The 57,671-nt window shown below is 64.1% G+C and carries 49 protein-coding genes (2 of these 49 running past the window's edge); 25 read left to right on the forward strand and 24 right to left on the reverse strand.

Going from position 1 to position 57,671, the window contains the following annotated elements:
* The 3 genes from IVA80_RS06650 to IVA80_RS06660 all read right to left on the reverse strand — a co-directional run.
* A protein-coding gene (locus IVA80_RS06650; RefSeq protein ID WP_247427187.1) for a YeaH/YhbH family protein crosses the window boundary here: on the reverse strand, nt 1-272 show its beginning. 1,006 nt of this gene lie to the left of the window's left edge; only the first 272 of its 1,278 coding nucleotides appear in the window; it begins with the start codon at nt 270-272; its stop codon lies off the left edge, out of view.
* A gap of 19 nt (nt 273-291) precedes the next feature.
* Nucleotides 292-2,235: a PrkA family serine protein kinase gene (locus IVA80_RS06655; RefSeq protein WP_247426968.1), complete on the reverse strand. Its 1,944-nt coding sequence runs from the start codon at nt 2,233-2,235 to the stop codon at nt 292-294.
* Nucleotides 2,236-2,536: 301 nt separating this feature from the next.
* A complete protein-coding gene (locus IVA80_RS06660; protein ID WP_247426969.1) occupies nt 2,537-3,199 on the reverse strand; it encodes an STM3941 family protein in 663 nt (220 codons plus the stop codon).
* A gap of 306 nt (nt 3,200-3,505) precedes the next feature.
* On the opposite strand from IVA80_RS06660, the gene IVA80_RS06665 reads away from it, so the two are divergent.
* From IVA80_RS06665 to IVA80_RS06690, 6 genes are read left to right on the forward strand one after another with little or no spacing between them, the layout of a single operon-like run.
* A complete protein-coding gene (locus IVA80_RS06665; RefSeq protein WP_247426972.1) occupies nt 3,506-6,355 on the forward strand; it encodes a bifunctional transaldolase/phosoglucose isomerase in 2,850 nt (949 codons plus the stop codon).
* A 13-nt stretch (nt 6,356-6,368) separates the two neighbouring features.
* Nucleotides 6,369-7,367, forward strand: coding sequence for a phosphogluconate dehydrogenase (NAD(+)-dependent, decarboxylating) (gene gnd, locus IVA80_RS06670; RefSeq protein WP_247426974.1), 999 nt, complete (start codon nt 6,369-6,371; stop codon nt 7,365-7,367).
* Nucleotides 7,368-7,395: 28 nt separating this feature from the next.
* On the forward strand, nt 7,396-8,907 hold the full coding sequence (zwf, locus tag IVA80_RS06675; RefSeq protein ID WP_247426977.1) for a glucose-6-phosphate dehydrogenase: 1,512 nt from the start codon (nt 7,396-7,398) through the stop codon (nt 8,905-8,907).
* Complete coding sequence (gene pgl, locus IVA80_RS06680) at nt 8,907-9,656, forward strand: 6-phosphogluconolactonase (RefSeq protein ID WP_247426979.1); 750 nt, start codon at nt 8,907-8,909, stop codon at nt 9,654-9,656. Before zwf ends, pgl begins: the two co-directional genes overlap by 1 nt.
* Nucleotides 9,643-10,173, forward strand: coding sequence for a gluconokinase (locus tag IVA80_RS06685; protein ID WP_346347973.1), 531 nt, complete (start codon nt 9,643-9,645; stop codon nt 10,171-10,173). The genes pgl and IVA80_RS06685 overlap by 14 nt, the downstream gene beginning before the upstream one ends.
* 24 nt (nt 10,174-10,197) lie before the next feature.
* Nucleotides 10,198-11,010, forward strand: coding sequence for an HAD family hydrolase (locus tag IVA80_RS06690; protein WP_247426982.1), 813 nt, complete (start codon nt 10,198-10,200; stop codon nt 11,008-11,010).
* Between the two features lie 108 nt (nt 11,011-11,118).
* Here IVA80_RS06690 and IVA80_RS06695 read toward each other — a convergent pair whose 3' ends face one another.
* Both IVA80_RS06695 and malQ read right to left on the reverse strand, forming a co-directional pair.
* Nucleotides 11,119-12,921, reverse strand: coding sequence for a glycoside hydrolase family 15 protein (locus IVA80_RS06695; protein ID WP_247426985.1), 1,803 nt, complete (start codon nt 12,919-12,921; stop codon nt 11,119-11,121).
* Between the two features lie 38 nt (nt 12,922-12,959).
* Nucleotides 12,960-14,921, reverse strand: coding sequence for a 4-alpha-glucanotransferase (gene malQ / locus IVA80_RS06700; protein ID WP_247426988.1), 1,962 nt, complete (start codon nt 14,919-14,921; stop codon nt 12,960-12,962).
* A gap of 204 nt (nt 14,922-15,125) precedes the next feature.
* Here malQ and IVA80_RS06705 point away from each other — a divergent pair, with 204 nt between their 5' ends.
* From IVA80_RS06705 to treY, 6 genes are read left to right on the forward strand one after another with little or no spacing between them, the layout of a single operon-like run.
* Nucleotides 15,126-17,072: a maltotransferase domain-containing protein gene (locus IVA80_RS06705; protein WP_247426991.1), complete on the forward strand. Its 1,947-nt coding sequence runs from the start codon at nt 15,126-15,128 to the stop codon at nt 17,070-17,072.
* An 11-nt stretch (nt 17,073-17,083) separates the two neighbouring features.
* Entirely contained in the window at nt 17,084-20,377 is a 3,294-nt protein-coding gene (treS, locus tag IVA80_RS06710) for a maltose alpha-D-glucosyltransferase (protein ID WP_247426994.1), read from the forward strand.
* Complete coding sequence (glgB, locus tag IVA80_RS06715) at nt 20,370-22,517, forward strand: 1,4-alpha-glucan branching protein GlgB (RefSeq protein WP_247426998.1); 2,148 nt, start codon at nt 20,370-20,372, stop codon at nt 22,515-22,517. Before treS ends, glgB begins: the two co-directional genes overlap by 8 nt.
* 3 nt (nt 22,518-22,520) lie before the next feature.
* Entirely contained in the window at nt 22,521-24,599 is a 2,079-nt protein-coding gene (gene glgX, locus IVA80_RS06720; RefSeq protein ID WP_247427000.1) for a glycogen debranching protein GlgX, read from the forward strand.
* The gene (gene treZ, locus IVA80_RS06725; protein ID WP_247427003.1) at nt 24,596-26,350 is read left to right on the forward strand and encodes a malto-oligosyltrehalose trehalohydrolase; all 1,755 of its coding nucleotides are present in this window, start codon (nt 24,596-24,598) and stop codon (nt 26,348-26,350) included. The genes glgX and treZ overlap by 4 nt, the downstream gene beginning before the upstream one ends.
* Before the next feature lies 1 nt (nt 26,351).
* Complete coding sequence (treY, locus tag IVA80_RS06730; RefSeq protein WP_247427007.1) at nt 26,352-29,138, forward strand: malto-oligosyltrehalose synthase; 2,787 nt, start codon at nt 26,352-26,354, stop codon at nt 29,136-29,138.
* Between the two features lie 3 nt (nt 29,139-29,141).
* On the opposite strand, the gene IVA80_RS06735 is transcribed toward treY, so the two are convergent.
* On the reverse strand, nt 29,142-29,459 hold the full coding sequence (locus IVA80_RS06735; RefSeq protein WP_247427009.1) for a polyhydroxyalkanoic acid system family protein: 318 nt from the start codon (nt 29,457-29,459) through the stop codon (nt 29,142-29,144).
* 178 nt (nt 29,460-29,637) lie between these two features.
* Here IVA80_RS06735 and IVA80_RS06740 point away from each other — a divergent pair, with 178 nt between their 5' ends.
* Nucleotides 29,638-29,802: a DUF3309 family protein gene (locus IVA80_RS06740; protein WP_007595743.1), complete on the forward strand. Its 165-nt coding sequence runs from the start codon at nt 29,638-29,640 to the stop codon at nt 29,800-29,802.
* A 126-nt stretch (nt 29,803-29,928) separates the two neighbouring features.
* Here the strand turns inward: IVA80_RS06740 and ligD are convergent, their stop codons facing one another.
* Nucleotides 29,929-32,613, reverse strand: a complete 2,685-nt coding sequence (gene ligD / locus IVA80_RS06745) for a DNA ligase D (RefSeq protein ID WP_247427012.1) — start codon at nt 32,611-32,613, stop codon at nt 29,929-29,931.
* A gap of 117 nt (nt 32,614-32,730) precedes the next feature.
* On the opposite strand from ligD, the gene IVA80_RS06750 reads away from it, so the two are divergent.
* The gene (locus IVA80_RS06750; protein ID WP_247427015.1) at nt 32,731-33,612 is read left to right on the forward strand and encodes a Ku protein; all 882 of its coding nucleotides are present in this window, start codon (nt 32,731-32,733) and stop codon (nt 33,610-33,612) included.
* Nucleotides 33,613-33,734: 122 nt separating this feature from the next.
* Here IVA80_RS06750 and IVA80_RS06755 read toward each other — a convergent pair whose 3' ends face one another.
* The 6 genes from IVA80_RS06755 to IVA80_RS06780 form a co-directional block, all read right to left on the reverse strand.
* A complete protein-coding gene (locus tag IVA80_RS06755) occupies nt 33,735-34,424 on the reverse strand; it encodes a response regulator transcription factor (RefSeq protein WP_247427018.1) in 690 nt (229 codons plus the stop codon).
* Nucleotides 34,421-37,144 (reverse strand): sensor histidine kinase KdpD, encoded by a 2,724-nt coding sequence (locus tag IVA80_RS06760; RefSeq protein ID WP_247427021.1) that lies wholly within the window; start codon nt 37,142-37,144, stop codon nt 34,421-34,423. The genes IVA80_RS06755 and IVA80_RS06760 overlap by 4 nt, the downstream gene beginning before the upstream one ends.
* 40 nt (nt 37,145-37,184) lie before the next feature.
* Entirely contained in the window at nt 37,185-37,790 is a 606-nt protein-coding gene (locus IVA80_RS06765; RefSeq protein ID WP_247427024.1) for a K(+)-transporting ATPase subunit C, read from the reverse strand.
* Nucleotides 37,791-37,851: 61 nt separating this feature from the next.
* On the reverse strand, nt 37,852-39,966 hold the full coding sequence (gene kdpB / locus IVA80_RS06770; protein WP_247427027.1) for a potassium-transporting ATPase subunit KdpB: 2,115 nt from the start codon (nt 39,964-39,966) through the stop codon (nt 37,852-37,854).
* Between the two features lie 49 nt (nt 39,967-40,015).
* Entirely contained in the window at nt 40,016-41,719 is a 1,704-nt protein-coding gene (kdpA, locus tag IVA80_RS06775) for a potassium-transporting ATPase subunit KdpA (protein WP_247427030.1), read from the reverse strand.
* A gap of 112 nt (nt 41,720-41,831) precedes the next feature.
* Entirely contained in the window at nt 41,832-41,921 is a 90-nt protein-coding gene (locus IVA80_RS06780) for a K(+)-transporting ATPase subunit F (protein ID WP_038965694.1), read from the reverse strand.
* Nucleotides 41,922-42,539: 618 nt separating this feature from the next.
* Between IVA80_RS06780 and IVA80_RS06785 the strand changes: the two genes are divergently transcribed.
* The 10 genes from IVA80_RS06785 (at nt 42,540) to IVA80_RS06825 (ending at nt 48,089) form a co-directional block, all read left to right on the forward strand.
* Nucleotides 42,540-43,007 (forward strand): hypothetical protein, encoded by a 468-nt coding sequence (locus IVA80_RS06785; RefSeq protein ID WP_247427034.1) that lies wholly within the window; start codon nt 42,540-42,542, stop codon nt 43,005-43,007.
* A gap of 20 nt (nt 43,008-43,027) precedes the next feature.
* Entirely contained in the window at nt 43,028-43,210 is a 183-nt protein-coding gene (locus IVA80_RS06790; protein ID WP_247427037.1) for a hypothetical protein, read from the forward strand.
* Between the two features lie 133 nt (nt 43,211-43,343).
* A complete protein-coding gene (locus IVA80_RS06795) occupies nt 43,344-43,598 on the forward strand; it encodes a hypothetical protein (protein WP_247427039.1) in 255 nt (84 codons plus the stop codon).
* A gap of 22 nt (nt 43,599-43,620) precedes the next feature.
* Nucleotides 43,621-44,538, forward strand: coding sequence for a 4-hydroxy-tetrahydrodipicolinate synthase (gene dapA, locus IVA80_RS06800; RefSeq protein WP_247427042.1), 918 nt, complete (start codon nt 43,621-43,623; stop codon nt 44,536-44,538).
* A gap of 26 nt (nt 44,539-44,564) precedes the next feature.
* A complete protein-coding gene (locus IVA80_RS06805) occupies nt 44,565-44,963 on the forward strand; it encodes a hypothetical protein (RefSeq protein ID WP_247427045.1) in 399 nt (132 codons plus the stop codon).
* Nucleotides 44,964-45,075: 112 nt separating this feature from the next.
* On the forward strand, nt 45,076-45,267 hold the full coding sequence (locus IVA80_RS06810; RefSeq protein ID WP_247427048.1) for a hypothetical protein: 192 nt from the start codon (nt 45,076-45,078) through the stop codon (nt 45,265-45,267).
* An 18-nt stretch (nt 45,268-45,285) separates the two neighbouring features.
* On the forward strand, nt 45,286-45,675 hold the full coding sequence (locus IVA80_RS06815) for a hypothetical protein (RefSeq protein WP_247427051.1): 390 nt from the start codon (nt 45,286-45,288) through the stop codon (nt 45,673-45,675).
* Nucleotides 45,676-45,765: 90 nt separating this feature from the next.
* Nucleotides 45,766-45,894: a hypothetical protein gene (locus tag IVA80_RS38315; RefSeq protein ID WP_256467351.1), complete on the forward strand. Its 129-nt coding sequence runs from the start codon at nt 45,766-45,768 to the stop codon at nt 45,892-45,894.
* A 155-nt stretch (nt 45,895-46,049) separates the two neighbouring features.
* Entirely contained in the window at nt 46,050-46,685 is a 636-nt protein-coding gene (upp, locus tag IVA80_RS06820) for a uracil phosphoribosyltransferase (protein WP_247427055.1), read from the forward strand.
* Nucleotides 46,686-46,718: 33 nt separating this feature from the next.
* On the forward strand, nt 46,719-48,089 hold the full coding sequence (locus IVA80_RS06825; protein WP_247427058.1) for an AMP-binding protein: 1,371 nt from the start codon (nt 46,719-46,721) through the stop codon (nt 48,087-48,089).
* Between the two features lie 6 nt (nt 48,090-48,095).
* Here IVA80_RS06825 and IVA80_RS06830 read toward each other — a convergent pair whose 3' ends face one another.
* The 9 genes from IVA80_RS06830 to fliD all read right to left on the reverse strand — a co-directional run bounded on the left by IVA80_RS06830 (nt 48,096) and on the right by fliD (nt 56,262).
* Nucleotides 48,096-49,007: a flagellin gene (locus IVA80_RS06830; protein WP_247427061.1), complete on the reverse strand. Its 912-nt coding sequence runs from the start codon at nt 49,005-49,007 to the stop codon at nt 48,096-48,098.
* Between the two features lie 13 nt (nt 49,008-49,020).
* A complete protein-coding gene (gene flgK / locus IVA80_RS06835; protein ID WP_247427063.1) occupies nt 49,021-50,796 on the reverse strand; it encodes a flagellar hook-associated protein FlgK in 1,776 nt (591 codons plus the stop codon).
* A gap of 17 nt (nt 50,797-50,813) precedes the next feature.
* Nucleotides 50,814-51,299, reverse strand: a complete 486-nt coding sequence (locus IVA80_RS06840) for a flagellar protein FlgN (RefSeq protein WP_247427065.1) — start codon at nt 51,297-51,299, stop codon at nt 50,814-50,816.
* A gap of 9 nt (nt 51,300-51,308) precedes the next feature.
* Nucleotides 51,309-51,569, reverse strand: coding sequence for a hypothetical protein (locus IVA80_RS06845; RefSeq protein ID WP_247427067.1), 261 nt, complete (start codon nt 51,567-51,569; stop codon nt 51,309-51,311).
* A gap of 3 nt (nt 51,570-51,572) precedes the next feature.
* The gene (flgE, locus tag IVA80_RS06850; protein WP_247427070.1) at nt 51,573-52,838 is read right to left on the reverse strand and encodes a flagellar hook protein FlgE; all 1,266 of its coding nucleotides are present in this window, start codon (nt 52,836-52,838) and stop codon (nt 51,573-51,575) included.
* Between the two features lie 19 nt (nt 52,839-52,857).
* A complete protein-coding gene (locus IVA80_RS06855; protein ID WP_247427072.1) occupies nt 52,858-53,523 on the reverse strand; it encodes a FlgD immunoglobulin-like domain containing protein in 666 nt (221 codons plus the stop codon).
* A gap of 266 nt (nt 53,524-53,789) precedes the next feature.
* Nucleotides 53,790-54,062: a hypothetical protein gene (locus tag IVA80_RS06860; protein WP_247427074.1), complete on the reverse strand. Its 273-nt coding sequence runs from the start codon at nt 54,060-54,062 to the stop codon at nt 53,790-53,792.
* 170 nt (nt 54,063-54,232) lie between these two features.
* Nucleotides 54,233-54,661 carry a flagellar export chaperone FliS gene (locus IVA80_RS06865; protein ID WP_247427076.1) on the reverse strand — a complete coding sequence of 143 codons (429 nt, stop codon included), beginning with the start codon at nt 54,659-54,661 and terminating at the stop codon, nt 54,233-54,235.
* Nucleotides 54,661-56,262 (reverse strand): flagellar filament capping protein FliD, encoded by a 1,602-nt coding sequence (fliD, locus tag IVA80_RS06870; protein WP_247427195.1) that lies wholly within the window; start codon nt 56,260-56,262, stop codon nt 54,661-54,663. The genes IVA80_RS06865 and fliD overlap by 1 nt, the downstream gene beginning before the upstream one ends.
* Between fliD and IVA80_RS06875 the strand changes: the two genes are divergently transcribed.
* Nucleotides 56,192-56,407 (forward strand): hypothetical protein, encoded by a 216-nt coding sequence (locus IVA80_RS06875; protein ID WP_247427208.1) that lies wholly within the window; start codon nt 56,192-56,194, stop codon nt 56,405-56,407. The genes fliD and IVA80_RS06875 overlap by 71 nt on opposite strands.
* 3 nt (nt 56,408-56,410) lie before the next feature.
* On the opposite strand, the gene IVA80_RS06880 is transcribed toward IVA80_RS06875, so the two are convergent.
* Nucleotides 56,411-57,235 carry a flagellin gene (locus IVA80_RS06880; RefSeq protein WP_247427078.1) on the reverse strand — a complete coding sequence of 275 codons (825 nt, stop codon included), beginning with the start codon at nt 57,233-57,235 and terminating at the stop codon, nt 56,411-56,413.
* Nucleotides 57,236-57,376: 141 nt separating this feature from the next.
* On the reverse strand, nt 57,377-57,671 hold the final stretch of the coding sequence (locus IVA80_RS06885; RefSeq protein ID WP_247427080.1) for an RNA polymerase sigma factor. Its footprint extends 404 nt past the window's final position; the window shows 295 of its 699 coding nt (coding positions 405-699); its start codon lies off the right edge, out of view — the gene reads right to left on this strand; the stop codon is at nt 57,377-57,379.

The raw sequence follows: 57,671 nt of genomic DNA on the forward strand, positions 1-57,671 counted from the left end.
TGGCCGGATCGCTGGAGGTAGTCGCCCTCGATGAACTTCTTGTTCCCGGGCAATACCATGTCGCGCGTTCCGCCTTCACGGCGGAAACGCGGCTCGTGCATGCCGTCGAGCGGTATCGTGACCTCACCACCCTCCAGGACGTCCTTGATGTCGCGTTCCTGCGAGGTCTTCTTGACGGCGCCCTGCACCAGGGATTTGGCCCGACGCAAGAACCGCTGGCGGTTCTCAAGACTCTTGCCGCCTGGATTCAGGCGCCTGTCAATAATGTGAATGGGCACTTTTCCATCCGCCTCAACCGGCCTGCTTCACGCGCATGTACCATTCGACGAGCCGGCGAACCTGACGCTCGGTGTAGCCGCGCTCCACCATGCGTGCGACGAACTCGCCGTGCTTTTTCTCCGTCTCGCCGTCCTTCTTCGACCCGAAGGAGATGACCGGAAGCAGGTCCTCGACCTGCGAGAATATCCGCTTTTCGATCACGTCGCGAATCTTCTCGTAAGAAGTCCATGCCGGATTTTTGCCACCATTCTGGGCCCGCGAGCGTAACGAGAATTTGACGACCTCGTTGCGGAAATCCTTGGGGTTGGCGATGCCCGCCGGCTTCTCGATTTTCGTCAGTTCCTGGTTCAAAAGCTCGCGATCGAGCAGCTGGCCGGTGTCGGGATCCTTGAAGTCCTGGTCCTCGATCCAGGCATCGGCGTAGTCGACGTAGCGGTCGAACAGGTTCTGGCCGTAATCCGAGTAGGATTCGAGATAGGCCTTCTGGATCTCGTTGCCAATGAACTCGGCGTAGCGCGGCGCCAGATCCGCCTTGATGAATTCGAGATAGCGCTTCTCGACTTCCTCCGGGAGCTGCTCGCGGCGGATCGACTGCTCCAGCGCGTACATCAGATGCACGGCGTCGGCGGCGACCTCCTGCGGATCGTGGTTGAAGGTCGCAGCCAATATCTTGAAGGCGAAGCGCGTGGAGACGCCGTCCATGCCCTCGTCGACGCCGGCGGCATCGCGATATTCCTGGACGCTGCGCGCCTTCGGATCGGATTCCTTCAGGCTCTCGCCGTCGTACACCCGCATCTTGGCGAACACGGTGGAATTCTCGTGCTTGCGCAGGCGCGACATCACCGAGAACCGCGCCAGCGTCTCGAGCGTCGAGGGCGCGCATGGCGCGGCCGCAAGCTCGGAGCCCTGGATCAGCTTCTCGTAGATTTTCTGCTCCTCCGTGGTCCGCAGGCAATAGGGCACCTTGATCACGCAGATGCGGTCGATGAAGGCCTCGTTGTTCTTGTTGGCCTTGAAGCTCGACCATTCAGCTTCGTTCGAGTGCGCGAGGATAACGCCGGTGAAGGGGATGGCGCCGATATTCTCGGTGCCGATGTAATTGCCTTCCTGGGTTGCGGTCAGCAACGGGTGCAGCATCTTGATAGGCGCCTTGAACATCTCGACGAACTCGAGCACGCCCTGATTGGCGCGGTTGAGGCCGCCGGAATAGCTGTAGGCGTCGGGATCGTTCTGCGCGTAAGTCTCGAGCTTGCGGATATCGACCTTGCCGACCAGCGAGGAGATGTCCTGGTTGTTCTCGTCGCCCGGCTCGGTCTTGGAGACTGCGATCTGGCGCAGCCGCGACGGCTGGATTTTTGCGACTCGAAACTGAGAAATGTCGCCGCCGAAGGCTTCCAGCCGCTTGTAGCACCACGGGCTCATCAGGCCGGTGAGGCGACGGCGCGGAATGCCGTACTTCTCCTCGAGCATCGGCCCGAGATTATCTGGATCGAACAGGCTGAGCGGGCTCTCGAACACCGGGCTCAATTCGTCGCCGGCCTTGAGCACGTAGATCGGATGCACCTCCATCAGCGACTTGAGCCGCTCGGCGAGCGAGGATTTGCCGCCGCCGACCGGACCGAGCAGATAGAGGATCTGCTTGCGCTCTTCGAGGCCTTGCGCCGCGTGACGGAAGAAACCGACGATGCGCTCGATGGTTTCTTCCATGCCGTAGAAGCCGGCGAAGGCCGGATAGGTGCGGATGGTGCGGTTCAAAAAAATACGGCCGAGGCGTGGGTCCTTGGCCGTGTCAATCGTCTGGGGGTCACCGATCGCCGCTAGCAGTCGTTCGGCCGCGTTCGCGTATTTCATGGGATCGCTTCGACACGATTCCAGATATTCCGCCATCGACATGTCGTGTTGGCTTCTCGCCTCGAACGACTTAGCGAAAGCGTTGAACAGAGAATCGTTATACATGATCCCTCTCCGCGTGAGTTCCGCTACAAGCTGAAACGAAAGCAGTTACCGGACCGTTCCTCAGGCCGTTTCGAATCAGCGTGAGCACATGACGATCATTGGACACCCGGGTGCCAACGCGACGCAACGCACAACGTAGGCACTCGTTGAGTTACGAACAGGCACATGCCTGTAATTTGTGCGAATCTGTATCCATCTTCGCTCATTTCCAGAAAATGTCACTTGGTCGCAACATCCGGGCGATACCGGGGATGAGTGTCCATCCGGCACTGCAACATGAAGCGATCTGCGAGCGGCAATCTTATGACGCTCGTACGGCGAAGCCTTGCGGACCGTGTTCATCTTCCTGCTGCAATGCGGTGCGCGCAACGCTCGCAGCATGACAATCGCGGCAAGCGCGCAGCAATGTATCGAAGTCGGTCGCCAAGCCCTCCGAGCGGATGACAATCCGATCGTTCTGCCGATCGCTCTGCGCGCGGCGCGCCAGGGTGCGGATCGTGCAGAGCTGCCGCTGCAAGGCCGGCGTCGGCGTCAGCACGATCGTCTTCTGCCCGCGGCATTCCTCAGCCGAAATCTCCGCAATCGAGTCCCACAGCAGAAATTCATTACCGATGCGGAGGTCGCGGATGCCATGGGGGGTGACGATCACCACCGATCCCCGTTCGGCGGGCAGCATCCAGATCAGCCGGCTGGTCACCAGGCCGAACACCACGACGCCGGCATAGCCGACCGTAGTATCGTAGTCGCCGAGATCGTCCCACCAGTCGAAGGCAAGGGCCGCACTGACCAGGGTCATCGCAAAGCCCGCCGCGACCAGCAGCCGCAGCTGGGTCGTACATGGACTGATTTCAAGATCGTGGGACGCGTCGATGCGTACGGCCGGCGCGACCGATTGCGGGCTGTCGGCGACAGTGGACGTAAGGCCGTCACGATGTGCGTGCATGCTTTCCCCCAGCATGGCCATTCGCGGCCGAGCCACGATGTATCAGGCGGACCGAAATCCGCTGAAGACACTCCGCACAGCCACTAGCTGACGAGACGAAGCTGCTGACGTTACGCAATGAGACCTTGGCCAACTCCTCCAGCCAACGACTTTTTACGCAACACGGCTACTTCCGCCTGGATCGCCACAATCGCGACGGAGTTTCACAGAGAGTATGACGCTCGTACCCTTGATTGGTTCCCTCCCGGGAGCATGTAGGCTAGAGGATAGCGCGTCAGGACCGGCGCGAAAACCCCTCGCCCGCAGGCTTGGAGATAAATAAGCATCATGAATCCCGTCAAAGAACTGGAAAAGCACGGACAAGCCGTCTGGCTGGACTTCCTGGCCCGTGGCTTTATCGCCAAGGGCGACCTGAAGCGGCTGATCGACACCGACGGCGTCAAGGGCGTCACCTCCAACCCCTCGATCTTCGAGAAGGCGATCGGCAGCTCGGACGAGTATGACGCCTCGATCGGCAAGGCGCTGAAGCGCGGCGACCGGACCGTGGCCGACCTGTTCGAGACCGTCGCGGTCGAGGACATCCAGAACGCCGCCGACGTGCTGCGCCCGGTCTATGACCGCCTCAGGGGAGGCGACGGCTATGTCAGCCTGGAGGTCTCGCCCTATCTGGCGATGGACACCGCCGGCACGGTCGCCGAAGCGCGGCGGCTCTGGAAGGATGTCAATCGCAAGAACCTGATGGTGAAGGTGCCGGCGACGCCGGAGGGCCTGCCGGCGATCGAGCAGCTGATCGGAGACGGCATCAGCATCAACATCACACTGTTGTTCTCCAGGGACGTCTACCTGGAGGTCGCCGAGGCCTATCTCGCCGGTCTTGAAAAATATGTCGCTGGCGGCGGCGACCCGTCGCACGTGGCGAGCGTCGCGAGCTTCTTCGTCAGCCGCATCGATTCAGTCGCCGACAAGCAGCTGGACGAGAAGATCGCCCGCGCCAACGATCCCAGCGAGAAGGAACGGCTCGCCGCGCTGAAGGGCAAGGTCGCAATCGCCAACGCCAAGGTCGCCTACCAGGATTACAAGCGCCTGTTTTCCGGCCCGCGCTGGGACAAGCTCGCTGCCAAGGGCGCCAAGCCGCAGCGGATGCTGTGGGCCTCAACCGGCACCAAGAACAAGGACTACAGCGACGTCCTCTATGTCGAGGAGCTGATCGGCCCCGACACCATCAACACCATGCCGCCGGCGACGCTCGATGCGTTTCGCGATCATGGCAAGCCGCGCGACAGCCTGGAAGAGAATGTCGACGACGCAAGGCGCCTGCTGGACGAGCTGGAGCGCTCCGGCGTCTCGCTCGATGCCATCACCGAAGAGCTCGTCAGGGACGGCGTCAAGCAGTTCGCCGATGCCGCCGACAAGCTCTATGGTGCGGTCGCCCACAAGCGCGTGACCGTGCTCGGGCCTGCGATCGACCGCCAGCTTCTCTCGCTCGGCGACGGGCTCGGCAAGGCGGTGGCGAAGCGCAGCGAGGAATGGCGCGCCTCTGCAAAGATCCGCAGGCTGTGGCAGCGCGACAAATCGATCTGGACTGGCGCCGACGAGGACAAATGGCTGGGCTGGATCGACAGCGCGGCGAACGCCGACGTCGCCGACTATGAGGGCTATGCGAGCCGCGTGAAGGGCCAAAAGTTCTCCGATGCCGTCGTGCTCGGCATGGGCGGATCGAGCCTTGGCCCTGAGGTACTGGCCGAGACTTTTGCGCGGAAGTCCGGCTTCCCGAAGCTGCACGTGCTGGATTCCACCGATCCCGCACAGGTCCGGGCAACGGAGGCCAGGATCGACATCGCCAACACCGTGTTCATCGTGTCCAGCAAGTCCGGCGGCACCACCGAGCCGAACGCGATGAAGGATTATTTCCATGCGCGCGTCGCACAGGCGGTCGGGCCGAAGGTGAAGACCGGCCATCGCTTCATCGCGGTGACCGATCCCGGCTCGTCCCTGGAGAAGTCGGCGAAGAGCCTCAACTACGCCCGCATCTTCCATGGCGACCCTTCGATCGGCGGCCGCTATTCGGTGCTCTCGCCGTTCGGCCTGGTGCCGGCGGCAACCGCGGGCATCGACATCAAGACCTTCGTCAAGCATGCACTCGCAATGGTCCGCTCCTGCGGACCGGATGTGCCGCCAAGTGAGAACCCCGGCGTGCAGCTCGGCCTTGCCATGGGCCTCGCCGGCCTCGAAGGCCGCGACAAGGTGACGATCCTGTCGTCGAAGAAGATCGCCGATTTCGGCGCCTGGGCCGAGCAGCTCATCGCGGAATCGACCGGCAAGGAAGGCAAGGGCCTGATCCCGATCGACGGCGAGCCGCTCGGCGAACCCTCGCTCTACGGCGACGACCGCTTCTTCATCGATATCCGCATCGAGGGCGAGGCGGACGCCGCCCATGACTCGAAGCTTGCCGCGATCGAAGCGGCCGGCCATCCCCTGGTGCGCATCGTCATGAAGTCGATCGATCATCTCGGCCAGGAGTTCTTCCGCTTCGAGATGGCGACGGCGGTGGCCGGCAGCATCCTTGGCATCAATCCGTTCGACCAGCCCGACGTGGAAGCGGCCAAGATCAAGACCCGCGAGCTCACCGCCTCGTTCGAGAAGACCGGCGCGCTGCCGGCGGAGCAGCCGGTGGTCAGCACGGATGAAGCCGATCTGTACACCGACGAGGCCAACGCCACCGCGCTCCGTGCTGCCGGAGCGAATGGCGACCTGACCTCCTGGTTGAAGGCGCACCTCTCCCGCTCGGGCCACGGCGACTATGTCGCCCTGCTCGGCTACATCGCGCGCGACAAGGCTACGATCGACGCACTCCAGACCATGCGTCTCGAAGTGCGCGAGAAGCGACACGTCGCGACCTGCGCAGAGTTTGGGCCGCGTTTCCTGCATTCGACCGGGCAGGCCTACAAGGGCGGACCCGATAGCGGCGTATTCCTCCAGATCACGGCTGACGACGCCAAGGATTTGGCGGTGCCGGGCCAGAAGGCAAGCTTTGGGGTTATCAAGGCGGCGCAGGCCCGCGGTGACTTCGACGTGCTCACCGAACGCGGCCGGCGTGCGTTGCGCGTCCACCTCAAGGGCGGGCTCAAGAAAGGTCTCGCGGCGCTCAACGCCGCGCTCACGGATGCGCTGAACTAAGGGAATTTTTCAAATGCAACTCGGCATGATCGGCCTGGGTCGGATGGGCGGCAACATCGTTCGCCGGCTGATGCGCCACGGCCATTCGACCGTGGTCTACGACAAGGACGCCAAGGCTGTCGCTGGCCTTGCCGCCGACGGCGCGCAGGGATCGACGACGCTGGAAGAATTCGTCGCCAAACTGGAGCGGCCGCGCACGGCCTGGGTGATGCTGCCGGCCGGCCACATCACCGAGACGACGATCGACACGATCGCGGGCGTGATGCAGGAAGGCGACGTCATCATCGACGGCGGCAACACGTTCTGGCAGGACGACGTTCGCCGCGGCAAGGCGCTGAAGGAGCGCGGCATCCACTATGTCGACGTCGGCACGTCAGGCGGCGTCTGGGGGCTCGACCGCGGCTATTGCATGATGATCGGCGGCGAGAAGCAGGTGGTCGACCGGCTCGATCCGATCTTCGCCGCGCTCGCACCCGGCACCGGCGACATTCCGCGCACGGAGGGACGTGAGGGGCGCGATCACCGCATCGAGCAGGGCTATATCCATGCCGGTCCGGTCGGCGCCGGACATTTCGTCAAGATGATCCACAACGGCATCGAATACGGCCTGATGCAGGCCTATGCCGAAGGTTTTGATATTCTCAAGAACGCAAGCATCGAGGCTCTGCCGACGGACCATCGTTATGATTTCGACCTCGCCGACATCGCCGAGGTGTGGCGGCGCGGCAGCGTGATCCCGTCCTGGCTGCTCGACCTCACCTCGACGGCGCTCGCGGACAGCCCTGCACTCGCAGAATATTCCGGCTTCGTCGAGGATTCCGGCGAAGGACGCTGGACCGTGAATGCCGCGATCGACGAGGCGGTGCCGGCCGAAGTGCTGACGGCGGCGCTCTACACACGTTTCCGTTCCCGCAAGGAACACACCTTCGCCGAAAAAATTCTCTCCGCGATGCGTGCGGGCTTCGGCGGCCATAAGGAGCCGAAGCAGCCGGACGCTTCGAAGCCGAAGTAGCATGTAACCAAGCGAAGGCCGATCATTCGTGACAAAAGACCCGCAACCCAAGCGCAAGCCGGAAAATTGCGCCTTCGTCATCTTTGGCGTGACCGGAGACCTCACCCATCGGCTGGTGATGCCATCGCTCTACAATCTGGCGGCCGAGAACATGCTGCCCGACAAATTCTGCGTCGTCGGCGTGGCCCGCAGGGGCAAGTCGGATGACGAGCTGCGCGACAGCCTGATGCAGGGCCTTCGCGAATTCGCGACCCGCCCCGTGGACGATGTCGTCGCCCAACAGCTCCTGCAATGTGTCACCTTCGTCGAGGCCGATCCGAAGGATCCGCCCTCGTTCGACCGCTTGCACGAGCATCTCGATGCGCTGGAATGCTCGCGGGGCACCGGCGGCAACCGCTTGTTCTATCTGGCGACCCCGCCGGCTGCGTTCGCGCCGACCGCGCGCGAACTCGGCCGCACCGGGCTGATGAAGGAGAACGGCGCCTGGCGGCGGCTCGTGATCGAGAAGCCTTTCGGCACCGATCTTGCCTCGGCGCGCGCGTTGAACGCCGAACTCCTGAAGATCATGGACGAGCACCAGATCTACCGGATCGATCACTATCTCGGCAAGGAGACGGTGCAGAACATCCTGGTGCTGCGCTTCGCCAACGGCATGTTCGAGCCGATCTGGAATCGCAACCACATCGACCACATCCAGATCACGGTGGAAGAGAAGCTCGGCGTCGGCCATCGCGGTGGCTTCTACGATGCGACCGGCGCGCTGCGCGACATGGTGCCGAACCATCTGTTTCAGCTGATGTCGCTGGTCGCGATGGAGCCGCCATCCCGTTTCGACGCTCATTCCGTGCGCTCCGAAAAGGCCGAGGTTCTCACCGCGATCCAGCAGCCGAGCGAAGAAGAAGCGCTGAAGAGCTCGGTGCGCGCGCAATATCTCGCCGGCCAGATCGGCGACAACGAGATCCCGGACTACCGCAACACCGAGGACGTCAAGCCCGGCAGCACCACCGAGACCTATGTCGCGCTGAAATTGCTGATCGACAATTGGCGCTGGGCCGGCGTGCCCTTCTACCTGCGCACCGGCAAGGCGCTCGGCCACAAGCGCACCGAAGTCGCGATCAAGTTCAAGCAGGCGCCGCTCTCGATGTTCGCCGGCACGGCGGTCGACCGCCTGTCGCAGAATTTCCTCACCATCGGCATTGCGCCGACCGAGACCATCGAACTTCAGTTCAACGCCAAGATTCCGGGACCGAGCGTCACCATCGACGGCGTCGAGATGAAGTTCCGCTACGGCGACTATTTCCGCGCCGATCCCAGCACCGGCTACGAGACGCTGATCTACGACTGCATGATCGGCGACAACATCCTGTTCCAGCGCGCTGACGGCGTCGAAGCCGGATGGCAGGCGGTGCAGCCGTTCATCGACGCCTGGAAGAAAGCGGGCACCAACGGCATCGAGGCCTATCAAGCCGGCAGCGACGGCCCGGCCTGCGCCGATGAGCTGCTCCGGCGCGACGGGCGCAGCTGGCGGAAGTTTTCGTGATGGCAGCGGCCGGACAGCCGAAGCTGATTGTCAAGGCCGACGCCGAGGCGCTGGCGCAGGCCGCAGCCGAACGGGTGATGGCGCGGATCGCCGCCAATCCCGGGCGGATCGCGATCTGCCTGACCGGCGGCTCCAGCCCGAAGAAGCTCTATCAATTGCTCGGAAGCGACGCCTGGCGCGGCAAGATTCCCTGGGACCGCGTGCACTGGTTCATCGGCGACGAACGCTTCGTGGCAGAGAGCGATCCGCTCAACAACATGGCAGTCGCACGCGCGACCTTTCTCGACCGCAATGCGCCCCCCGACCATATCCACCCGATCCCGACGGGGGCTGAAAACCCCGATCAAAGCGCCGAAGCCTATGCCCGCGAGCTGCAATCTTTCTACGGCGCCGAGAGCCTCGATCCGGCACGGCCGCTGTTCGACATGGTCCTGATGGGCGCGGGACCGGACGGCCACACGGCCTCGCTCTTCCCCGGCTACCCCGCGATCGAGGAGAGTGAACGCTGGGCCGTCGGGGTGCCCCAGGCCAATGTCGCGCCTTTCGTGCCGCGGGTTTCGCTCACCCTGCCCGCTTTGGCATCCTGCCGCGAAATGCTGTTCGAGATTGCCGGGCATGACAAGCAGCCGATCTTGACGCGCCTCCTCAATGGCGAGACTCTGCCGGCCTTACGCGCGCGCTCGAATGGTGAGACCGTCTGGCTGGTCGACCAGGCCGCGCTTCCGGAGGGAATTCGTGGCGGGCGTTGAAGCACCTTGTGCATTGATCGTGATGGGCGTGTCGGGCTCGGGCAAGAGCACCATTGCGGAAGCGCTGGGCCAGCGGCTCGGCTGGCGATTCGAGGACGGCGACAGCTTCCACCCCGCCAGCAATGTCGAGAAGATGCGGGCGGGCCATCCGCTCACCGACGAGGACCGCTGGCCCTGGCTCAACGCCATTGCCGACGAGATCGCCCGGGTCTGCCGACGCGGCGGGCATGTCATCATCGCCTGCTCGGCGCTGAAGCACTCCTATCGCGACGTGCTCCTGCGTGGGCGGGATGACGTCCGCTTCGTCTTCCTGAAGGGCACGAAGGAGCTGATCGCCGACCGGCTCGCGAACCGCAAGGGCCATTTCATGCCGCCCGAACTGCTGACGAGCCAGTTCGCGACGCTGGAACCGCCCGAGGCGGGCGAGCACGTCATCACCGTCTCGATCGACGAATCGGTCGAAGCGATCGTTGACGGCGTCGTGCGGCAGCTGAAATTGGGCGGCGCGAAACGCTGAGGCCGAGAAACTCAAGGTCATGCCATGACGAAAATCTCACTCGTGGTTTCCGACGTCGACGGCACGCTGCTGACCAAGGACAAGACGCTGACGGAACGTGCGAGGTCCGCGGTGCAGCGGCTGCACCAGGCCGGCCTCGGCTTCACCATCACCTCCAGCCGCCCCGCGATCGGCATGCGCTTCCTGATCGAGCCGCTTGCGCTCTGGCTGCCGGTCGGCCCGTTCAACGGCTCCTCGATCGTCGATCCCGAGATGCGCCCCGTCGAGCAGCACCTGATCCCGGCGAGCGCCGCCAAACGGTCCTTGCAGATCCTCCGGGAGTTCGGTGCCGACATCTGGCTGTTCACCTCCGACAAATGGCTGATCGATAACCCAAGCGGCCCATACGTTGCGCACGAGCAGCACACGATCCGGTCCGATCCGACCATCGTGACGGATTTTTCGCCGTACCTTTCGAGCGCCTGCAAGATCGTCGGCGCCAGCGCTGATGCGGTCGGCCTCGAGGCTTGCGAGAAGGTGATGCAGGAGGCGCTCGGCAGCCAGGCGACCGCGGTGCGCTCGCAGACCTATTATCTCGACGTCACGCCGCCCGGTTTCGACAAGGGCACGTTCGTGCAGGCGACGGCCAAGCGCCTTGGCATTTCGACCGACGCGGTTGCCACCATCGGCGACATGCAGAACGATCTCGCGATGTTCCGCGTCAGCGGCGTCTCGATCGCCATGGGCAATGCTGCCGACAACGTCAAGGACCAGGCCACCCACGTCACCGCAACAAATGAGCAGGACGGTTTTGCCGAAGCGATGGAGATGATCTTGAAGCGAAATGGGGCCGGTTGAGGCTTGATGGTCTCAACTCTCGCCTGCCGCACCGTGTTCACCTCTCCCCGGCGGGGAGAGGTGAAGCACCCGCCGCGCCTTGCTGTATCAGTCAATATCCATCGAGCACTATTTCGACCGCTGCACAGCCGGCTTCTCGCTCTGCTGTCTTGCCGCGGAGAGATTGTGCGCGGTGTTGATCAGCGCGATGTGGGTCAACGCCTGGGGGAAATTCCCGGTCTGGCGCCGGGCGTCTGAATCATATTCTTCAGCCAATAGTCCCACGTCGTTCGCAACGCCCACCACGCGATCGAACAAGGCCTGCGCCTTATCGAGATCGCCCGACAGCACATGGGCATCGGCCAGCCACAGGCTGCATGCCAGGAACGCGCCTTCGAGCGGAGGTTGCCGCGCAGGCATCTCGCGCGGATCGTGCCGCAGCACGAAACCGTCGCGCATCAGGCATTTCTCGATGGCTGCGATGGTGCCGCGGATGCGCGGATCTTCCGCGGGCAGGAATCCGACCGCGGGCAGCAGCAGCACGCTGGCATCGAGCAGTTTCGAGCCGTAGGACTCGACGAAGGCATTCTCCCCCGCGTCAAATCCCCTGTTGCAGACATCGCGATGAATGGCTTCGCGCAACGTGCGCCAGTGCAGCAGCGGCGCCTTGAAGCCGAAGGTCTCGGCGCTCTTGATGCCGCGGTCGAACGCGACCCAGGTCATGACCTTGGAGAAGACGTAGTGCCTGGGTTGCCCGCGCCGCTCCCAGATGCCGTGATCGGGCTCGTCCCAAACCTCGGCGAGATGGTTGAGCACGGCGCATTCCAGCGCCCAGGTCGCCTCGTCGTCGAGCTTGAGCTTGGCCGTGCGCGACTGGTGGAAGGCGTCGATCAGTTCGCCGTAGACATCGAGCTGGAGCTGCGCATGCGCGGCATTGCCGACGCGCACCGGCTGCGCGCCCTCATAACCGCCCAGCCAGCCCGCCTCCCATTCCAGCAGACGCCGCTGGCCCCAGATGCCGTACATGATCTGCATGTTCGACGGCGAGCCTGCCGCCGCGCGCAGCAGCCAATTGTGCCAGGCCGATGCTTCCTCGGTATAACCCGAGTTCATCAGCGCCAGCAGCGTGAAGGTGGCATCGCGCAGCCAGCAGAAGCGGTAATCCCAATTCCGCATCCCGCCGAGCTTTTCCGGCAACGAGGTGGTGGGCGCCGCGACGATGCCGCCGGTCGGGCCGAAGGTCAGCGCCTTCAGCGTAATCAGCGAGCGCACGATCAGATCGTGATAATCGCCGTCGCGGGTGCAATTGCTGCACCAGTGTTGCCAGAATTTCTCGGTCTCCTGAAGCGCAATCTCCGGGTCGATCGGCGCCGGCAGTTCGAGATGCGAGGGGCCGTAGGTCAGCACGAAGGGTACGGCCTCACCGGCCTTCACTTCGAAATCGGAGACCGTGGTCAGATCCTCGCCGCGGGTCTCCGCCGGCGTGCGCAGCACCGTCATGTCCTGGCCGGCGACCGCCAGCAGCGAATGGTCGATGCGTCGCACCCAGGGAATGTCAACGCCGAAGCCGAAGCGAATGACGAGCTCCATCCGCATCTTCACCGCGCCGCTCACACCGCGGACCAGCCGCACGACGTCGGAGGCCTTGCCGCGCGGCGGCATGAAGTCGATGAGCGCAACGGCGCCGCTCTTGGTCTCGAAGCGCGTTTCGAGGATGAGGGTGTTGCCGAGATAGCGGCGCGAGATACCGGTGACGTCCTCGCTCGGTGCGATCAGCCAGCGGCCGTTCTTGTGCGTGCCGAGGATCGCGGCGAAGCAGGCATCGGAATCGAAGGCCGGCCAGCACAGCCAGTCGATCGAGCCGTTGCGCCCGACCAGCGCCGCGGTCTCGCAATCGCCGATCAGCGCATAGTCCTCGATCCTCTGAGACAATGTCGTTCGAACCTTGGGAAGTCGAATCCCCGGGGTGATCAACTCTCGCCGGTCAACGAACGTTCCCGCGTCGCGGCCTTCAAAGCCGCGAGATCGACCCTGGCGGCGATCCTGTCGAGCGCCACCGGCAGGCGCTGGCGCCAGTTCGGATGCTCGTCGATGGTGCCGGGAATGTTGGGCTGGTCGATCACGCCGAGCAGATCCTCCAGCGACACCGCCAGCAGCCGCGACGGCGTCCGCGACAGGAAGGCGAGCACCGAATAGAGATCGTTGGCGTTGATGCCGTTCTGGTGCAGGATCTCGTCGAGCCTGCCGAGCGCATCCCAGCGCGCCTGGTCGTCCTCGCCGGGATCGAGCCCGAGCGAGAGCTTCATCCTGAGGTCGCTGAAGGAGCGCCAGCCTGCATAGGTGCACAGATCATGCGTGTTCAGCGTGACCAGCGCATTGGGCCGGTAATGATCGGTATTGCGGAAATGGCCGGCATCGTCGCGCTCGAACATCATGACGAGATAGGACCAGATGCCGAAATCCTGCATGGTCTCGCGAAAACCTTCCGGCACGGTGCCGAGATCCTCGCCGATCACGATGCATTTGTGCGCCGCGCTCTCGCGCACCACTGCGCCGAGCAGCGCTTCGAACGGCATCTGCACATAGGCGCCGTTGTCCGGTTTGAATCCGCGCGGCACGAGATAGAGCCGCTTCAAGCCCAGCACATGATCAAGCCGGATGGCGCCGGCATGGCGCATCGAGGCAGCCAGCATGTCGGCGAACGGCACGAAGGATTGGGCCTCCAGGCCACCGGCATTGAAGCCGGCAAGGCCCCAGTCCTGTCCGACGGTGTTGAGCACATCAGGCGGCGCGCCGACGGCGAGATGGCGCGATATCGCCATCTGCTCGTTCCAGGCGTCGAAGCCGTTGGACTGCACACCGACGGCGACATCGAGATAGAGGCCGACGCGCATGCCAAGCTGGCCGGCAAGTTCCTTGGCCGCATGCAATTGCGAATCTGCCGTCCACTGCGCGAATTCGACGAACTCGACGTCGCGCTTGACGGAACCGTTGCGGAGCTCGGCGCATTTGGCTTCATCCGGCTGCTGCCATTCTTGCGGCCACTCCCACCATGGTCCGGTGAAGCGATGCCGCAGCACCTCGAAGCAGGCAAAGCGGGACAATAGCGGCGCGCGCGCGGCACGGAATGCGTCAAATTCCTTGCGGCGCGCTTCGCTCGCGCTGGTCAAGAAACTGCTGAAGGCGGCGCGCAGGCCCAGCCATTTCAACGCCGCCATGTCCGCATAAGGCACACGATCGCCTTCACGCAGCCGCGCGGCGGTCGCGGCCGCATCGGGGACGAGGTCGGGGGAAAATTCCGGGATCGCCTCGACGTCGATGTAGAGCGGGTTGAGAAACAGCCGGCTGTTCGGCGAATAGGGGCTGCAATCGGCCGGCTGATTGTCGAACAGGACGTGCAGCGGGTTGAGCCCGACGCCGTCGGCCCCTAACTGCCTGGCGAGCCGGACGAGGCCGGCAAGATCGGTGAAATCGCCGATGCCCCAATTGCGGTCCGAGCGGACGCTGTAGAGCTGCACGGCAAGCAGCCAGCCGCGGTCGAAATCGCCGCCGAAGGCACGTTCGGGCGCCACGATCATCGGCACTTCTTCAGTCACGCCTTTGGCATCGGTCAGTGTCAACCGGTGATAACCGAGCGGCAGGCCCGCAGGCCACGCGATCACGGGCTCGCGCGTCTCGCCTTGTGCGATCACCTTGCCTTTTCCGGTGATTTTCCATTGCAGCGGCGCAGCGCCAATGGCCGCCAGTTCGGTCCGCGGCTTTCCCAAGGCGCGCACCACGACCGGCCCGCTGACGAAGCGATAGACCCGCTTCTCCGGCAGCGCATCGAGGATGGATTTGAGGGCCACGGGATCGGTGACCCGCAGCTTTCCGAGGGCGTCTACGAATTCAGACTGGACGCCCTTGATCCGGGCTTGAGCTAAAAGATCCATTCGGCACGCGGCTTGCAGGCCACCCTGTCGTCGGGGGCATCGATTTTTACGAGGCGGTGGAAGACGTTAGTCAGACTTAACTCGCAACCCGGGCTGGCCGTTCCCAAGGGAACTAATGCCACACAACCGGCTTTCTATATAGGTATCAAGCGTAGGTTCCCGACAAGGGAAACGGGCTCCTGCTTTCTTGTCAATGGCATCACCGTGAACAAGACAATTCAAACTGTCGAGAGTGCCGCAGCCGGCAGCGCTTTCCTGATCGAGGACGTCTATCCCTTGATCGACGGCGGCCGCTTCGCCGTGAAGCGGATCGCGGGCGAACGGATCGAGGTCTGGGCCGACATCTATCGCGACGGCGATGCAGTGATCGGAGCAGCGCTGATCTGGCGCCGCGAGCAGGACCGGGAATGGCGGAGCGAGCCGATGATCCATCAAGGCAATGACCGGTGGTCCGGCGCGTTCACAATCCTCGAGCCCGGCCAATATGTCTACGCGATCGAAGCCTGGACCGATGAATTCGCCACCTGGTCGCACGGGGTCGCACGCAAGCAGCGCGCCGGTGCGGACATCAGCCTCGATGCGATCGAGGGCGCCGGCCTCCTGACCAAGGCGCATGGCGCGCGGCAGGACGCTGCGGCGGTCATCGTGAAGCAATGCGAGGATTATCTTCAGACCGGCGATGTCGGCTCGCTGCTTGCAGCCGAACTCGGCGCGGCCATGGCTGAAAGCCAGTCGCGGCCCGACCTGACCCGCTCGCAGAACTTCCCGTTGATCGTCGACCGCGACAAGGCGCGCTTTGGCGCCTGGTATCAGATGATGCCGCGCAGCCAGAGCCAGATTCCCGGCCGGCACGGCACGCTCCGTGACTGCATCGCGCGCGTGCCCGACATCGCCGCGATGGGCTTTGACGTGCTTTACTTCACGCCCATCCACCCGATCGGCCACACCCGCCGCAAGGGCCGAAACAATACGCCGGTGGCGACCGAAGGCGATCCCGGCTCGCCCTATGCGATCGGCACTGCCAAGGGCGGGCACGATGCGCTGCATCCTGAGCTCGGCACGATCGAGGATTTCCGCGCGCTGGTCGCGACCTGCCTCGAATACGGCCTCGAGCTCGCACTCGACTTCGCCGTGCAATGCTCGCCGGATCATCCCTGGCTGACGCAGCATCCGGAATGGTTCAAGTGGCGGCCGGACCGCTCGGTGCGGACGGCGGATGGCCCCTATTCGGACATCGTCATTCCCGATTTCGCCTCCGTCGACAGGGCCGGGCTGTGGAACGCGTTTCGCGATGCCATGCTGTTCTGGATCGACCATGGCGTCACCATCTTCGCCATCGACAATCACGACACCGCGCCGCTTCCGTTCTGGGACTGGCTGATCGGCGATATCCGCCGCCGCCATCCCGAGGTAATCCTGTTCTCCAAGACTTTTGCGCGGCCAAAGCTGATGAAGGGCCTCGCCAAGCTCGGCTTTGCGCAGTCCTTCACCTATTTCCCCTGGCGCACGGCGAAGTGGGAGCTGGAGCAATATCTGGACGAGCTGACCCGATATCCCGGGCGGGACTTCTATCGGGCGAACCTGTTCGTGAGCACGCCCGACCTGCTGCCGTATCATCTCCAGGGCGGCGAGCCCTGGGCGTTCAAGTCGCGAGTCGCGCTGGCCGCGATGCTGTCTGGCAGTTACGGCATCTACAGCGGATTCGAGCTGCTGGAGCACGACGCGATCCCCGGCCGCGAAGAATATCTGGATTCCGAGAAATACCAGATCAGGCAGCGCGACTGGGATCGGCCCGGCAACATCAAGCCCTACATCGCTGCGCTCAATCGCATCCGCAATGATAACGCCGCACTTCGGCAAACGCAGAACTTGCGCTTCCTCGGCATCGAGGATGGCGAGACGATCGCTTTTGCCAAGGAGGCGGCTGATCCGGCCAATACCGTCGTCGCGGTCATCGCCCTCTCGCGCCGTGTGCGCGAATTCTGGCTGCCGCTCGGCGACCTCACCATCGACGCCGGCGGCGCGCGCCGCCACGTCACCGCACTCGAAAATATCCTCACAGGCGAACAGTCCCGCGTCGAATGGGGCGGGATCAGATTGCGTATCGATCCCGACCGCGATCCGGCGCTGCTGTTCCGCTGCCTGGCGTAAAGGCGCACGCCATGAATGTTTTGTCTTCCGTCGACGCCAAGAAAGCCGAGGTTGCCGAGATCGTGGACGAGCTCTGGTACAAGGACGCCATCATCTACCAGCTCCACGTCAAGGCGTTTGCCGACAGCAATCAAGACGGCGTCGGCGACTTCGCCGGGCTGACCGAGAAGCTGCCTTATCTCCAGGAGCTCGGCGTCACCGCGCTGTGGCTGCTGCCGTTCTATCCGTCGCCCGGGCGCGACGACGGCTACGACATCGCCGATTACGGCTCGGTCAATCCCGATTTCGGGACGATGAAGGACTTCAAGCGCTTCATCCAGGAAGCGAAGCGCCGCGGCCTGCGGGTGATCACCGAGCTTGTCGTCAACCATACCTCCGACCAGCACAATTGGTTCAAGCGCGCACGCCGCAGCCACCCCGGCTCGAGCGCCCGCAACTGGTACGTCTGGAGCGACACCGACCAGAAATACCAAGGCACGCGGATCATCTTCACCGACACGGAGAAATCCAACTGGACCTGGGATCCCGAGGCCGGCGCGTTTTACTGGCATCGCTTCTTCTCGCACCAGCCGGATCTCAATTTCGACAATCCGCGCGTTGTCAGCGCTCTGATCCAGGTGATGAAGCGCTGGCTCGATGCCGGCGTCGACGGCTTCCGGCTCGATGCCATTCCCTATCTCTGCGAGCGCGAGGGCACCTCGAACGAGAACCTCCCGGAGACGCATGCGATCATCAAACGCCTGCGCAAGGAGCTCGACGCCTACTCCAAGGGAAAGCTGCTGCTGGCCGAGGCCAATCAATGGCCGGAGGACGTGCAGGAATATTTCGGCCGTGGCGACGAGTGCCACATGGCCTACCACTTCCCACTGATGCCGCGCATCTACATGGCGATCGCGCAGGAGGACCGCTTCCCGATCACCGACATCCTGCGCCAGACGCCGGACATTCCCGCGAACTGCCAATGGGCGCTGTTCCTGCGCAACCATGACGAGCTGACGCTGGAGATGGTCACCGACGTCGAGCGCGACTATCTCTGGACCACCTACGCCAACGATCCCCGCGCCCGCATCAATGTCGGCATCCGCCGGCGCCTCGCGCCGCTGATGGACAATGACCGCCGCAAGATCGAGCTGATGAACTCGCTGCTGCTGTCCTTCCCCGGCACCCCGATCGTCTACTACGGCGACGAGATCGGCATGGGCGACAACATTTATCTCGGCGACCGCAACGGCGTGCGCACGCCGATGCAATGGAGCCCGGACCGCAATGGCGGCTTCTCCCGCTGCGACCCGGCCCGCCTCTATGCGCCGCTGATCATGGATCCCGTCTACGGCTACGAATCGGTGAACGTGGAGGCGCAGTCACGCAGCCTGTCCTCGCTGCTCAGCGCGACCAAGCGCCTGATCTCGGTGCGCAAGTCGACGCTCGCTTTCGGCCGCGGCACCATGACCTTCATCCGTCCGGCCAACCGCGCCGTGCTGGCCTATGTCCGGCAGTACGGCGACGAGGTGATCCTCTGCGTCGCCAACCTGTCGCGCGCTGCGCAGGCGACGGAGCTCGACCTGTCGCCATGGAAGGACCGTATCCCGCAGGAGATGCTCGGCCGCACGCGTTTTCCGGCGATCGGCGAACTGCCCTACATGATCACGCTCGGGCCCTACGGCTTCTACTGGTTCCAGCTCACGGAGCGCAACAAGTCCGAGCCGGTGACGCCGCGTGCGGTGCCGGAATTCGAGACGCTGGTGGTGCCGGTCAATTCGACCTGGGTGTCGCTGGCCCGCGAGCGGGGCGTGTTCGAGCATGACGTTCTGCCGGGATTCCTGTCGCGCACGCGCTGGTATCCGGAGCACAACCCCAAGCGCATCAAGCCGACGCTAACCTCGGCGGTGCCGTTCTGTGACATCGGCGATAACCGGCCCTGGATCGCGTTCTTCGAAGCGGCGCAACAGGATGCCACGGCGCGCTACGTGCTGCCGATGCAGATCGAGTGGGTGCGCTTCGACCGCGAACGCTTCAACCCGAGGGCGCTCGCCGCCGTGCGCCAGGGCGCGCGCGAAGGCACGCTGCTGGATGTGGCGACAGAGCAGATCTTCATCGGGCTGTTCCTGCGCAATTTGTCGCAGAACCTGGTGGTGGAAGAGAACAATCTGCGGCTGGAGTTCAAGGCCACCAGCCGGTTCGCCGATTACACCATCAAGGAGCCCGAACGCATCCGCGCGATCGAGCAGTCGAACAGCACGGCGCTGGTCGACAATCAATATGTCGCCAAGATCTATCGCCGGCTCGAAGGCGGCATCAATCCCGAGATCGAGATCGGCTCCTATCTCACCGACGTCGCGCACTTTGCCAATACGCCGGCGTTGCTCGGCAGCGTCGAGCTGGTCGAGGGCGATAGCCGCAGCGCTCTCGGTGTGCTGCACGCCTATGTCGAGAACCAGGGCGACCTCTGGGCCGTCACCACGGGTTATCTCGACCGCTATATCGACGAGCAGCGTGTGCTGCCACCGGGCGAGATGCCCCGCGAAACCCAGGAGCAGGCGCCATATCTGCACTTCATGGCGCAGATCGGACGGCGGCTTGCCGAACTGCATGTGGCTCTCGCCGCCGCAAAGCCCGACGATCTCGCGCCGGAGCCGATCGGCCCCGCACACGTCAAGCGCTGGGCATCCGAGCTCAAGGCACGGGCCGAGCGCATCTTCGAACGGCTTTCTGACAGCCGCGACGGCCTGCGCGAGGCCGATCGGCCTTTGGTCGACCAGCTCGCCGCGGTGCGAGCGACCCTGCCCGATCGTTTCAACGCGCTCTTGCCATCCGACATCGGCGGGTTGAACATCCGTCATCATGGCGACTTCCGCCTCGGGCAAATTCTGATCGTGAAGGACGATATCTTCATCATCGACTTCGACGGCGATCCGCGTCTGCCGCTGGCCGGCAAGCGGCGCAAGGCGCCGGCTGCACGCGACGTCGCTGGCCTGATCCGCTCGATTGATCTTTCGGTTAACGCTGCGATTAACCGCGCGCTCACAGGCGCATCCGACGAACAGGACCGGCTTGCGACCGCACTCGACGAATGGCGCGAACGCGCCGCCGCGACATTCCTTGCGGCCTACCGCGAAGCCATGACCGATCGCCGGCTGTGGCCGGAAGATCGGCAATCCGCGGAAGGCCTGTTAAGGTTTTTCCTGCTTGATCAAGCGTTCGACGAGGTAGAGTACGAGCTGTCCCACCGGCCTGAGGGGCTCCATGCGCCGCTGGCCGGACTGCTTCGCATGTTGTCCAGTGCCGAGAGCGAAGCCCATGCCTAAACTGCCAGCCGAGGCCTACGCGATCATCGAGGGCCGCCACTCCGACCCCTTTCATTATCTCGGCTTGCATCCCGAGGGCGGCAAGAGCGTGGTGCGCGCGTTCCTCCCCGAGGCCGCCAATGTCGAGGTGGTGGGCGACCATGGCGAGGTGGCGAAGCTCGATCGCGTCCACGATTCAGGCCTGTTCATCGGCGCCCTGCCGAACGGCTCGAAGCACTACCAGCTGCGCGCCAAGTTCGGCGACAAAGTCGTCGAGTTCGAGGACGCCTATCGCTTCCCGCCGATCCTGACCGATTTCGATCTCTATCTGCTCGGCGAAGGCACCCACCAGCGCCTCTACGACAAGCTCGGCGCGCACCCGATGCGGCTCGAAGGCATCGAGGGCGTCGGCTTCGTCGTGCTGGCGCCGAATGCGCGGCGCGTGTCCGTGGTCGGCGATTTCAATTTCTGGGACGCGCGGCGCCATCCCATGCGGGTGCGCGGTGCCGGCTATTGGGAGCTGTTCATCCCGCACGCCAAGAGCGGCGATCACTACAAGTTCGATATCATCGGGCCGCGCGGCCATCAATTGCCTCTGAAGTCCGATCCCATGGCATTTGCGAGCGAGGTGCGGCCGAAGACGGCTTCCATCGTGTTCGACGAGGCGCATCTGCCGCGGCCGCGCCCGGCGCCGGACGGCATCAACGCGCTGTCCGCGCCGATGTCGATCTACGAGGTCCATCTCGGTTCGTGGCGGCGCAAGAACGGCGACGAATGGCTCACCTATCGCGAACTGGCCGAACAGCTGCCGGCCTATGCCCGCGACATGGGTTTCACCCATCTCGAATTCCTGCCCGTCAGCGAGCATCCGTTCGACGGCTCCTGGGGCTATCAGCCGACCGGCCTCTATGCACCGACCAGCCGCTTCGGCACGCCGGAGGATTTTGCCGCGCTGGTCGATGCCTGCCATCGCGAGGGCGTCGGCGTGCTGCTCGACTGGGTGCCCGGCCACTTCCCCGACGATCCGCACGGGCTCGGCAGCTTTGACGGCACCTCGTTTTATGAGCATGCCAATCCGCTCCAGGGCCGCCACCTCGACTGGGGCACGCTGATCTACAATTACGGCCGCACTGAAGTGACGAACTTTTTGGTGTCGAACGCGCTGTTCTGGCTCGAGCGTTACGCGATCGACGGCCTGCGCGTCGATGCGGTCGCGTCCATGCTCTATCTCGACTATAGCCGCCCGCCCGGCGCTTGGATTCCGAACCAGTATGGCGGCCGGGAGAACATCGAGGCGATCGCGTTCCTGCGCCGCTTCAACACCGAACTGTTCGCGCGCTTCCCGCAGGCGACCACGGCGGCCGAGGAATCCACGGCATGGCCGCAGGTCTCACGCCCGGTCGAATTCGGCGGGCTCGGCTTCGGCTACAAGTGGAACATGGGCTGGATGCACGACACGCTGAACTACATCAGCAAGGATCCGATCCACCGCAAGCATCATCACGGCGAGATCCTGTTCGGCCTGCATTATGCTTTCTCGGAGAATTTCATCCTGCCGCTGTCGCACGACGAAGTCGTGCACGGCAAGCGTTCGATCCTCGGCCGCATGCCCGGCGACGAATGGCAGCGCTTTGCGAATTTGCGCGCCTATTACAGCTTCATGTTCGGCCATCCCGGCAAGAAGCTGCTGTTCATGGGCGCGGAGATCGCACAGAGCCGCGAATGGAATCACGACCAGTCGCTCGACTGGCACCTGCTCGAATACAAGTATCATTCCGGCATCCAGGCACTGATCCGCGACCTCAACCGGCTCTATCGCGCGGTGCCGGCGCTGCACCAGATGGATTGCGAACAGGCCGGCTTCGAATGGCTGATCACGGATGACGCCAACCGCAACGTGTTCGCCTGGCTGCGCAAGGGATTTGACGAGCATGCGCGGTGTCTCGTGATCATCAACTTCTCACCCAACGTCTATCGCAACTATCGCGTCCCCGTACCTTTTGCCGGCAAGTGGAAAGAGGTGTTCAATTCCGACTCCGCCCACTATGGCGGCACCAATGTCGGGAACATCGGCGAGGTTCATGCGGTTGACGGCAAGATCCCCGAGCTTCGCCTCACCATTCCGCCGCTCGCCGCGATCTTCCTCGTTCCGGAAAGCTGACCGATGCGCCTGACTGCCGGATCGCCCGCACGCCTCGGCGCAAGCTGGGACGGACGCGGCACCAATTTCGCGCTGTTCTCCGCCAATGCCGAGAGGATCGAACTGTGCCTGTTCGACAGCCAAGGCCGCCGCGAGCTCGAACGCATCGAATTGCCGGAGCGCACCGAGGACGTCTGGCACGGCTATCTCAACGACGTCTCACCGGGCCAGCTCTACGGCTACCGGGTGCACGGCCCCTACGAGCCCGAGCACGGCCACCGCTTCAACGCCAACAAGCTGCTGCTCGACCCCTACGCCAAACGGCTCGCCGGACGGCTGGTCTGGAGCGATGCGCATTTCGCCTATCGCACCGGCTCGCCGCGCGAGGACCTCTCCTTCGACCGGCGCGACAATGCCCGCGGCATGCCCAAGGCGGTCGTCGTCGACGAGACCTTCAACTGGGGCCGCCGCGAGATCCGCCCCCACATCGCCTGGGAAGACACCATCATCTACGAGGCCCATGTAAAAGGCTTGACGCAGAAGCGAGGGGACGTGCCGCCGAACCTGCGCGGCACCTATGGCGGACTGTCGTCGCCCGCAATGATCGAGCATTTGAAGAAGCTCGGCGTCACCACGATAGAGCTCCTGCCGATCCACAGCTTCATCGACGACCGCATTCTTGTCGAGAAGAAGCTTGTCAATTACTGGGGCTACAACACGCTGTCGTTCTTCGCGCCGGAGCAGCGCTACGCCCAGGACAATGCGCTCGATTCCTTCCGCACCACGGTCGCGCGCCTGCACGATGCCGGCATCGAGGTGATGCTCGACGTCGTCTACAACCACACCGCCGAAGGCAATCACCTCGGTCCGAGCCTGTGCTATCGCGGCATCGACAATGCCTCCTATTACTGGTTGAACCGCGAGAACCCGCGCTATTACGACGACTTCACCGGCTGCGGCTCGTCGGTAAACCTCACCCATCCGCGCGTGCTCCAGATGGTGATGGATTCGCTGCGCTATTGGGTCGAGGTCTGCCATGTCGACGGCTTCCGCTTCGATCTCGCCACCACGCTCGCGCGCGGGCCGAACGGTTATGATCGCGGCATCTCGTTCCTGACGGCGATCCGGCAGGACCCGGTGCTGGCGACGGTCAAGCTCGTCGCCGAACCCTGGGATCTCGGGCTCGGCGGCTACCAGGTCGGCGCATTCCCTTCACAATGGTCGGAGTGGAACGATCGATATCGCAGCGCCATGCGCCGCTACTGGAGCGGCGAAGGCAGCCTGATCGGCGACATCTCCAGCCGCATGACGGCCTCATCCGACCTGTTCAACCATGATGGACGACGGCCGCGCGCCAGCATCAACCACATCACCGTGCATGACGGCTTCACACTCGCCGACCTCTTCAGCTACAACGAAAAGCACAACGAGGCCAATGGCGAGGACAACCGCGACGGCTCCAGCGACAACCACAGCAACAATTGCGGTGTCGAGGGTCCGACCGACGATCCGAACATTCTCGGGCTGCGACGGCAGCTTCGCAGGAACGTGCTGGCCTGCCTGATGCTGGCGCAGGGCATTCCGCTGATCCTCGCCGGCGACGAGGTTGGCAATTCGCAGTCCGGCAACAACAACGCCTATTGCCAGGACAACGAGGTCGGCTGGGTCGGCTGGGACAATCTCGGCAAGGACGGCGACGACATGGTCGATTTCGTCGCCGGGCTCGCCGACATCCGCCGCAGGTTCTCGCAGCTTCGCAGCCATCGCTGGCTCGACGGCCGCCCCAAGGACGGCATCTCCTACGGCGCGCTGTGGCTGACGCCCGCCGGCGACGAGATGACGGAGAGCGACTGGAAATTCCCGGAAGGGCGGTTCCTCTCTTATGTGATGGGGCCGATGGAACCCGGCAGCGCCGCGATCTTTATCGTACTGAACGCCGCCCCCGAAGAAATCGCATTCAAATTGCCCAAAATGACCGAATACAAGAGCTGGCAGCAGATCCTGAACACCACCGATGCCAAGCTGAACAGCGTTGATTTCCTGCCTGGAAGCGACAGCAAGGCGTCGCCGCGCTCCGTGCTCGCCTTCGCGGGGGCGCTATGAGGCCATCCTTCGGGGCGAGGCCGACCAAGGACGGCGTGTCGTTCCGGCTGTGGGCGCCCGGTGCTCGCCGTATCGATCTCCTGCTCGACGGGAGGCACGCGATGCAGCGCCGGCAGGATGGCTGGTATGTCGCCGAGATTGCCGGCTTGAGCGTCGGCAGTCCCTACAAATTCAGGATCGACGACGAGATCGACGTGCCCGATCCTGCATCCGCCTTCCAGCCAGAAGACGTTTCTGGCCCGAGCGAAGTGGTCGATCATGATGCCTTCGCATGGCGCGCGCGCGATTGGCGCGGACGTCCCTGGGAAGAGACGGTGCTGATCGAGACCCATGTCGGCACCTTCACGCCTGAGGGCACCTGCCGCGCCATGATCGACAAGCTCGATCATCTCGTCGCAACCGGCATCACTGCGCTGGAATTGATGCCGCTGGCCGATTTCGCGGGCCGCCGCGGCTGGGGCTATGACGGCGTGCTGTGGTACGCGCCCGACAGCGCCTATGGCCGGCCCGAGGACCTGAAGGCGCTGATCGACGAGGCGCATCTGCGCGGGCTGATGGTGTTCCTCGACGTCGTCTACAATCATTTCGGACCGGAAGGAAATTACCTCGGCCGCTACGCGCCAACCTTCTTCACCGATGCGCACACGCCCTGGGGCAGCGCAATCGACTATCGCGTGCCGCAGGTGCGTGCGTTCGCGGTCGAGAACGCACTGTCCTGGCTCAGCGACTACCGCTTCGACGGCCTGAGACTCGATGCCGCCAATCACATCATGGCGATCCCGGGCGAGCAGTCGATGTTGCAGGACCTCAGTGTCGCCGCCGGCGAGCTCGCCAAGGCCACGGGGCGGCACATCCATCTCGTGCTGGAGAACGGCGACAACCGCGCCAGCCTGCTCGATGCCGGCCAGGATCCGCCCAACGGCAAATATCGCGGGCAGTGGAACGACGACTATCACCACGTCTGGCACGTGATGCTGACGGGCGAGCTCGCCGGCTACTACGCCGACTACCAGACGCCGCGCATGGATCTTGCGCGCGCGCTCGCGTCGGGCTTCGTCTATCAGGGCGAGATCTCGGAATTCTGGGGCAAGAAGCCGCGCGGCGAGGCGAGCGGTGAGCTGCCGCCGGCCACCTTCGTCAACTTCCTGCAAAACCACGACCAGATCGGCAATCGCCCACTGGGTGATCGGCTCGAGAGCCTGGCATCGCCGCAGCAGATCGAAGCCGCGCTCGCGGTGACACTGCTCGCACCGATGGTGCCGATGCTGTTTCAGGGCGAGGAATGGGGCTCGACGGTGCCCTTCCCGTTCTTCTGCGATTTCCAGGGTGGCCTTGCCGACGCCGTGCGCGAGGGTCGCAAGCAGGAATATGCCTGGGCTTACGAGAAATATGGCGACGAAGTGCCCGACCCGCTCGATCCCGCAACGCTGCAATCGGCCGTTCTGGATTGGACCGGCCACACGCCGGAGCAGGACACGCGGCTCGCCCGGGTGCGGGACCTGCTCGCACTCCGCCACAAGGCGATCGCGCCGCGGCTGAAGAATGCGAAGTTCGGCGATGCCGCGGCGGCCGATAGCGGCCTGCTCACCGCGCATTGGCGCATGGGCGATGGCACGACGTTACGCCTGACCGCCAATCTCTCGGACAAGGACATCGCACGTCCCGGCGATGCTACGGGCACGCCTATCTGGGGCGCTATCAACGGCGATCGGCTCCCGCCCTGGTCAGTGATCTGGCATCTCGGAGGTTAGCATGCCTCCTGCCATTCCGCTTGCGACCTATCGGCTTCAGCTCACCGCGGATTTCGACTTCGACAAGGCCTCAACGATTATTCCCTATCTCAAGGCGCTGGGCATCACGCATCTCTACGCCTCGCCGGTGATGAAGGCGCGCAAGGGCTCGACCCACGGTTACGACACCGTCGATCACAGCCAGCTCAGTCCCGAGCTCGGCGGCGAGGCCGGCTTTGCCCGGCTGAGCGACGCCCTCAAGCAGCACGACCTCGGCCTCATCATCGATTTCGTTCCGAACCATGTCGGCGTGCACTTCGCCGACAATCCCTGGTGGCTGGATGTGCTGGAATGGGGGCAGGCCTCGCCGCATGCGGTTTCCTTCGACATCGACTGGGATCAACTGGCCTACCGCGCCCGCGGCGGCGTGCTGCTGCCGATCCTCGGCTCGCCCTATGGCGAGGCGCTGGAGCGCGGCGAGATCGAGCTGCACTACGATCCCGACGAAGGCAGTTTTTCCGCCTGGTATTTCGAGCATCGCCTGCCGATCGCGCCGGAGCGCTATGGCGAAATGCTGCGCATGATCGTGAAGGAAGCGGACGCCGCCGAGACGGAGGCCGGCAAGCGCCTGCTCGCGCTCGCGGCGCGCTACACCGGATTGCGCCGCCCTAACCGCAAGCAAGCGCCCGGCTTCAAAGCGGAGCTCAAGGATATCGCAGGCAGCGCCGACATCATCGTACGCGGCCTCGCCGCCTATCGTTCCGCCAAGGATCGTCCGGCGCAGACGCTGGCGCTGCATCATCTGCTGGAGCGCCAGCACTACAAGCTCGGGCACTGGCGGCTTGCCTCCAGCGACATCAATTATCGCCGCTTCTTCGACGTCAATGGGCTTGCGGGGCTGCGCGTCGAGGATCCCGGCACGTTCGCCGCCACGCACCGGCTGGTGAAGCAGCTCATTGCGGACGGCAAGCTGCAAGGCATCCGCCTCGATCACATCGACGGCCTGCGCGATCCCGCCCAATATTGCCAGCGGCTGCGCCGGCTGGTGCGCGACGCGCAAGGCAACACAAAACCGTTCTATACCGTGGTCGAAAAAATCCTATGCGAGCACGAGCGCCTGCCGCATCTTGCCGGCGTGCAGGGCACCACGGGCTATGAGTGGATGAACGTCATCACCCAGGTTCTGGTCGACGCGAAAGGGCTGGAGGCGCTGAACGAGATCTGGCGGCAGATCAGCAACCGGCCGCCGCAGCTAGCACCTTACGTCAAGGACGCCAGGCGGCGCGTGCTCGAGACCCTGCTGACCAGCGAATTCATCGTGCTGAGCCGTCTGCTCGCGCGCATTGCCAACGGCCACTACTCGACCCGCGACTTTTCCGCCGACAGCCTGCGGCAGGCGCTCGAACTCTATGTGCTGCACTTCCCGGTCTATCGCACCTACCTGACGCATAGTGGCCCGACTGCCCTCGACCGCAAGCTGATCGACGGCACCATCGAACGCGCCCGCTCGGACTGGTTCGCCGCGGACGAAGGCATTTTCGCCTTCCTGCGCGACGCGCTGACCATGGACCTGCTCAAGCCCGGTCGTCCCCCGCACAGTGCGCCGCGGGTGCGCCGCTTCGCGTTGAAGGTGCAGCAGTTCACGGGACCGATGACGGCGAAGTCGCTGGAGGACACCGCGTTCTATCAATTCCACCGGCTGCTCGCCCTGAACGAGGTCGGCGGCGATCCCGCGAGCACCGGCCTCACGATACCTGCCTTCCACGAGGCCATGCGCGCGCGCGCCAAAGAATGGCCGCAAGGGATGACGGCAACCGCGACCCACGACACCAAGCGCGGCGAGGATGCCCGTGCGCGGATCGCGTCACTCAGCCAGATTCCCGGCGAGTGGACCAGCGCGGTTTCGCGCTGGAAGGTGCTGAATGCGCCCCACCTCGCGCTCCAGGCCGATCTGCGCGCGCCGTCCGCAACGGTCGAATACATGCTCTACCAGACCCTGCTCGGCGCCTGGCCGCTCCAGGGGCCGGCGGATGCCGACTTCGTCGAGCGCATCCAGGCCTATGCGCTGAAGGCTGCGCGCGAGGGCAAGGAGGAGACCAGCTGGCTCAATCCGCACGAGGCGTACGAGAACGGCATCAACAGTTTCATCGAGAAAATCCTCGACCCCGCGCAATCCGGCGAGTTCCTGGAGGCGCTGCAAACCCTGGCGCGCCGCGTCGCGCTGCTCGGCGCCTTGAATTCGCTGAGCCAGCTCACGCTCAAGGCGACACTGCCTGGCGTGCCTGATTTCTACCAAGGCACTGAATTCTGGGACATGTCGCTGGTCGATCCCGACAACCGCCGCTCCGTGGATTTTGCCGCGCGGCAGGCGGCGCTCGCCTTGCTGGAAACTCCGGACTGGCGCGGTCTGATCAAGACCTGGCCGGACGGCCAGCTCAAGCTGGCCTGGACGCGGCACCTCCTCAAGCTTCGCAACGAACTCGCAGACGTCTTCATGCAGGGCGATTACCAGCCGCTGGAGGTGCGCGGCGCCCACGCCGACCATGTCATCGCCTTCGCCCGCCGCCGTGGCCGCAGCGCGGCAATCGTCGTGGTCGGGCGCCTGTTCGCGCCATTCACGCAAGCGGGGCGGGAATGGCCGGTGCTTGAAGAATTCGACGCGACTGTCGATATCACAGGCTATGCGGCGCCGGGACTTTCGGCCAATGAACTGCCGCTCGCGCAGGCCTTCCGCGATTTTCCCGCTGCCGTCATTGAGGCGCGCGCCGAAAGCACTGTGAAGTCCGCACGGCCACGTGTGCGCGCCTGACGCCTATTTTCCCTCGTCCTTGGTGAGCAGAACCTGCCCGCGCTTGCGGATGGTCGCCTGCGCCATCTCGGCAAAACGCTGCAACAGCCACGGCAGCACCACCTCGACCCGGACGTGGTCGTCGGCGACCTCGATCTGGCCGCTAGCGATCTGCCCAAGCGCGCGGATGCGGAAATTCATGCTGTCGCCGGTCCAGTGCGCCTCCTCGACCTGCAGCACAGGAATGCTGGTTGCGGCGCGGCCGAGCCCGGTCTTGAGCCGGCGCACCGCCTCCTCGCGGCCGAGACGATGCGGAATGGAAACGACAAGCGGTGCCGACATGGCCCTGCCCCGTGATGATTGATGCTCACATAGTCATGCCGGCCGGACAGGCAAAGGTTCCATGCAACCCGGCCTGTTCGCCGTGTTTCCGCGGGGGAACTTTAAAATCTGCGGCAAGTTGCCTTCCACATCGGGGAGGATGCAACAACCCTTCCAACAGAGGGCGGAGGAGATTCGCATGTCTATCGGTACGATCATTTTGATCATTCTGGTCATTGCCCTGCTCGGTGGCTTCAGCGGCATCGGCGGCGGTCCGTTCTACGGCACCGGCTATTACGGCGGCGGCGGCCTCGGCCTCGTCATCGTCATCCTGCTGATCCTGCTATTGCTGGGACGGATCTAGCCGAGGCACGAACGTAGGTGGGTTAGCGGTTGCGGCGGCGCCAAGCGCAGTCCGCTCGGCGTAACCCACCTCTTTCGTTCCGCAGAAACGGAACTGGTGGGTTGCGCCTTCGACTAAGAACCCACCCTATTTCATTTTCCCCGCCAGCTTTTTGATCGCCGCCTTGATTGACACGGCGGCATCGTCATAACCCTCCCACGCCTTCGATCGCGTCAGCAGGCCGGGCACAGTCCGCATCGTGTACCGCTTCGGATCGAGATCACCCTTCACCTGCGCCCAGGTCAGGGGCATCGACACGGTCGCGCCATCGCGCGCGCGAGGCGACAGCGGGGCTACCGCCGTCGACATGCGGTCGTTGCGCAGATAATCCAGGAAGATCTTTCCGTTGCGCAGCTTCTTCGACATGTTGAGCAGATAGCGCTCGGGATCGTCGTCGGCCATCCACTGGCAAACGCCTTGCGCGAACGCCTTGGCTTCCTTCCAGCTCACCCTGTCGCGCGCGCCGTGGAGCAGCGGCACCACCACGTGCAGGCCCTTGCCGCCGGTGGTCTTGCAAAAGCTCTCCATGCCGACGCCGGTGAGGCGCTGCCGCATCTCCTTGGCTGCTTCCACGACATCGGCGAACTCAACATCCGGCGCGGGATCGAGATCGAACACCAGCCGGCCCGGCGTGTCATACGCGTCGGGCGCGCAATTCCAGGGATGCAGCTCGACGCCGCCGATTTGCGCGACCGCGGCAAGCCCCTCGATTCGATCGATCTGCAGGTAGGGCTTGCGGTCGCCTGAGACCCGCGCGAGTTCCAGAAGGTTCGACGTGCCCTGCATGGCGTGGCGCTGGAAGAAGCATTCACCCTTGATGCCGTCAGGGGCGCGGATCAGCGAGCACGGCCGGCCCTTGAGGTGCACGATCATCCATTCGCCGACGGCTTCGAGATAGCGCGCGAGATCCAGCTTGGTAACGGGATCGCCATTGCCGTCGTCCGGCCAGAGCTCCTTGTCCGGCTTGGAGATGACGACACCCATCACTTCGGCACCGCCGCCGGCCTGGGCCGTTCGTGCGCCGGTCGTTGCTTTCGAGCGCGGCTTGGCCTGCCGCCCGGTCGAGGGCTCAGCGAGCTCGGTGTCGGCAGGTGTTTCCGCCTCGACCTCCTCGGCCGGCTTGTCCTGCCGCAGCCCTTTGAAGGCGGCCTGGCGGATATTGCCGTCGGCGGTGAAGCCGGCGAACTCGATTTCGGCGACGAGATCCGGCCTGAGCCAGTGCATGTCACGCGTCTTCTTCGGTGCATTCTTGCCGCCGAAGGGATTGTCCTTGGCCTCCCTGGCTTTCAGGGACGGCATGATGCGCTTGACCTTGTCCGCGCCGAAGCCGGTGCCGACCATGCCGACGAAGGCGAGATGATCGCCGCGGTGCACGCCGGCCATCAGCGAACGGAATTTGCCGTTGGTGGTCTTGTAGCCGCCGATCACGACCTCATGGCCGGCACGGCATTTTGCCTTGGTCCAGCTCTCGGTGCGGCCGGAGCGATAGGGCGCATCCAGCTTCTTCGACACCACGCCTTCGAGCTCGAGCTTGCAGGCCGATCGCAGCACGGCATCGCCGCCGCTCTCGAAATGCTCGACATAGCGGATCTGGCCCGATTTCTTCTTGCGTGCTTCCAGGAGTTCCTTGAGCCGTTCCTTGCGCTCGCCGAGCGACAGGCGCCGGCAATCGAGGCCCTCGGCGAACAGGAGGTCGAAGGCAAAGAAGATCAGGTCCTCGGTCCTGCCGTCCGACAGCGCGGCCTGGAGCGAGGAGAAATTCGGCGCTCCGTTGTGATCGAGCGCAACGATCTCGCCGTCAACCATGACGTCGGCAAGCTCGCGCGCCTCCTTCACGATCGCCGCGAACTTGTCGGTCCAGTCGAGGCCCTTGCGCGTCTTCAGCGTCGCCTCGCCGTCCTCGACGCGGAGCTGGACGCGATAGCCGTCAAACTTGATCTCGTGACACCAGCCATTGGCCGCCGGCGGCCGCTCGACCGAGGTGCAGAGCTGCGGCGCGACGAAGTCCGGCATCTCCGAGACTTTTTTCGCGTCTGTCGCGGTCGCTGCCTTCTTTTTTGTCCCCTTCCCCCGCTTCAACGCCGCGCCGGGCGCCGGCCTGACCGTGCGCCCTTTTGGCTCCTCGACACGATTGGACTGCCACACCGCGTCGGCCTTGGCTCCCTTCCCCAGCATGAACGGTTTTGGTGCGCGCCCCTTGCCTTCGGCGATCTGATCCATCGCGCGGCCGGAGGCCACCGACTTGTCCTCGTCGAGAATGTCGTTGTCCGCACCCTCGCGGACATATTCGTCGCGATGCTTGATCAAGAGCCAGTTGGTGCGCTTGCCGCCGGCGCGGTCGTTGCGCATGCGCACGAGCACCCAGCTTCCATTCAGCTTGTCGCCGTGCAGCGTGAACTTCAGATCGCCTTTCTTGAAGCCGCGCTCGGGATCGTCGGACTCCCAGGTGCCGCGGTCCCAGAGCATGACCGTGCCGCCGCCATACTGCCCTTCCGGAATCGTGCCTTCGAAATCGCCATAGTCGAGCGGATGGTCCTCGACCTCGACCGCCAGCCGCTTGTCATGCGGATCGAGCGAGGGTCCCTTGGTCACCGCCCACGACTTGAACACTCCATCGAACTCGAGCCGAAGATCATAGTGCAGCCGCGTCGCATCGTGCTTCTGGATCACGAAGCGCCGCTGCTTCGTGGGCGCCACTGCCGTCTTGCCCGACGGCTCCGGTGTCTTCTCGAAATCACGCTTCTGGCGATAGGTGGAGAGTTTTCGCAGCACGACCGGTCCCGCATTTCTCTTCGGCGTTGAAGCCTATCACGGCAAACGTCCCACCCGGAACCAAAACCCGATAGGGCGGTTGGGTTCCAAAATGCCTTGAAACCGCTGGAGAACGGAATGGCCCCGCGCGCCTATTGGAAGGGAACGTTAAGGCTCTCGCTGGTCAGTTGTCCGGTCGTGCTTTATCCGGCGACCACCGCGGCCGAGAAGACGCGGTTTCACATGATCAATCGCGAGACCGGCAACCGGCTCAAGCAGCAGATGGTGGACTCCGAGACCGGTGACGTGGTCGAGAGCGACCAGAAGGGACGCGGCTACGAACTGCGCAAGGGCAAATATGTCGAGATCGAGCCGGAGGAGCTCGAGGCAGTCCAGATCGAGAGCAACCACACCATCGACATCGAGAGCTTCGTGCCGAGCGACGAGATCGACCAACGCTACCTCAACCACCCCTATTACATGGCGCCCGAAGGAAAGGCCGCGATCGACGCCTTTGCCGTGATCCGCGACGCCATGAAGGATGAGGATCGCGTCGCGCTCGCCAAGATCGTGCTCACCAATCGCGAGCACATCATCGCGATCGAGCCCCTTGGCAAGGGTCTGCTCGGCACTACGCTGCGCTATCCCTACGAGCTGCGCGACGAGGACCAGTTCTTCGACGATATCAAGAGCCCGAAGATCACCAAGGACATGGTCGAGCTCGCTGGGCACATCCTGCACGCCAAGGCCGCGCATTTCGATCCGAGCAAGTTCAAGGATGAGTACGAGGACGCGCTGAAGTCGCTGGTGAAGCGGAAAGCGAGTGGCAAGAAGATCGAACTTCCCGAGCGCGAGGAGCAGCCGAGCAACGTCGTCAACCTGATGGATGCGCTGAAGCAGAGCCTGAAGGGACGCGGTGGGAAGACGTCGGCGAAGTCTCATCCGCGCCGCGCGACCGGGCGGCAGCGAGCCGCGAAGAAGGCTCATCGCTCGACGGCGGCGCGTCGCAAGGCGGGCTAGTTGGCCTTGTCATTCCGGGGCGATGCGAAGCATCGAACCCGGAATCTATCGCGGCAAGCGTGATGTGTGGAGAAATGGATTCCGGGCTCGCGCTGACGCGCGCCCCGGAATGACGGCGCGGCTCAATCCCCCGCCTTCAACCGGTACCCGACCCCCGTCTCGGTCAGCACATATTGCGGCCGTTCCGGATCGGCTTCGATCTTCTGGCGGAGCTGGCGGACATAGACGCGCAGATATTGTGCGTCGGTCAGCTCGTCCCAGAGCTCCTTGAGCAGGAACCGGTGCGTCAGCACCTTGCCGGCGTGCTGCACCAGCACGCGCAAAAGATCGTACTCTTTCGGTGACAGTTTTATCTCACGCTCGCCGACCTTGACGATGCGGCGCACGAGATCAACGGAGAGATCGCCGGTGCGGAACACCGGACGCTCGCCCTGAACCTGGAGCTGGTGGCGCAGCGCGGCGCGCAGGCGCGCCAAGAGCTCGTCCATGCCGAACGGCTTTGTCAGATAATCGTCGGCGCCAAGATCGAGCGCTTGCACTTTGCCGGCCTCGTCGCCGCGGCTCGACAGCACCACGAGCGGCACCCCCTCGTTGCGGCCACGGATGGTGCGCAGCAACTCGTGGCCCTGGATGTCTGGCAGGCCGAGATCGAGAATGATCAGCGCGGGTTCTTCGGCGAGCTTCTCGAGCGCGGTCTTTCCGTTCGACGCCTCCAGGATCTCATATCCTTGTGTCGAGAGTCCCATTCTCAGCAATTTTCGGATCGGCGGCTCGTCGTCGATGACCAGAACCTTGATCGGGGCAGCGCTCATGCGGCGGTATCCAATGCGTGGGTCTGTGCCGGAATGGGCAGACGGATGGTGAGGATCGCGCCGCTCCGGTCGCCGCGGTTGGCGGCCGAAATCGTGCCCCGCATCGCCTCGACGAAGCCGCGGGAGATGGCGAGCCCCAGCCCGGTGCCGGGACGGACATGGTCGCCCTTCTGCACGCGATAGAACTTGTCGAACACGCTCTCAAGCTCGTCAGGCGGAATGCCACCACCCTGGTCGGCGATCTCTAGCACAACATGATCCCCCTCGCGCTGGCTGCGGATCGAGATTGTTGTATCGGGCAGCGAATATTTTGCGGCATTGTCGAGCAGATTGAACAGCACTTGCTCGAACAGCACGGCATCCAACTGAAGCATCGGCAGATCGGCCGCCAGCACCAGCTCCACCTTGTGGGCCGTCAAGATCTTGCTCGCACGCCGGAGCGCGCTGCCGACGATCTCGCCGAGATCGTGCAGCGCTGCGTTGGGCACGATGGCGCCGGATTCGAGCTTGGTCATGTCGAGCAGATTGGCGATAAAGCGGTTGAGACGCTCGGACTCGTCGATCACGGTGGCGAGCAAATCGCGCTTCTCGGTGTCGGACAGCGCACCGGCGAGATCGCGCATGGTCGAGGCCGCGCCAAGCACGGAGGCGAGCGGTGTCTTGAGATCATGCGAAATCGAGGTCAAAAGCGCAGAGCGCAACCGCTCGGATTCGACGGTGCGCTTGACGCGATCCACGTCCTCGACCAGCAGCACGCGCTCGATGGCCAGTGCGCCCTGGTCGACGAGTGCATCGAGCAGCCGGCGCTGGTCCGGGGTCAGCAGCGGACCGGTGCGGTCATCGTCGATGCCGATGACGCCGATCGGACCACGCCCGGTGCGCATCGGCAGGAACAACCGTTTGGCACCCGGCAGCGTGTCCGAGCCGCGGCCCGCGGAACGATCGTTGCTCCAGGCCCAATTGGCGGCGGCAAGATCAGCCTGATCGAGCTCATCCTCGGGCGGATAGCCGGACTTCACCATGAGCGGGCCTTGCTCCGGCAGCAGCAGCACCACGCGGACCTTCAGCATCAGCGCGATCTGATAGGCGGTCGCCCACAGCACGTCGTCGAGCGTACCGGTGCCGGCGAGCTTGCGGCTGAAAGCATAGAGCTGCTCGGTCGTCCGGACGCGGCCGATCGCGGTATCCGCCTGGGTGCGCACCCGCCCAGCGACATTCGACACCACGAACGCAATCAGCATGAAGAAGAAGAACGCCGCGACATTGGTCGGATCAGTGATGGTGAACGTATAGACCGGCGGCAGGAAGAAGAAATTGTAGGCAAGTGACGCCGCCACACTCGCGAGCAGTGACGGCCACAATCCGTAGCGCACGGCGACCGTCACCACGGCGGTCAGGAACATCAGGTCAACGTTCTCAATACCAAAATACGGCTTGATGGCTACGGCAGCAGCAAGGCCAAGCGCGGTGATCCCGAGTGCCTTGAGAAAGGGCCGGGCATCGAACGGGTCCGATCGCGCTGCGGTCTGCACCGCCGTCTTCGGCGCCGGCTGGTCGGCGAGTTCGTCGCCAGGAACGACATGTACGCTGATGTTCCCCGCACGGCGCACCAGATCGTGCACGACCGACCCGCGTGTCATCTCGAACCAGCGCGAGCGGGTCGACTTGCCGATCACGATCTGCGTGACGTTGCTGCCTTGCGCGAAATTGATGACGTCGTCGGCAATGCGCCGGCCGACAGCCGGAATGGTCAGCGCCTCGCCGCCAAGCGCCTCTGCGAGCCGCAGCGTATCGGCAACGCGATCGCGCTCCTCATCCGACAATTGCAGCGATCGCCGCGTCTCAATCGAAACTGCGGTGAACGGTGCATGCAGCCGGTCGGCCAGCCGCTTTGTATAGCGCACGAGCCCGGCCGAGCGGGGATCCTCGCTGACACAGACGAGAATGCGCTCGCCCGCGGCCCAGGGACCGGCGATGGCGTTCGCCTGCATGTGATTGAGAAGCTGCTCGTCGACCCGCTCCGCCGTTCGTCGCAGCGCAAGCTCGCGCAATGCGGTCAAATTGCCCGGCGAGAAATAGTGGTCAAGGGCCCGCTCGGCCTGCCTCGGGACATAGACCTTGCCTTCTCTCAGCCGCTGGATCAAATCGTCGGGCGTGAGGTCGATCAGTTCGATCGCATCCGCCCGGTCAAACACCGAATCCGGCACCGTCTCGCGCACCCGCACATGAGTGATCTGGGCGACGACGTCGTTCAGACTCTCGATGTGCTGGATGTTGACGGCGGTATAGACGTCGATGCCATGGGAGAGCAGCTCCTCGACGTCGAGATAACGCTTGGGATGGCGGCTGCCGGGTGCGTTGGTGTGGGCGAGCTCGTCAACCAGTGCAATTTTCGGCCGCCGCGCGATCACGGCATCGAGGTCCATCTCCTCGACGATCTGGCCGCGGTAGTCGATCCTCCTGCGCGGGACCATTTCGAGTTCACGCACCAGCGCCTCGGTCTCAGCGCGGCCATGGGTCTCGACGAAGCCGACCACGACGTCGATGCCGGCCTTGCGTTTGGCATGGGCGCTTTGCAGCATCTCGTAGGTCTTGCCGACGCCGGGGGCGGCGCCGACAAAGATCTTCAGCCTGCCGGTCGCACTCTCCTCCCGGCGCGCTGCTTCCAGCAGCGCCTCCGGAGACGGACGTTGTTCGGGATCGCGGCGCTCTCGGACCATCACACCAATATAATCATCCGGGCGCCGCGAGCCTAGACCGCTACTTCGCGGCCACGCGATCGAGCGCGAGGTTCAGCGCCAATACGTTAACGCGGGGTTCGCCAAGCAGGCCTAACAGACGGCCTTGCGTGGCCGAGGCCACGAGCTGCTTCAACGTGTGCTCCGGCATATTCCGGGCCTTGGCGACGCGCGGCACCTGGAATTGCGCCGCTTCCGGCGAGATGTCCGGGTCGAGGCCGCTGGCCGAGGTGGTGACCAAATCGACCGGCACTACGGCGTTCGGATTTTCCGCCTTCAGCTTGTCCACGTCCTCCTTGAGCCGGTCGGCCAGAGCCTTGCTGGTCGGGCCGAGGTTGGAGCCGCCCGAGTTGGCCGCGTTGTAGGGTGCTGGCACCATCTTGGTCGAATCATTCGGATCCGGCGCGAGCGTCGCCGAGGGGCGTCCGTGGAAGTATTTGTCGTCCTTGAACTCCTGCCCGATCAGGGCGGAGCCGACCACCTTGCCGCCGCGCTCGATCAGGCTGCCCTGCGCCTGCGCGGGAAAGATCGCGCCGGCAATAGCGGTCATCGCGAGCGGATAGGCCAGGCCGGTGATGGCGGTGAGCACCAGCAAGAGAACGATGGCGGGGCGGATTTCTCTGAGCATGTTACGTCTCCAATGTCTTCGTCATTGCGCGAGGCGCGCGCTGCGCGCCACGCGACGACGATCAAGCCAGGTGCAAGGCAACCACGACGAGGTCGATCGCCTTGATGCCGATGAAGGGAATGACGATGCCGCCGAGGCCGTAGATCAAGAGGTTGCGACGGAGCAGCGCGCCGGCACCCACCGCACGATACGCGACGCCCTTCAGCGCCAGCGGGATCAAGGCGATGATGATCAGCGCGTTGAAGATGATCGCCGACAGGATGGCGCTTTGCGGGCTCGACAGGCTCATGACGTTGAGCACGTTGAGCTGGGGGTAGAACGCCAGGAACATCGCCGGAATGATTGCAAAATACTTTGCAACGTCGTTGGCGATCGAGAACGTCGTCAGCGCACCGCGCGTCATCAGCAGCTGCTTGCCGATCTCGACCACCTCGATCAGCTTGGTCGGATTGGAATCGAGATCGACCATGTTGCCGGCCTCGCGGGCGGCCTGAGTGCCGGTGTTCATGGCGACCCCGACGTCGGCCTGCGCGAGCGCCGGCGCGTCGTTGGTGCCGTCGCCGCACATCGCAACCAGCTTGCCCCTGGCCTGCTCGTCGCGGATCAGCTTGAGCTTGTCCTCGGGGGTCGCCTGCGCGAGGAAATCATCAACGCCCGCCTCCGCCGCAATCGCCGCAGCCGTCATCGGGTTGTCGCCGGTGATCATGATGGTGCGAATGCCCATGCGGCGCAGCTCGGCAAAGCGCTCACGGATGCCGCCCTTGATGATGTCCTTGAGCTGGATGACTCCGAGCAGCTTGCCGTCCCTTGCTACCGCAAGCGGCGTACCGCCGGCCTTGGCGATCTCATCTGCAATGGTCTGGACCTCACGGCCGACCTCCGACAGCCCGGCGGGCTGGATGGCGCGCGCCGTGTTGCCTGAGGCTACCGCCAGCGGCGCGCCGCCGCCGACATAGTTGAGCATGGCATCGACCGCGCCCTTGCGCACCGAGGAGCCGCCGGCATCGACGCCGCTCATGCGGGTCTGCGCGGTGAACGGGATGAACGTCGCACCAAGTTCGGCCATATCGCGGCCGCGGATGCCGTACTTCTCCTTGGCCAGCACGACGATGGAGCGCCCTTCCGGGGTCTCGTCGGCGAGCGAGGCGAGCTGGGCTGCATCGGCGAGCTCCTGCTCGGCGACGCCGCGCACGGGACGGAACGCAGTCGCCTGGCGGTTGCCGAGCGTGATCGTGCCGGTCTTGTCGAGCAGCAGCGTGTCGACGTCGCCGGCAGCCTCGACCGCGCGGCCCGACATCGCCAGCACGTTGAAGCGCACCAGCCGATCCATGCCGGCGATGCCGATCGCCGACAACAGCGCGCCGATCGTGGTCGGGATCAGGGTCACGAACAGCGCGACCAGCACGACCACCGAGATCGAGCCGCCGGCATAGGCCGCATAGCTCGGAATGGTGACGGTGGCGAACACGAAGATGATGGTGAGGCCGGCGAGCAGGATGTTGAGCGCGATCTCGTTTGGCGTCTTCGCCCGCTCGGCGCCCTCGACCAGCTTGATCATGCGGTCGATGAAGGTTGAGCCTTGGGCGGCCGTGATACGGACGCGGACCCAGTCGGACAGCACCTGCGTGCCGCCGGTCACCGCCGAACGGTCGCCGCCGGACTCGCGGATCACGGGCGCGGATTCACCGGTGATGGCGGCTTCGTTGACGGAAGCCACGCCCTCGATCACCTCGCCGTCGGAGGGGATGGTATCTCCCGCCTCGACCAGCACGATGTCGCCGACCTTCAGGCTGGTGCCCGGCACGAGCCTGAAGGCCGGGCCGGCCCCGGTCAGTAGCTTGGCCTGGCTCTCGGTACGGGTCTTGCGCAGCGAGTCGGCCTGGGCCTTGCCGCGGCCTTCGGCCACCGCTTCAGCGAAATTGGCGAACAGCACCGTGAACCAGAGCCAGAGGATGATCTGGAAGGTGAAGCCCAGGCCAGCACCTCCCGTGAGAACATCGCGCAGAAAAATCACGGTGGTGAGCGCGGCCACGATCTCGACCACGAACATCACGGGGTTTTTGACCATCAGCCGCGGATCGAGCTTGGCGAAGGACGCGCGGATCGCGGGCACGACGATCCTGGGCTCGAGCATCGCCGAGACGGACGCGCGTTTTTGCAGTTTCATGGTTTCCATGACGGTCACTCCAAACAATCAGAGGGCTGTCGATCAGAACACTTGCTGTTCAGAAGATTTGGCCGGCGTTCATCGCGAGGTGCTCGACGATCGGGCCGAGCGCAAGCGCCGGGAAGAAGGTCAGGCCGCCGATGATCAGGATCACGCCGACGACGAGACCGACGAACAGCCCGCCCGTGGTCGGGAACGTGCCCGCCGAGGGCGGAATGGATTTCTTGGCGGCCAGCGAGCCCGCAATCGCCATCGCCGGAATGATCATGAAGAAGCGTCCGACGAACATCGCGGACGCACCGGTGAGGTTGTAGAAGGGGATGTTGCCGGTGAGGCCGGCGAAGGCCGAGCCGTTATTGGCCGTCTGCGACGTGAAGGCATAGAGCACCTCCGAGAAGCCGTGCGGGCCGGCATTCGCCATCGAGGCAACAGCCGTCGGATAGACCACGCCGACCGCGGTCCAGCCGAGATACATCAGCGGCAGCACCAGGATCGCGAGCATCGCCATCTTGACCTCGCGCGCCTCGATCTTCTTGCCGACATATTCCGGCGTGCGGCCGACCATCAGGCCCGCCACGAAGATCGCGAGCACGACGAACAGCAGCATGCCGTAGAGGCCGGCGCCGACGCCGCCGATGATGATCTCGCCGAGTTGCATGTTGATCAGCGGGATCATGCCGCCGAGCGCGGTGAAGCTGTCATGCATGGCATTGACCGCGCCGCAGGACGCCGCCGTCGTGATCACGGCGAACAGCGAGGACGCGACGATGCCGAAGCGAACCTCCTTGCCCTCCATGTTGCCGCCGGTCAGGCCGAGCGTGTGCATGGTGGAGGTGCCGCTGGCTTCCGCCCAATAGGTGACGGCGACGCCGGCGACGAACAGCACGCCCATCACCGACAGGATCGCCCAGCCCTGGCGCTGGTTGCCGACCATGCGGCCAAATACGTTGGTCAGCGCGGCGCCCAACGTGAAGATCGACAGCATCTGCACGAAGTTCGACAGCGCGGTCGGATTCTCGAAGGGATGCGCGGCGTTGGCATTGAAGAAGCCGCCGCCATTGGTGCCCAGCATCTTGATCGCGACCTGTGAGGCGACGGGACCGACCGCGATGGTCTGCTTGGCACCTTCGAGCGTCGTCGCTTCAACATAGCCGCCAAGCGTCTGCGGCATGCCCTGCGAGACCAGGAACAGACAGTACACGACACAGATCGGCAGCAGCACGTAGAGCGTACAGCGGGTGACGTCGACCCAGAAGTTTCCGACCGTGCGCATCGAGGCGCGCGAGAAGCCGCGGATCAGGGCCACCGCCAGCGCAATGCCGGTTGCCGCCGACAGGAAATTCTGGTGCGTCAGGCCGAGCATCTGCACGAGATAGGATAGTGTGCTCTCGCCGCCGTAATTCTGCCAGTTGGTGTTGGTGATGAAGGAGATGGCGGTATTGAAGGAGAGGTCCTCCGCGGCGGCCGATTGCCCGGCCGGGTTGAACGGCAGTATCGCCTGAAGCCGCATCACGCCGTAAATGACGAGGAAGCCGCCGACATGGAACAGCAGCATGGCGACCGTATAGGTCAGCCAATGCTGCTCGCGCTTCTCGTCGACGCCGGAGAGCCAGTAGATCCCGGCCTCGATCGGCCGCAGCACCGGCGACAGGAAGGTCCGCTCGCCGTTGAAGACGCGCGTCATGTACCAGCCGAGCGGCCTGGTCAGCGCGATGATGATCGCACAGAAAAGAATGATCTGGAACCAACCGATCACAGTCATGGAATCAACCCTTCAGGCTTTGTGTCCGGCGCAACAGCGGCAGGAGCACCGTCAGCAGGCAGGCGACGAGCGCGGCGCCCGCCAGCAGCAATTCGACAAGCAGCAGCACGGCTCAAAACCGCTCGGGCCGGAGCAGCGCGTAGGTGAGGTAGAACAGGAGACCGAACGAGACGGCACCGGCGAGCGCATAATCGAAAATCATGATCCGCTCCCTCACAGCCGTTCGCAGGCGTAGGTGTAGCCGATCGCAACGGCAAAGAAGCCGAAGCCCAGCGCCAGCATCAGAAGGTCCATCATGGCAATACTCCTCATTACGAGACGATATCCGGCGAAGCCTGTCTCTGGATCCTGGCGGCCCGACTGCTGCGCGCGAATGCAACGCAAATCTCCCGGCGACCGGCCCGAACTTTCACCGTGCTGAAGTGCCACCGTGTACATAGGTTTTCGAGATGACGCCTATGGCGAAGTTATAGGAATCTCATAAAGACGGGGTACGTCCGGACCGGCGGCCATACGACCCTGACAGCGCATTCCAAGCGGTCGCGCCGGACCAGCGGCGCAGCGGCAGCGATCTACCGTCACCATCACTGCCGATTGTTACGTCGGACTGTGGCCGAGGTCTTTTCAAAAAGCCTGCTTCTATAATTGTCCGCTTTTCGCAGTCGAAAACGGACGCTGCCCAAATCCCGGACCCGGCGGCATCCGTGCGTTTATGAAATCCCTATATCTCCCGCCCCGTCCCCACCTCGTTTTCAAATGCCCTTCCAGCCATCTTGGAGAGGCCGGCCGACTGACCGACGCCAATTCCAGGAGGCCTGACATGACCGCCGCACTCCGACGCTACGATCCGCCCTCACTCAGCGACCGCTTGCGCAATGCGCAGGCGACGACGCGTCCGTTGATGCTTGACATCATCGAGCACGCCTGCCGCCGCTTCCCTTCGCTCGGACAAGGCGAACGCTCCGCACGCGTCATGCGCCTGATCGATGCCGAGGCCTGGGCCGATGCCGCGCTGGCGCTGATGGAGCTGGAGCTGCCGCTGTGGCAGGTCCGCCGCATCGCCTATGACGAGGGTGAATGGCATTGCGCGCTCTCGCGCGAACGGGAATTGCCCGATTGGCTGGATACCGCAGTCGAAGCGAGCCACGCTGATCTGGCAATCGCTTTGCTCTCGGCCTTCATCGAGGTCCAGGCCCTGGCCCTGGAGGTGTCGCGTCCAAGCGTTCCCACTGTGCGCCCCGCCCCGGACCCGCTCTATGAGCCGGTCGGCTGCGAGAATTTCAGCTAGTCCGCCGGACAGGTTCTGCCTTGCCGCAATCTTCGGACATATCGCGGGCCCTGAGCCCGACACGGGTGATCGCACGCTTTGCCGTCCGTGTTGCCCTCCTCAGGCGCGAGCCGCTGTTCGGCGCCGTCCTCAATCATTGGGACGAGTGCGCTGCATTCGGCGCGCTGTTCGCCCTGGTCCACGTCGTCAATGAGCTGACCTGAACGCTGGCCTTTATAGCGCGCCTATGAGATCGCCGCACAGCCTCACTCGAAATCATATCTGCTTGAAGCGATATTGATCGGACGGTTGCGGGACATGCGCCCGCCGTCCGCATCAATCGGAAGGAGTACACCCGTGAAATTCGTCGAACCTCCCTCGTGCAGCTCGCCCTCGACCATCGTCCTCATCGGCCGCAACCACAGGGGACAATGGGTCGCCCAGGAACAGAACGGCCTCTATGGCGGCCTGTTCGTCAGCCGCACGCAGGCGATCAAATATGCGCTGTTCGAAAACGGCCAGCATCCCGAAACCATCGTCGAGTTGCCGCGCGAGATCGAGCTCGACATGGGCAAGAGGCTAGATGCCGCAGCTCCCAAGCGCGCCGCCTGACTCACCCGCTCTGCCAACGACCATGTTCATTCCACCCTCAGCCTGGTTCACGGGCTTCATTCCCGATCTGCCGACGCCGTTCGATGCGGCGGACGCGGTCGATCTTGGGGCGTTCGCCGCACTCTGCGAGCGCCAGATCGGCGCGGGCGTTCCCGCGATCGTGGTCTGCGAGACCGCCGGCGAGGCACCAACACTTTCGCCGGCCGAGCAGGAGCTGATCATTCGAACCGCGGTCGACGTCGCCCGCGGCCGCGTGCGGATCATCGCTGGCGCGGTGTCGAATGGAACAAGCCATGCCGTCGCGCTCGCACGGCGCGCGGAAGCCGCCGGCGCCGATGCCGTCATGGCGGTGGTGCCCGCCTACAACAAGCCCATGCAGGAGGGAATGCTTGCGCATTTCCGGGCCATCGCCGGTTCGATCGGATTGCCCGTGATCCTGCACGATATCCCTTCCCGCACGCTGCGCCCGCTCGCCGACGAGACGCTTCTGCGCCTCGTCGAATCCCGCCAGTTCGTGGGCCTGCGCGATGGAAGCGGTGACATCACCCGCCCGATGCGCCTGTCCCGGCACCTGTCGGCCGGCTTTCGCTTTCTGGCCGGCGACGACAGCACTGCGTTCGGCTTCATCGCGAGCGGTGGTGACGGCGCGATCTCGGAGGTCGCCAACATCGCGCCGGATCTCTGCCGCACGATCTTCTCACAGGTCAGGCAGGGCCGCCTGCAATCCGCCCGCTATTTGCACAAACGGGTGATCCCGCTGATCGCTTGCCTCTCCCGGGAGAGCCCGGCGGCGCTCAAATATGCACTCAGCGTGCTTGGCCTGATGTCGGCAGGCACACGGTTGCCGATCGTGCCGCTGGACGCGGCCGCGCAGAGAGAGGTGGTACGAGCATTCGCCGCGATCGCCGACGAGGAGCTGATCGACAGCATTGGCGCCTGAGGGGTCGCGGGGCATCCGGTTATCTCATGCTGCAATCAGTCAAAGAATCTCACAGGCTGCTCCGCGCCTGGCAGTTGGCGCTGTTGCGCTTTGCCGTGACGATGGATGAGTCCGACAGGCTCAATCTTGTGGCGCTCGCAGCGGAGCTCGATCGTTCCGGCGACCAGCGTGACGGCGGGGACTCTCTCCACTTCTTCCGGCGGACCAGCTCGCAACTCTGCGCGGCCATCAGCGGGCAGCGACAAGACGCGGACGCGATCCTGGATTGCTTCTGCAAGCAGATCGAGGAACCACGGCTGCGGCTGGCCTTTGCCGCGGCGATTGGGCAGGCGCATTCGGATCCTGCGCCGTCTCAGGCCGCCCGGCCGAAGCGGAACCCCGACCTCTTCAGAGGGCTTCCGGCGCGTAGGTCGGCGTCTTTATGACTTTCCTATACGCGCGCGTCTGCGCTCATCTCGCAATCCTACGCAGCGATCGACATCATAAGCGGCAGATTGGAGCGGCCGTCTCGCCGCGCCACTGACAAGGACTTCCAGAATGTCGATCCTGACACATGGCTTTGACCGGCCCTTCGATGGGGCCGAACGCCCGGCGCGACTGTCAACGGCGCGCAAGGCCCAACTCAAGCGCATCGCGCTCCGCGCTCTGGCCGTGCTCTCGATGGGCAGCGTGCTCACCGCGCTGATCGCGCTGAAGACCGCGATCTATGTCTGGCACCTCCACGCCTGAACGGCATGGGAGACCATCATGACCTTGCAGATGTGTGAAGAGGCCGCCATGGCCGCGATCGCCCTTCAGGCTACCCGTCGCCGGCCTGAGAGCAGGCAGACGCAGGCGACCGTACTCAGGCCGCTCGATCCGGATGTCGTCAGTGCCGCCATTCCCGCGTTCTTCATCGGACGCAACGGCGCCGGGCTCTGGGTCGCGCGCGAGGCGAACGGACGCGTCGGCGGTCTGTTCCTGTTCAGGAGCTCCGCGGTCGATTTCGCCAACCGGCAGAGCCGGCCGACACGGTGCGCGCTGGTGTTTCCCGCCGAGACTTTCGAGCTCGACATCGAGAACCGCGGCAATCCCCTGATCATGGCGGCGGCAACCAGACAGCTCCTTGCACGCGTGGCGGCAAGGCTGCGGACATGATCGAGCTCAAGGTCGCCATCCTGGTTGCGTTGATGGCTGCATTGCTGCTCGGCATGTGCGTGGGCGCCACGCCCACCCCGGACAAGTAGCATGCAACTCCTCAAGGGAAATCTGGAGCAGGCGGTCGCCACGACCATCCTGACGATGACACTAAGCCTGATCTGGGGCGCCATCCTGACGCTCGTGATCACACTCCTTGCGCGCGGGCTCGGGGTCTAAAGCTTCCGCACCGCGATCGACCGTGAATTGACCATGGCTGCCCACGAGGCGAGGAGCCGGACGCGCAGCGCGGTTGCGATGCCCGAGGCCGCGTATCCCGCGGAAAAAACCCGGTCGATCTGGCGCAATTTCACGGAACCGTGTAGAGCGGTTTCATGAGCACCAGCAACGTCAACGTCGTCGCCCATCCCCTGGTCCAGCACAAGCTCTCGCTGATGCGGGAGAAGGACCGCTCGACCAAGAGTTTTCGCGAGATCCTGAACGAGATCGGGATGCTGCTCTGTTACGAGGTGACGCGCGATCTGCCGCTGGAGCTGGTGGACATCGAGACGCCGATCTCGCCGATGCGGGCGCCGAAAATCGCCGGCAAGAAGCTCACGCTGGCGCCGATCCTGCGCGCGGGCGTCGGCTTTCTCGACGGCATGCTGGCGCTGATGCCCTCGGCGCGCATCGCCCATATCGGGCTCTACCGCGACCCCGAGACATTGCAGGCCGTGGAATATTACTTCAAGGCGCCGCAGGACCTGTCGGACCGCACCGTGATTCTGATGGACCCGATGCTGGCGACCGGCAACTCGGCCTGCGCCGGCGCCTCCCTGCTCAAGGCGCGCGGCGCCCGCGACATCCGCTTCGTCTGCCTTCTGGCCGCGCCCGAGGGCATCGCGCAGTTCCAGAGCGAGCATCCCGATGTGCCGGTCTGGACCGCCGCGATCGACGAGCGGCTCAACGACCACGGCTACATCGTGCCGGGCCTGGGCGACGCTGGCGACCGGATGTTCGGCACCAAGTAGACAGGTTTGCCCGATCGGGTTAGTCCGGTTGCCATGAGCGCCAGCCAATTTTCGCTGCAATCGCTAATCGGCACCGAGCCCGCCGCGAATCCCCCTTTCGTATTCGACGGCATGCCGGTCTCGCACGCGGCATTCTCAGCCAAGGTCGAGCAGACCGCCGCCTGGCTCGCTGCCCAAGGCGTCGGCAAGGGCGACGTGGTCGCAGTCTGGCTGGTCAACCGAATTGAATGGATCGCGCTGCTGTTCGCCGCCGCCCGCTGTGGTGCAATCGTCGCTGCCGTCAACACGCGCTACCGCAGCGCGGAAGTCGCGCACCTGCTCAAGGTGGCCGGCGCGAAGCTGATGGTGGTCGAGGCCGCGTTCCGCTCGATCGACTTTGCAGCCATCCTCGCCGATGTCACCAAGGACGAAGTGCCTGCGCTGCAAAGGCTCGCGGTGGTCGGCGGGGATGCGATCCCCGCGCACTGGCCCTGTGTGCGCTTCGATGCCTTCGACCGGTCTTATCCACCGGCTCCGCCGCTTCAGGACGATGTCGATCTGCCGGTGCTGCTCTACACGACATCAGGCACGACCAAGGGGCCGAAGCTCGTCGCGCATTCACAGCGGACGTTAGCAACCCATGCCGTTTGCGTCGCCACGGCGCTCCAGCTCTCGCCCGAGCGCCATTCATTGTTGGCCATGCTGCCGTTCTGCGGCACCTTCGGCATGACAAGTCTGCTCGGGTTCATCGCCGCAGGCGCGACCATACATGTGCTCGATGCTTTCGAGGCGGGCCCGGCGTTGCAGCTCCTCGGCGGACACAAGATCACGCACGCCTTCGGCTCCGACGAGATGTTCCGCCGCATCCTCGCGCTCGCCGATACGCCACGGCCATTCCCGCATCTCGACGTCTGCGGCTTCGCCGCGTTCCAGCAGGGCGTCTCCGGCGAGCTCGAGATCAGCGCGCCCTCGCGCTTCCTCGGCTATTTCAACAACCCCGAAGCGACGCGCGATGCGATCACCGCGGACGGCTTCTTCCGCACCGGCGATATCGGCCGGCTGCACGGCGACGGCGCCTTCGTCTACGAGACCCGTGCGGGCGATGCGATGCGGCTCGGCGGCTTCCTGGTTGCGCCCGGCGAGATCGAGGATGAGCTCAAATCCTGCGCTGGCGTTGCCGATGCCCAAGTCGTCGCGGTCGATATGAAAGGGAACGCGCGCTGCGTCGCTTTCGTGATCCCGGCCGAAGCGCCGCCTCGGCCGGAGGCGCTGGTCGCGCGCCTGCGCGAGCGCTTGGCCGGCTACAAGATCCCGGCTCGGATCTATATCGTCGACGCGTTCCCCGTCACCGACAGCGCCAATGGCGTCAAAATCCAGCGCGCCAGGCTCCGCGCCATGGCGATGGAGCAGATTGCCGCCGAATAGGCCGGCCTATTTCAGATAGCTCGCGAGATTGAGGCTCAGGATCTTGCCGAGCGCCGAATAAGATGCGGTGAGCTGCGCCTGGTAGGTCGAGAGCTGCGCCGTGATCGCGGCGACGTCGACGCTGGTGAGGTCGTTCGAGAGCGTCTCGGCATAGCTCTTGTAATCGGTCTGGCGGGCGCTCGCCGTCTCGATCGACGACGCCGCATTCGACAGCTTGGCCTGCACCGCCGCAGTGTCGTCGAGCGCCGTGCTGGCGAGATCGAGCGCGCTGGAGATGTCGGAGGACGACAGCGAAGTGCTGTTGGCCACGAACTTCAGGACGCGCATCACCTCCTCGAACGCCGAATTGTCGGCTGTGACGCCGTAGGACACGGTCTCGTCGGCAGCGACGCGCACCGAGGCGATCTCGTCGTCGCCATTATAGTAGCTGGTGTCTGCTGTCGTGGTGGAGCCGGTGCCGGACGAAAAGTTCGCGAGATCGATCGGCGCCGTGTCCGTCTTGCCGCCGGCAAAGACATACTGCCCGTCATATTGCGTGTTCATGAGCGAACCCATCTCCTCCAGCAACTGCTGGGCCGAACCGATCACCGAGTTCGTCTCGGTCGAGCTCCCGGTCGAGGCGGCGCTGAGCTGGGAACGGAGCTGGGTGAGGATGTCGGTCATCGAGCCGACGGCCGAATACATCACCTGGACCTTGCTGTCGGCGAGCGTGGCGGCATCGATATAGGATTGCGCGCGCGTCACCGAAACCTGGAGATTGACGACATGCTGCGCGTCCGCGCCATAGCCTCCGAAATCGGTCGAGATGACGCCCGAGGATTCCTGGATCTGCTTGTTGGCCATGACCGACTCCACCCGCATGGCGTCGGCGATCATCTTGTTCGACTGGGCGAATGTGGCCACACGCATCGCGACCATGGCGCATCCCCTCTTACGTCGACTGCACGGCGGTGAGCAGCGCCGAGTACATGGAGTTGATGGCCTGGATCAGCGCGGAAGCCGCCGAATATTTATTCTGGAGCGTACTGAGCTTGGCGGATTCCTCGTCGAGGTTGACGCCCGATTGCGACGACAGCGAGCTCGCATAGGTCGACTGCGCGGTCTCCTTGGCGGTGTAGTTGGCGGACGCCTGCGAGGATTTGCTCGCGACGTCGGACACGATGCTCGATGCATAATCGGCAAAGGAGCCGGTGGTAGCGGCGAGCCCGCCGGTGGAGGAAAATGTCCGGGAGTCCGTCAAAGCGTCGTAGAAGGCATTGACGAGGGTGGCAGACCCCGACGACAGCACCGAGCTACCAAGCGTCAGGCTCGGCGAGGAGTCCAGCGTCGCGAGCTGAAGCTCGTTCGTTCCGGACAGGATCTTGCTGTTGACGGCGATATCCGCCGCACTCGTTCCGGTCACGAGATCGTTGAGGCCAAAATAATCCGAAAATCCTTCACTCGAACTCCCCATCGAGCTCGTCATCTCGTTGATGGCAACGCCATTGCCCGAGCCGGTCGCCGCAATTGAGAGATGGCCGGCCGAATCGACTGAGGCCGACAGTCCGGAGATGCCGTTGATCGCGGTGACGAGATCGCCGACCGTCGAATAGGACGACAGATCGAGATCGCCATAAGAGACCAGATTGCCGCTCTGGTCGGTGACCGCAAGGCGCACCGTTCCGGTGGCGGAGAGCGCCGTGCTGCTGGTGATGCTGGTCGTGCCGGTGAGGCTCGTCGGTGCCGGCACCGCGGAAGCGCTGTTCGAGACGCTGTTCATCGCCGACGCAAGCTGCTGCGCGAGCTGGTCGAGTTGCGACTGCGCCGCCGGCAGGGTCTTGTCACGGAGCGCAATTAGCGCGCCGATATCGCCGCCGGTGATCTGCGAGGTGATGTCGACGCCATTCACCGTGACCGCGCTGAAGCCACTCGACGAAGAACCTGCGGTGTAAGTCGTCGATGAGGTCACATTCGACGCGGCAGTGTAGCTGATCGTATGCGCGCTGCTGTCGAGCAGCGCCTGACCAGATGTGGTGTAGATCTGGAGATCGCCGTTCGACGCCGTGAAATAGCTGATGTTCATCTGGGAAGCGACGTCCTGGAGCGCCGTGTTGCGCTGGTCTTCCAGGTCCGCGGTCGACTGGCCGGTCGCTGCCGTCTGCTTGATCTGGGCGTTCAGATCCGCGATCTGCCGCAAGTCCGTGTTGACGTCGTCGATCGAAGACGCGATATGCTGATCGGCGTCGGCGCGGAGCTTCTGGATGCCGCTCGACGTCTCCCGCAACTGACTGGCGACGTCGTCGAGCGCGCTGATGACGTTGGATTGCAGCGAGGCGCTGCTCGGCGTACTCGCCAGCGACGACAGCGCCGATTCCAGCGAGGCAATGCTGTTGGCGAGCGAGGTTCCGATCGACGCATCGTCCGTGCTGCTGGTCGATCCGTAGAGCTTTTCGAGCGACGTCAGATAGGTATTCGTGGTGTCGGCCGAGCCGAGATCGGAGGTCGCCGAGATCAGCGACTTCAACAGCAGCTTGTCGACCGTCGAGGTGATGCCCGTCACCGTGACGCCGGTGCCGGCGCCATTGGTAACGCTGCTCGACTGGTTCGCAGTCTTCGTCGTATAGCCCGTCGTGTCGGCGTTCGAGATGTTCGACGAGGTCACGCTGATCTGCACCGACGTGGCCGACAGACCGCTGAAGGCGATTGATCGTGCGATATCGAGTGACACGGCGGGTTCCTTGCGGGTCAGGCGCTGCGGCTGGTGCCGCTGGAGACCGCGCGAGCGGCAACGCGGCCGGAGGCGCCATAGGGCGACACCGCCGCGATCTGTTCGCGGATCGCCTGCATGACGGCATCGATCCGGCGGTTGCTGGCCTCGATCGCTGCGCGCAGCCGCGCCAGATTCTCGTCCATCGCCCCGCGCAGCTTCAGGATCCGTTCCATGAGCTGCTCGCGCAGGATCCTGTCCCCTACGTTCAGGCTGGTCGTCCCCGCCGCGCATTCGGCAACGGTCCGTTCGAAAACCTCCGCCAGCCGGTTCTTCTCGTCGACCTGCTTCAGGCGCGACGCCGGCAGGCCCTTGGCGAGCTCCGCATTCTCCTCCGCGACCAGCGCGGTCAGCGTCTCGATCAGCACGATCAGCGACCTGATCCGGGCATCGCCATTTGCGGCGTTCACCCTGGTGGCTTGGCTCGCCGCTTGGCTCTTGGCTTGGGCTACAGTCATGGTCATCGCCTTTTTCTAATTGTGCCGTTTGCCGCGGCCGGCCTGCGAGTTGCGCAAATATGCGCCGATCGCGGTCGCCCTGACGGTTGCCTGCCTCATCTGGCCCTCGACCTCCGCGCATTCCTTCAACAAGCCGCGGCGGGTCGTCTGAACGTCGTCGATCAGTGCAAGCAACTGCCTGCGCTCGCCGCCCTTGACGGTCGCGGCCCGCGCCACCAGCCGACGTAGTCTGCGCAGCAGCGCCTCTCCGGCAGCGCTCGCCTTTTCGCTATGCATCGCTCACCTCATCGCCGAGATCAGCGTGTCGTACATCTTGTTGACGGTCGAGATGACCTGCGAGGCCGCGGAATAAGCCTGCTGCGCCGAGATCATGTTGGAGAACTGGCTGCTGGTGTCGGTGGTCGAGGATTCCAGCTCGCTGCCGTAGATCGTGCCTGCGCCATTCTCGCCGGAGCCCTGCAACGAGGCGTTGCCCGACGTCACGGTCGCCGAGTAGATCCCGTCGCTAGAGACAGACAGGCCGTCGGGAGCGGCGAAGGTCGCCACCGCGATCTTGTAGATCGCGATCGTCTGACCGTTGGAGTAGGTGGCGTCGACCACGCCGTTCTTGCCGATCGAGATGCTGGACAGCTTGCCGTAGGACAGGCCATCCGAATCGATGCTGGTGACGTTGACGGACGGCGTCGTCTCGCCGGAGGCGTATTGCGTCAGCCCGTCGGTCTTGCCGGCGGTGCCGAGATCCATGGTGATGGTGCCGTCGGCCGCGCCGTCGGTCCAGCCCGTGATCGAGACGGTCGCCGGATCCGGGCTGGTGCTCGCCAGCGAGCCGTCGCTGTTGAAGGTGATGTCGATCGTGCCCGAAGCGGTGCCCGTCGCGGTCGTCGTGTCCGAAGCCGACGTCGGATTTGCAAAACTCGCACTCCAGGTGTTGGTGCCGGTCTTGCTCCAGGTGATCTGCATCGAATTCGCGGCGCCAAGCGAATCGTAGACGGTCATCGAACTGGTATAGGTGTCGCCGGTCGCCGCATCCGACGGCAAGTTGGCCGCGATCGTCGTCTTGGTGGTGGCACTTCCGCTGGTCGAGGCGACCTGGGTGTTGATCGCCTCGAGATTGCTCGCCGACTCGCTGCCGACGACATTGCCGTCGGCGTCGGTGCGCCACCCCTCCAGGTAATAGCCGTTGTTCTCGAGATAGCCGGCATTGTCGGTCGTGAAGGCACCGTTGCGGGTATAGGAGACAGTGCCGCCCGAGGTTGCGTTGGTCACCGCGAAGAAGCCAGACCCCTGGATCGCGACGTCGGTGGCGTTGGAGGTCGCGGCCAGCAGGCCCTGCTGGGTGATGTTGGCCCGGCCGGAGACGGTGACGCCGCCCGAGGCATAGGAGGTTGCATTGCTCGACGCCGTGACGAGCGCGTCGAACATCCCGCTTGTCGTCTTGTAGGCGGTCGTGTCGGAGTTGGCGATGTTATCGCTGATCATCGACAGGGACTGGCTCTGCGCGCTGAGCGCGGAGATCGCCGAGGACAATGCACCGCTGAGACTCATGATAGAACTCCGGAAGTGATCAGGACGTGACGCCGATGATGTTGGCGGCGCTGACGGAAACGCCGTTGACGGTGAGCGACGGTGTGGAGGTCGAGGTGTCGATGCCGGTCACCGTGCCGGTAACGGTCGTGTAGTTGAGGACCGAATTGCCGGTGGAATCCGTCGCGGTCACCGAGATCGTGTACTGGCCGCCATCGGTGAGCTGATTGGCGCTGGAGTCCTTGCCGTCCCAGGTAAAGCTGTTCGATCCGGCATTGCCGCTCCCGGTGCCGGTCCACACCGTTGAGCCCGAGGAGTCTTTGACGCTGATCGAGACGTTCGAGGCGGCCGAGGAGAGCGAGTAGCCGAACGTCGCCGAGCCGTTGCTCAGCGTCGAGGTGTCGGTCTTCGCCTCGACGGTGTGGCCGATATAGTTGACCGAGTTGAGCGTCACGAGGCTCGAAAACGAGCCCGCGAGCGAATTGAGGTTGGAATTGATCGACTGCTGGGAGGTGAAATTGGCGTAGGAGGTAAGCTGATTGACCAGGTCGGTGGTCGAGGTCGCATCCAGCGGATTCTGGTTCTGGAGCTCGCTGACGAGCAGGCTCAGGAAATCGCTGGACGTCAGCGTCGAATTGGACGACGTGCTCGACGACGACGACGTCGTCGTCGCAGTCGAAGCAGAACTCGTGGCGGAAACGGTCATCAGAAACTCCGACTTTCTTGCGCGGCCGGCGACCAGATGTCTGGTCTGCGCGCTTGAAATCTGTGTGCTGATGAAACGGGTGGGCGCGCGGATTCAGGCGGGGATTCACGCGCGCGAAAATGGCTTTCAACACGGCAAAATCTGCCGCGTACATGCGTTAGAAGAGCGTGATGTCAGCTTGATTTGTTGCGGCGCGAGTGCGCTCCCTATCCCCGCAAGCGAGGCGAGGTGGAGACGCGAACCTCAGAAGTCGGAGAAAGACCCGTTCAGCTCCCCGCCGTCTCGCCTTCCGTGCGCGGCTCGGCGGTATCGCTTTTCGTTTTCGCAGCGACGGCGACGATGCGGTCGGCCAGGCCTGCGGGCGCTCGGACCGGAGGCGCTGCAAGCGCACGACGCAAGGCGCGCGCCTCGTCCAGCAGGGCTTGCGCAGCGGACGAGCGCGCCAGCAGCTCTTCAGCGGGCAAACGCCGATCGTCGGGCCAGAGGGAGAGATCCTCGCCCAGTCGATCGATCAGTTCCTCAAACTCGGTGACGTCCATCGCCCGCCGGTCCCGCCTCGGTCAGGGCACGTCATAAAGCATTGCTGGCGCGGCGGAAACTGGATTTCGGCACGTTTGGGCGCCAAAACCGCCCGCAGCACTACGGAAAGCGTCCGCAACGACCGGCCGCAGAATCGCCGGCGCGCTCCGGAATCAGGCAGCCCACGCTTTCAGCCCCTGCGGGCCGAATCGGCCGGCACGGCCTTGCCGCTGCGCAACGTCGCGTCGACGTGCTCCCAAGCCTCCCGCAGCTCGGTCAGCCCGGCGACGATGCGCCCAAAGCTTTCGCGCGCATGTGGGCGGCCGAAAGCCTTGAGGCTCGCCAGGATCATCGCGTTGTAGGTCTGGAACAGCCGCTCGGCCACCGCGCCGCCGTTGGTGAAATCGAGATTGTGGCTGAGCCCGCGCAGGATTGCGGTCGCCTTCATCAGGTATACGTGCCCCTCCTCGAAGCGCCGCGCTTCCTGCGCCGCCTGCGACTTCTGGAGGAAGGTGATCGCACCGCCAAGCAGCATCGAGATCGCCTTGAGCGGCGGCACGCTGGTCGCGGCTCCCCGATAGGCCTGGTTGGCCATGTACGCCATCGGATTATGCATCATCAATCACTCGAGCTGGAATTGAGCAGGGCCTTGAGGTAAGTGAGCGTGCTGTTGGCGCTCTCGATCGCGGCCTGGTATTTCGCGTATTGCGTCTCAAGCCGCGACTGCAGCGTCGACGCCGCGCTGTTGATGTCGTCGACCTTCTGCTGGAGCTCGTCATCGCGCGTCGTCAGACTGGTGATCTGCGTTTGCAGCGCGCCGGACGACGACGCGTAGTTCTTTGCGATCTGATAGAGCTGCGTTGCAATGCCCGAGGTCGACGTCACCGTGATCGACTGCGAGGTCGAGCCGCTATAGGTGAAGGCCATGCCGGCATAGATCGAACCAGAGGCACCGATGATGGTGGTGCCGCTGACGGTGAAGAGCGATGAATCGCCGTCGATCGAGGCCGAGCTGAGATTGCCGGAGGAATCGACCGTCAGATCCAGAGTGAAGGACTGCGGCGAGGTTCCGGTATTGACGACGCTGAGCTGGCTCGACGACGTCGTCGTCTGAGCCGACAACAGGGTGGTCACACCGCTCAGATTGGTGCTCAGGATATCCGACAGCGTAGAGGTGTCGAGCTCGAGCTCATTGCTCTCATTGAAGGACAATCCAAGGTCAGCCATCGTCAGACCGCTCACGGTGCTGTTGAGTGCACCCTGAAGCTGATCCATGATGTCGCGCATGGTTCCGTCGCCGAACAGCACCGCACTCGAGGACGCCGTACCGTCCGTGCCGGTCGCCTGCTGGGCAATGACCTCGTCGCGAAAAGCGTTGTAGTTGGTGACGAACGTCTCCAGCGCCGATTCGATCTGGCTGGTGTCAGTCTCGATGCTGATGTTCAGCGTCGCTCCGTCCGGCGTCTCCTGCAGCAGGCTGAAGGTGACCCCACTCAAAACGTCCGCGATGTCGTTGGTGTTGCGGGTCATCGCGATGCCGTCGAGCGTGAATTCGGCAGCCTGCGCCTGTTGGAGCACGTCGGCGAAACTCCCCGAACTGTCGGTCACACCGAGCTCGTTCAGAATGTCGTCGCCGGACGTGCTCGAATAGGTGATATCGGCGGCGTCCTCCATACCCGTCAACACCATCTCGTACGAACCGCTGGAGACCTGCACGATCGACGCCTGGACGTTGGTTGTCGAGGTCTGGGCGTTGATGGTGTCGACGACGTCCTGAAGCGACATCGTGCCGGTGACACTGATGTCGGCGGTGCTGCCGCCCTCAAGACCGATGGAAAACGTGCCGGAGTAGCCGAGCTCGTCGGTTTGGCTCGACTGCGACGCACCGACCACCTTCTGCGCGGTCGCGAGCTGGCTTATCGTCAGCGTGTGGTCGCCGATCGCAGCCCCGCTCTTGATGGTCATGGAGAGCGCCGACGAGGCGCTCACGTCGCCGGTGGAACTGATGCTCGCCGTGCGCGTCGCAAATGCGCTGGTGGACAGCGAGTTGACCACCGCGGTCGAAAGTGACGCCAGCCCCGAATATAGCGTCTTCAGATCGCTCTGGAGCGTTTGATAGGCCGAGATCTTGGCCTCATTGTTCGTAATCGTGGTCGATATCGTCGTCGCCTGCGCGGTCTTCGCGTCGACGGCGGATTGGATCAGCGCCGACCAATCGATGCTGCTCGAATTGGTGGTCCCACTCGTCGTGACCGACGCGCCCGAGGAACTTGTGCTGCTGGTGCTCGAACTGACGCTGGTCACTTTGCTTGGCCGCCCCTGGCAGAGAGGGCCGGGCCGGCATCATGCCGGCCCGGTCAGTTGATCATCAGCCCAAGAGCTTGAGGAGGTACTGCGGCATCTGATTGGCGGCAGCCAGCGCCGACACGGCAGCCTGGGTCTTCACCTCGGCCGAAGACAGCTTGGACTGCTCGGCCGCGATATCGACGTCCTTGATCGCGGAGTTTGCCGACTGGAGATTCTGCGTCTGGGTCGAGATCGAATCCGACGAGAAGTTGAATCGCGATTCCTGAGCACCGATCGAGGCGCGTGCGGCCGAGACCGTGTCGATCGCGGTATCGAGGGCGTCGAGCGCCGAAGTCGCGCCGGACTGGGTGCTGACGTCTAGCGAGGTGACGGCGAGCGACGACGCCGTCAGGCTGGTCAGCGTGATGGTGATCGTGTCGGAGCCGTCCGAGCCGACCAGCACGGACACGCCGGACGAGAATACGCTGGTGCCATCGAGCAGGCTCTGGCTGGAATAACGAGTGCCGGTCGCGATCGAGTCGATTTCGTCGTTGAGCTGCGAGAATTCCGATTGGATATAGGCGCGGCTGGAGTCGGTCGTGGTGCCCGAGGCCGATTCGGAGGCCAGCGACTTCATGCGCGCGAGAATGTCGGAGATGTTCGAGGCGCCGCCGTCGGCTGTCTGCAGGATCGCGTTGGCCTGCGAGGCGTTGGTCGCGGCCTGCTGCAGCGTGGTGACGTCCGAGGAGATGCGCGTGGAGATCGCAAGGCCCGCGGCGTCGTCGGATGCCGAGGTGATGCGCGAACCGCTCGACAGCTTCGAGAGCGAGCTGCTCTCCTGAGCGGAGTTGATGTTGAGATAGCGGACCGCGGCGTTGGCGGCGGTATTGGTACTGATTGCGGGCATGTGAAGCTCCTGTGCTGATGGGCATGGCGTGCCGCATCGTTGAAGACGATTGACGACGCAGACCGCAGCCCCGTCCGTTCGCTCAAACGACGGAGCGCAAGCAGATCAGGCGCGAAACTTTTCGCGAGCCGAATTTTATGGTTAGCAATCGGTAAACGCGGTGCGGATGTCGCGCTCGTGCTTGCGCAGCAGCTGGCGAAGCTGCTGACGGCCGCGCTTGAGCAGCGACTCCACGGCAGCCACCGTGGTGTCCATCACCTGGGCGATCTCGCCGTTGCTCATATTCTCGTGGTAGGACAGGATCACGGCGATGCGCTGCTGCTCGGGCAGGCGCTGCATCGCGAGCTCCAGCATGCCGTTCAGCTCGTTGCGCTGGATGATCTCGACGGCACCGGGCTGACTGTCGGCGACTTCCGGCACGGTCTCGACATTCTCG

This window comes from Bradyrhizobium sp. 139 (assembly GCF_023074175.1).
GTDB lineage: Bacteria > Pseudomonadota > Alphaproteobacteria > Rhizobiales > Xanthobacteraceae > Bradyrhizobium.

Excerpts from the sequence above, each read along its gene's own strand:
- IVA80_RS06655 (WP_247426968.1), bottom strand. The coding sequence starts at position 2,235 with ATGTATAACGATTCTCTGTTCAACGCTTTCGCTAAGTCGTTCGAGGCG.
- IVA80_RS06660 (WP_247426969.1), bottom strand. The coding sequence starts at position 3,199 with ATGGCCATGCTGGGGGAAAGCATGCACGCACATCGTGACGGCCTTACG.
- IVA80_RS06665 (WP_247426972.1), top strand. The coding sequence starts at position 3,506 with ATGAATCCCGTCAAAGAACTGGAAAAGCACGGACAAGCCGTCTGGCTG.
- gnd (WP_247426974.1), top strand. The coding sequence starts at position 6,369 with ATGCAACTCGGCATGATCGGCCTGGGTCGGATGGGCGGCAACATCGTT.
- pgl (WP_247426979.1), top strand. The coding sequence starts at position 8,907 with ATGGCAGCGGCCGGACAGCCGAAGCTGATTGTCAAGGCCGACGCCGAG.
- IVA80_RS06690 (WP_247426982.1), top strand. The coding sequence starts at position 10,198 with ATGACGAAAATCTCACTCGTGGTTTCCGACGTCGACGGCACGCTGCTG.
- malQ (WP_247426988.1), bottom strand. The coding sequence starts at position 14,921 with ATGGATCTTTTAGCTCAAGCCCGGATCAAGGGCGTCCAGTCTGAATTC.
- treS (WP_247426994.1), top strand. The coding sequence starts at position 17,084 with ATGAATGTTTTGTCTTCCGTCGACGCCAAGAAAGCCGAGGTTGCCGAG.
- glgB (WP_247426998.1), top strand. The coding sequence starts at position 20,370 with ATGCCTAAACTGCCAGCCGAGGCCTACGCGATCATCGAGGGCCGCCAC.
- glgX (WP_247427000.1), top strand. The coding sequence starts at position 22,521 with ATGCGCCTGACTGCCGGATCGCCCGCACGCCTCGGCGCAAGCTGGGAC.
- treZ (WP_247427003.1), top strand. The coding sequence starts at position 24,596 with ATGAGGCCATCCTTCGGGGCGAGGCCGACCAAGGACGGCGTGTCGTTC.
- treY (WP_247427007.1), top strand. The coding sequence starts at position 26,352 with ATGCCTCCTGCCATTCCGCTTGCGACCTATCGGCTTCAGCTCACCGCG.
- IVA80_RS06735 (WP_247427009.1), bottom strand. The coding sequence starts at position 29,459 with ATGTCGGCACCGCTTGTCGTTTCCATTCCGCATCGTCTCGGCCGCGAG.
- IVA80_RS06740 (WP_007595743.1), top strand. The coding sequence starts at position 29,638 with ATGTCTATCGGTACGATCATTTTGATCATTCTGGTCATTGCCCTGCTC.
- IVA80_RS06750 (WP_247427015.1), top strand. The coding sequence starts at position 32,731 with ATGGCCCCGCGCGCCTATTGGAAGGGAACGTTAAGGCTCTCGCTGGTC.
- IVA80_RS06755 (WP_247427018.1), bottom strand. The coding sequence starts at position 34,424 with ATGAGCGCTGCCCCGATCAAGGTTCTGGTCATCGACGACGAGCCGCCG.
- IVA80_RS06760 (WP_247427021.1), bottom strand. The coding sequence starts at position 37,144 with ATGGTCCGAGAGCGCCGCGATCCCGAACAACGTCCGTCTCCGGAGGCG.
- IVA80_RS06765 (WP_247427024.1), bottom strand. The coding sequence starts at position 37,790 with ATGCTCAGAGAAATCCGCCCCGCCATCGTTCTCTTGCTGGTGCTCACC.
- kdpB (WP_247427027.1), bottom strand. The coding sequence starts at position 39,966 with ATGGAAACCATGAAACTGCAAAAACGCGCGTCCGTCTCGGCGATGCTC.
- kdpA (WP_247427030.1), bottom strand. The coding sequence starts at position 41,719 with ATGACTGTGATCGGTTGGTTCCAGATCATTCTTTTCTGTGCGATCATC.
- IVA80_RS06780 (WP_038965694.1), bottom strand. The coding sequence starts at position 41,921 with ATGATTTTCGATTATGCGCTCGCCGGTGCCGTCTCGTTCGGTCTCCTG.
- IVA80_RS06785 (WP_247427034.1), top strand. The coding sequence starts at position 42,540 with ATGACCGCCGCACTCCGACGCTACGATCCGCCCTCACTCAGCGACCGC.
- dapA (WP_247427042.1), top strand. The coding sequence starts at position 43,621 with ATGTTCATTCCACCCTCAGCCTGGTTCACGGGCTTCATTCCCGATCTG.
- IVA80_RS06805 (WP_247427045.1), top strand. The coding sequence starts at position 44,565 with ATGCTGCAATCAGTCAAAGAATCTCACAGGCTGCTCCGCGCCTGGCAG.
- IVA80_RS06810 (WP_247427048.1), top strand. The coding sequence starts at position 45,076 with ATGTCGATCCTGACACATGGCTTTGACCGGCCCTTCGATGGGGCCGAA.
- IVA80_RS06815 (WP_247427051.1), top strand. The coding sequence starts at position 45,286 with ATGACCTTGCAGATGTGTGAAGAGGCCGCCATGGCCGCGATCGCCCTT.
- IVA80_RS38315 (WP_256467351.1), top strand. The coding sequence starts at position 45,766 with ATGCAACTCCTCAAGGGAAATCTGGAGCAGGCGGTCGCCACGACCATC.
- upp (WP_247427055.1), top strand. The coding sequence starts at position 46,050 with ATGAGCACCAGCAACGTCAACGTCGTCGCCCATCCCCTGGTCCAGCAC.
- IVA80_RS06825 (WP_247427058.1), top strand. The coding sequence starts at position 46,719 with ATGAGCGCCAGCCAATTTTCGCTGCAATCGCTAATCGGCACCGAGCCC.
- IVA80_RS06830 (WP_247427061.1), bottom strand. The coding sequence starts at position 49,007 with ATGGTCGCGATGCGTGTGGCCACATTCGCCCAGTCGAACAAGATGATC.
- IVA80_RS06840 (WP_247427065.1), bottom strand. The coding sequence starts at position 51,299 with ATGACCATGACTGTAGCCCAAGCCAAGAGCCAAGCGGCGAGCCAAGCC.
- IVA80_RS06845 (WP_247427067.1), bottom strand. The coding sequence starts at position 51,569 with ATGCATAGCGAAAAGGCGAGCGCTGCCGGAGAGGCGCTGCTGCGCAGA.
- flgE (WP_247427070.1), bottom strand. The coding sequence starts at position 52,838 with ATGAGTCTCAGCGGTGCATTGTCCTCGGCGATCTCCGCGCTCAGCGCG.
- IVA80_RS06855 (WP_247427072.1), bottom strand. The coding sequence starts at position 53,523 with ATGACCGTTTCCGCCACGAGTTCTGCTTCGACTGCGACGACGACGTCG.
- IVA80_RS06860 (WP_247427074.1), bottom strand. The coding sequence starts at position 54,062 with ATGGACGTCACCGAGTTTGAGGAACTGATCGATCGACTGGGCGAGGAT.
- IVA80_RS06865 (WP_247427076.1), bottom strand. The coding sequence starts at position 54,661 with ATGATGCATAATCCGATGGCGTACATGGCCAACCAGGCCTATCGGGGA.
- IVA80_RS06880 (WP_247427078.1), bottom strand. The coding sequence starts at position 57,235 with ATGCCCGCAATCAGTACCAATACCGCCGCCAACGCCGCGGTCCGCTAT.